This is a genomic window from Rhodococcus sp. NPDC060090 (assembly GCF_042729855.1).
Taxonomy (GTDB): domain Bacteria; phylum Actinomycetota; class Actinomycetes; order Mycobacteriales; family Mycobacteriaceae; genus Rhodococcus.
In genome coordinates, this window is sequence record NZ_JBHWXB010000003.1 from 1 (window position 1) to 57,671 (window position 57,671).

51 protein-coding genes and 6 tRNA genes (1 of these 57 running past the window's edge) are annotated in these 57,671 nt (G+C 66.2%); 37 read left to right on the top strand and 20 right to left on the bottom strand.

The window, feature by feature from the left end; genetic code table 11:
- Positions 1-193 precede the first annotated feature (193 nt).
- Complete coding sequence (locus tag ACFWCF_RS04585) at positions 194-1,027, top strand: DUF3710 domain-containing protein (protein ID WP_378557752.1); 834 nt, start codon at positions 194-196, stop codon at positions 1,025-1,027.
- 33 nt (positions 1,028-1,060) lie between these two features.
- Here ACFWCF_RS04585 and ACFWCF_RS04590 read toward each other — a convergent pair whose 3' ends face one another.
- Positions 1,061-1,807 (bottom strand): alpha/beta hydrolase, encoded by a 747-nt coding sequence (locus ACFWCF_RS04590; RefSeq protein WP_378557755.1) that lies wholly within the window; start codon positions 1,805-1,807, stop codon positions 1,061-1,063.
- A 133-nt stretch (positions 1,808-1,940) separates the two neighbouring features.
- Between ACFWCF_RS04590 and ACFWCF_RS04595 the strand changes: the two genes are divergently transcribed.
- Together ACFWCF_RS04595 and ACFWCF_RS04600 are read left to right on the top strand one after the other, a co-directional pair.
- Complete coding sequence (locus ACFWCF_RS04595) at positions 1,941-2,318, top strand: DNA-binding protein (RefSeq protein ID WP_378491151.1); 378 nt, start codon at positions 1,941-1,943, stop codon at positions 2,316-2,318.
- A gap of 59 nt (positions 2,319-2,377) precedes the next feature.
- Entirely contained in the window at positions 2,378-3,139 is a 762-nt protein-coding gene (locus ACFWCF_RS04600) for a DUF3159 domain-containing protein (protein WP_378557758.1), read from the top strand.
- On the opposite strand, the gene ACFWCF_RS04605 is transcribed toward ACFWCF_RS04600, so the two are convergent.
- The gene (locus tag ACFWCF_RS04605) at positions 3,136-3,789 is read right to left on the bottom strand and encodes a potassium channel family protein (RefSeq protein WP_378557761.1); all 654 of its coding nucleotides are present in this window, start codon (positions 3,787-3,789) and stop codon (positions 3,136-3,138) included. The genes ACFWCF_RS04600 and ACFWCF_RS04605 overlap by 4 nt on opposite strands.
- 10 nt (positions 3,790-3,799) lie before the next feature.
- On the bottom strand, positions 3,800-4,468 hold the full coding sequence (locus ACFWCF_RS04610) for a potassium channel family protein (RefSeq protein ID WP_378557764.1): 669 nt from the start codon (positions 4,466-4,468) through the stop codon (positions 3,800-3,802).
- 121 nt (positions 4,469-4,589) lie between these two features.
- On the opposite strand from ACFWCF_RS04610, the gene ACFWCF_RS04615 reads away from it, so the two are divergent.
- The 5 genes from ACFWCF_RS04615 (at position 4,590) to dxs (ending at position 12,181) form a co-directional block, all read left to right on the top strand.
- The gene (locus tag ACFWCF_RS04615; protein WP_378557767.1) at positions 4,590-6,614 is read left to right on the top strand and encodes an APC family permease; all 2,025 of its coding nucleotides are present in this window, start codon (positions 4,590-4,592) and stop codon (positions 6,612-6,614) included.
- Positions 6,611-7,903, top strand: a complete 1,293-nt coding sequence (locus ACFWCF_RS04620) for a class I SAM-dependent RNA methyltransferase (protein ID WP_378557769.1) — start codon at positions 6,611-6,613, stop codon at positions 7,901-7,903. Before ACFWCF_RS04615 ends, ACFWCF_RS04620 begins: the two co-directional genes overlap by 4 nt.
- 115 nt (positions 7,904-8,018) lie before the next feature.
- Positions 8,019-8,504 carry a MarR family winged helix-turn-helix transcriptional regulator gene (locus tag ACFWCF_RS04625; protein ID WP_378491157.1) on the top strand — a complete coding sequence of 162 codons (486 nt, stop codon included), beginning with the start codon at positions 8,019-8,021 and terminating at the stop codon, positions 8,502-8,504.
- Positions 8,501-10,120 (top strand): MDR family MFS transporter, encoded by a 1,620-nt coding sequence (locus tag ACFWCF_RS04630; protein ID WP_378557771.1) that lies wholly within the window; start codon positions 8,501-8,503, stop codon positions 10,118-10,120. The genes ACFWCF_RS04625 and ACFWCF_RS04630 overlap by 4 nt, the downstream gene beginning before the upstream one ends.
- Before the next feature lie 153 nt (positions 10,121-10,273).
- Positions 10,274-12,181, top strand: a complete 1,908-nt coding sequence (gene dxs, locus ACFWCF_RS04635) for a 1-deoxy-D-xylulose-5-phosphate synthase (RefSeq protein WP_378557774.1) — start codon at positions 10,274-10,276, stop codon at positions 12,179-12,181.
- A 3-nt stretch (positions 12,182-12,184) separates the two neighbouring features.
- On the opposite strand, the gene ACFWCF_RS04640 is transcribed toward dxs, so the two are convergent.
- The 5 genes from ACFWCF_RS04640 to ACFWCF_RS04660 all read right to left on the bottom strand — a co-directional run bounded on the left by ACFWCF_RS04640 (position 12,185) and on the right by ACFWCF_RS04660 (position 19,044).
- Positions 12,185-13,582: a sugar porter family MFS transporter gene (locus ACFWCF_RS04640; RefSeq protein WP_378557777.1), complete on the bottom strand. Its 1,398-nt coding sequence runs from the start codon at positions 13,580-13,582 to the stop codon at positions 12,185-12,187.
- A gap of 152 nt (positions 13,583-13,734) precedes the next feature.
- Positions 13,735-15,843: a 3-hydroxyacyl-CoA dehydrogenase NAD-binding domain-containing protein gene (locus ACFWCF_RS04645; RefSeq protein WP_378557780.1), complete on the bottom strand. Its 2,109-nt coding sequence runs from the start codon at positions 15,841-15,843 to the stop codon at positions 13,735-13,737.
- A gap of 2 nt (positions 15,844-15,845) precedes the next feature.
- Positions 15,846-17,054 carry a thiolase family protein gene (locus ACFWCF_RS04650; RefSeq protein ID WP_378557783.1) on the bottom strand — a complete coding sequence of 403 codons (1,209 nt, stop codon included), beginning with the start codon at positions 17,052-17,054 and terminating at the stop codon, positions 15,846-15,848.
- A gap of 141 nt (positions 17,055-17,195) precedes the next feature.
- Entirely contained in the window at positions 17,196-18,458 is a 1,263-nt protein-coding gene (locus tag ACFWCF_RS04655) for an HRDC domain-containing protein (protein ID WP_378557786.1), read from the bottom strand.
- A 10-nt stretch (positions 18,459-18,468) separates the two neighbouring features.
- Positions 18,469-19,044, bottom strand: a complete 576-nt coding sequence (locus ACFWCF_RS04660; RefSeq protein WP_378557789.1) for a DUF3000 domain-containing protein — start codon at positions 19,042-19,044, stop codon at positions 18,469-18,471.
- Positions 19,045-19,161: 117 nt separating this feature from the next.
- Here ACFWCF_RS04660 and hemE point away from each other — a divergent pair, with 117 nt between their 5' ends.
- The 6 genes from hemE to ACFWCF_RS04690 are packed head-to-tail and all read left to right on the top strand — an operon-like array spanning position 19,162 to position 26,695.
- Positions 19,162-20,259 (top strand): uroporphyrinogen decarboxylase, encoded by a 1,098-nt coding sequence (hemE, locus tag ACFWCF_RS04665; RefSeq protein ID WP_378557792.1) that lies wholly within the window; start codon positions 19,162-19,164, stop codon positions 20,257-20,259.
- Positions 20,256-21,617 (top strand): protoporphyrinogen oxidase, encoded by a 1,362-nt coding sequence (locus ACFWCF_RS04670; RefSeq protein WP_378557795.1) that lies wholly within the window; start codon positions 20,256-20,258, stop codon positions 21,615-21,617. Before hemE ends, ACFWCF_RS04670 begins: the two co-directional genes overlap by 4 nt.
- Positions 21,618-21,622: 5 nt before the next feature.
- The gene (gene hemQ / locus ACFWCF_RS04675; protein ID WP_378491843.1) at positions 21,623-22,318 is read left to right on the top strand and encodes a hydrogen peroxide-dependent heme synthase; all 696 of its coding nucleotides are present in this window, start codon (positions 21,623-21,625) and stop codon (positions 22,316-22,318) included.
- Positions 22,319-22,347: 29 nt separating this feature from the next.
- Positions 22,348-24,636, top strand: coding sequence for a molybdopterin-dependent oxidoreductase (locus ACFWCF_RS04680; RefSeq protein ID WP_378557798.1), 2,289 nt, complete (start codon positions 22,348-22,350; stop codon positions 24,634-24,636).
- Between the two features lie 44 nt (positions 24,637-24,680).
- Positions 24,681-25,943, top strand: coding sequence for a serine hydrolase domain-containing protein (locus tag ACFWCF_RS04685; protein ID WP_378557801.1), 1,263 nt, complete (start codon positions 24,681-24,683; stop codon positions 25,941-25,943).
- A 26-nt stretch (positions 25,944-25,969) separates the two neighbouring features.
- A complete protein-coding gene (locus tag ACFWCF_RS04690) occupies positions 25,970-26,695 on the top strand; it encodes an HAD family hydrolase (protein ID WP_378557804.1) in 726 nt (241 codons plus the stop codon).
- Here ACFWCF_RS04690 and msrB read toward each other — a convergent pair.
- From msrB to ACFWCF_RS04705, 3 genes are all read right to left on the bottom strand, one after another.
- Positions 26,658-27,086, bottom strand: coding sequence for a peptide-methionine (R)-S-oxide reductase MsrB (gene msrB / locus ACFWCF_RS04695; protein ID WP_378557807.1), 429 nt, complete (start codon positions 27,084-27,086; stop codon positions 26,658-26,660). The two genes, ACFWCF_RS04690 and msrB, sit on opposite strands and share 38 nt — an antisense overlap.
- Positions 27,087-27,138: 52 nt before the next feature.
- Complete coding sequence (locus tag ACFWCF_RS04700) at positions 27,139-28,422, bottom strand: glycosyltransferase family 87 protein (RefSeq protein ID WP_378557810.1); 1,284 nt, start codon at positions 28,420-28,422, stop codon at positions 27,139-27,141.
- Positions 28,423-28,483: 61 nt separating this feature from the next.
- Complete coding sequence (locus ACFWCF_RS04705) at positions 28,484-30,043, bottom strand: alpha/beta hydrolase (protein ID WP_378557813.1); 1,560 nt, start codon at positions 30,041-30,043, stop codon at positions 28,484-28,486.
- Between the two features lie 175 nt (positions 30,044-30,218).
- Between ACFWCF_RS04705 and zapE the strand changes: the two genes are divergently transcribed.
- Positions 30,219-31,229 (top strand): cell division protein ZapE, encoded by a 1,011-nt coding sequence (zapE, locus tag ACFWCF_RS04710; RefSeq protein ID WP_378557816.1) that lies wholly within the window; start codon positions 30,219-30,221, stop codon positions 31,227-31,229.
- Positions 31,230-31,271: 42 nt separating this feature from the next.
- On the opposite strand, the gene ACFWCF_RS04715 is transcribed toward zapE, so the two are convergent.
- A complete protein-coding gene (locus tag ACFWCF_RS04715) occupies positions 31,272-31,829 on the bottom strand; it encodes a GNAT family N-acetyltransferase (protein ID WP_378557819.1) in 558 nt (185 codons plus the stop codon).
- A gap of 369 nt (positions 31,830-32,198) precedes the next feature.
- Here ACFWCF_RS04715 and ACFWCF_RS04720 point away from each other — a divergent pair, with 369 nt between their 5' ends.
- A complete protein-coding gene (locus tag ACFWCF_RS04720; protein WP_378557822.1) occupies positions 32,199-32,672 on the top strand; it encodes an alpha-isopropylmalate synthase regulatory domain-containing protein in 474 nt (157 codons plus the stop codon).
- A gap of 53 nt (positions 32,673-32,725) precedes the next feature.
- On the opposite strand, the gene ACFWCF_RS04725 is transcribed toward ACFWCF_RS04720, so the two are convergent.
- The 5 genes from ACFWCF_RS04725 to ACFWCF_RS04745 all read right to left on the bottom strand — a co-directional run bounded on the left by ACFWCF_RS04725 (position 32,726) and on the right by ACFWCF_RS04745 (position 33,188).
- A tRNA-Val gene (locus tag ACFWCF_RS04725) sits at positions 32,726-32,800 on the bottom strand.
- A gap of 18 nt (positions 32,801-32,818) precedes the next feature.
- Positions 32,819-32,894: transfer RNA gene (locus tag ACFWCF_RS04730), tRNA-Gly, on the bottom strand.
- 49 nt (positions 32,895-32,943) lie between these two features.
- Positions 32,944-33,018: transfer RNA gene (locus ACFWCF_RS04735), tRNA-Val, on the bottom strand.
- Between the two features lies 1 nt (position 33,019).
- Positions 33,020-33,090 (bottom strand) — tRNA-Cys (locus ACFWCF_RS04740).
- 25 nt (positions 33,091-33,115) lie between these two features.
- Positions 33,116-33,188, bottom strand: a tRNA-Gly gene (locus tag ACFWCF_RS04745).
- Between the two features lie 386 nt (positions 33,189-33,574).
- On the opposite strand from ACFWCF_RS04745, the gene ACFWCF_RS04750 reads away from it, so the two are divergent.
- The 21 genes from ACFWCF_RS04750 to ACFWCF_RS04850 all read left to right on the top strand — a co-directional run bounded on the left by ACFWCF_RS04750 (position 33,575) and on the right by ACFWCF_RS04850 (position 55,436).
- Positions 33,575-33,646: transfer RNA gene (locus ACFWCF_RS04750), tRNA-Val, on the top strand.
- Between the two features lie 509 nt (positions 33,647-34,155).
- Positions 34,156-34,479, top strand: a complete 324-nt coding sequence (locus ACFWCF_RS04755) for a DUF742 domain-containing protein (protein ID WP_378491853.1) — start codon at positions 34,156-34,158, stop codon at positions 34,477-34,479.
- Between the two features lie 157 nt (positions 34,480-34,636).
- Positions 34,637-36,703, top strand: coding sequence for a threonine--tRNA ligase (gene thrS, locus ACFWCF_RS04760; protein WP_378557825.1), 2,067 nt, complete (start codon positions 34,637-34,639; stop codon positions 36,701-36,703).
- A gap of 41 nt (positions 36,704-36,744) precedes the next feature.
- The gene (locus tag ACFWCF_RS04765) at positions 36,745-37,266 is read left to right on the top strand and encodes an HIT family protein (RefSeq protein ID WP_378491880.1); all 522 of its coding nucleotides are present in this window, start codon (positions 36,745-36,747) and stop codon (positions 37,264-37,266) included.
- A 109-nt stretch (positions 37,267-37,375) separates the two neighbouring features.
- Positions 37,376-38,050, top strand: a complete 675-nt coding sequence (gene pgsA, locus ACFWCF_RS04770) for a phosphatidylinositol phosphate synthase (RefSeq protein WP_378557828.1) — start codon at positions 37,376-37,378, stop codon at positions 38,048-38,050.
- 16 nt (positions 38,051-38,066) lie between these two features.
- Positions 38,067-38,969, top strand: coding sequence for a phosphatidylinositol mannoside acyltransferase (locus ACFWCF_RS04775; protein WP_378557831.1), 903 nt, complete (start codon positions 38,067-38,069; stop codon positions 38,967-38,969).
- Positions 38,970-40,097 carry a glycosyltransferase family 4 protein gene (locus ACFWCF_RS04780; protein WP_378557834.1) on the top strand — a complete coding sequence of 376 codons (1,128 nt, stop codon included), beginning with the start codon at positions 38,970-38,972 and terminating at the stop codon, positions 40,095-40,097.
- Entirely contained in the window at positions 40,094-41,173 is a 1,080-nt protein-coding gene (locus tag ACFWCF_RS04785; RefSeq protein WP_378557837.1) for an NUDIX domain-containing protein, read from the top strand. The genes ACFWCF_RS04780 and ACFWCF_RS04785 overlap by 4 nt, the downstream gene beginning before the upstream one ends.
- 206 nt (positions 41,174-41,379) lie before the next feature.
- Positions 41,380-42,282, top strand: a complete 903-nt coding sequence (pdxS, locus tag ACFWCF_RS04790; protein WP_378557840.1) for a pyridoxal 5'-phosphate synthase lyase subunit PdxS — start codon at positions 41,380-41,382, stop codon at positions 42,280-42,282.
- Positions 42,283-42,350: 68 nt separating this feature from the next.
- Complete coding sequence (locus ACFWCF_RS04795; RefSeq protein ID WP_378557843.1) at positions 42,351-43,181, top strand: acyl-CoA thioesterase; 831 nt, start codon at positions 42,351-42,353, stop codon at positions 43,179-43,181.
- 88 nt (positions 43,182-43,269) lie between these two features.
- Positions 43,270-43,890, top strand: coding sequence for a pyridoxal 5'-phosphate synthase glutaminase subunit PdxT (gene pdxT, locus ACFWCF_RS04800; RefSeq protein ID WP_378558632.1), 621 nt, complete (start codon positions 43,270-43,272; stop codon positions 43,888-43,890).
- A gap of 65 nt (positions 43,891-43,955) precedes the next feature.
- Positions 43,956-44,708, top strand: a complete 753-nt coding sequence (locus ACFWCF_RS04805; RefSeq protein ID WP_378557846.1) for a YebC/PmpR family DNA-binding transcriptional regulator — start codon at positions 43,956-43,958, stop codon at positions 44,706-44,708.
- A gap of 182 nt (positions 44,709-44,890) precedes the next feature.
- Positions 44,891-45,469 (top strand): crossover junction endodeoxyribonuclease RuvC, encoded by a 579-nt coding sequence (gene ruvC / locus ACFWCF_RS04810; protein ID WP_378557849.1) that lies wholly within the window; start codon positions 44,891-44,893, stop codon positions 45,467-45,469.
- Positions 45,466-46,065, top strand: a complete 600-nt coding sequence (gene ruvA, locus ACFWCF_RS04815) for a Holliday junction branch migration protein RuvA (RefSeq protein ID WP_378557852.1) — start codon at positions 45,466-45,468, stop codon at positions 46,063-46,065. The genes ruvC and ruvA overlap by 4 nt, the downstream gene beginning before the upstream one ends.
- Positions 46,062-47,168 (top strand): Holliday junction branch migration DNA helicase RuvB, encoded by a 1,107-nt coding sequence (gene ruvB / locus ACFWCF_RS04820; RefSeq protein ID WP_378557855.1) that lies wholly within the window; start codon positions 46,062-46,064, stop codon positions 47,166-47,168. Before ruvA ends, ruvB begins: the two co-directional genes overlap by 4 nt.
- Before the next feature lie 157 nt (positions 47,169-47,325).
- Positions 47,326-47,664, top strand: a complete 339-nt coding sequence (yajC, locus tag ACFWCF_RS04825; RefSeq protein WP_378491865.1) for a preprotein translocase subunit YajC — start codon at positions 47,326-47,328, stop codon at positions 47,662-47,664.
- A 149-nt stretch (positions 47,665-47,813) separates the two neighbouring features.
- Positions 47,814-49,565, top strand: coding sequence for a protein translocase subunit SecD (gene secD, locus ACFWCF_RS04830; protein WP_378557858.1), 1,752 nt, complete (start codon positions 47,814-47,816; stop codon positions 49,563-49,565).
- A gap of 2 nt (positions 49,566-49,567) precedes the next feature.
- A complete protein-coding gene (gene secF, locus ACFWCF_RS04835; protein WP_378557861.1) occupies positions 49,568-50,761 on the top strand; it encodes a protein translocase subunit SecF in 1,194 nt (397 codons plus the stop codon).
- A gap of 1 nt (position 50,762) precedes the next feature.
- Complete coding sequence (locus tag ACFWCF_RS04840) at positions 50,763-52,514, top strand: ABC transporter substrate-binding protein (protein ID WP_378557864.1); 1,752 nt, start codon at positions 50,763-50,765, stop codon at positions 52,512-52,514.
- Complete coding sequence (locus ACFWCF_RS04845) at positions 52,511-53,068, top strand: adenine phosphoribosyltransferase (RefSeq protein WP_378557867.1); 558 nt, start codon at positions 52,511-52,513, stop codon at positions 53,066-53,068. Before ACFWCF_RS04840 ends, ACFWCF_RS04845 begins: the two co-directional genes overlap by 4 nt.
- Before the next feature lie 40 nt (positions 53,069-53,108).
- A complete protein-coding gene (locus ACFWCF_RS04850) occupies positions 53,109-55,436 on the top strand; it encodes a RelA/SpoT family protein (RefSeq protein WP_378557870.1) in 2,328 nt (775 codons plus the stop codon).
- A 30-nt stretch (positions 55,437-55,466) separates the two neighbouring features.
- Here ACFWCF_RS04850 and ACFWCF_RS04855 read toward each other — a convergent pair whose 3' ends face one another.
- The 3 genes from ACFWCF_RS04855 to ACFWCF_RS04865 all read right to left on the bottom strand — a co-directional run.
- Positions 55,467-56,336 carry a peptidylprolyl isomerase gene (locus tag ACFWCF_RS04855; protein WP_378557872.1) on the bottom strand — a complete coding sequence of 290 codons (870 nt, stop codon included), beginning with the start codon at positions 56,334-56,336 and terminating at the stop codon, positions 55,467-55,469.
- Positions 56,337-56,455: 119 nt separating this feature from the next.
- Positions 56,456-57,229, bottom strand: coding sequence for a peptidylprolyl isomerase (locus ACFWCF_RS04860; RefSeq protein ID WP_378557875.1), 774 nt, complete (start codon positions 57,227-57,229; stop codon positions 56,456-56,458).
- Positions 57,229-57,671: the 3' portion of a peptidylprolyl isomerase gene (locus ACFWCF_RS04865; RefSeq protein WP_378557878.1), read on the bottom strand. Its footprint extends 430 nt past the window's final position; only the last 443 of its 873 coding nucleotides appear in the window; the start codon falls outside the window, past its right edge — the gene reads right to left on this strand; its stop codon occupies positions 57,229-57,231. The genes ACFWCF_RS04860 and ACFWCF_RS04865 overlap by 1 nt, the downstream gene beginning before the upstream one ends.

Here is a 57,671-nt window from a genome sequence, read left to right on the forward strand (position 1 = left end):
TTTTTTATCAACCACCCCCCCCCCGCGCCCGCTTACCGTCCCCCGGGCGCCCCCCCCCGCCCCCCGCTAGGTGGGGGGGGTTTGGCCTTCTTCTTGGGGGGGGCCCCCCCCCCCCCCCACGACACTACTCGTGGCGCCGGTGGTTACGGCTCGAGCGGTGGCCACGCCGGCCTGGTGAAGGAAGGGTCCTGACATGTTCGGACGACGACGCAAGAACCGCACCGACCACACCACTGACGCAACGACCGACGAATTCGAACGCATCGAGGGTTCCTACGCGGGCGACCACTCCGACGACGCTGCGTTTGCCGACGGTGGCCCGTACGACATCGACGAGATCGGTGAGGACGAGGTCGGAACATCACGACTGGACCTCGGCTCGGTGCTCGTCCCGATTCCTCAGGGGGGCCAGATCCAGGTGGAGATGGCTCCCAACGGAAACCCGCAGGCCGTGCATCTGGTGACACAGCACGGTCGGATCACCGTCGCCGCCTATGCTGCGCCCAAGTCGCCCGGCCAGTGGCGTGAAGTGGCCGCCGAACTTTCCGAGACACTGCGCAACGACAATGCGACCGTGAGCATGGAGACCGGACCGTGGGGCCGAGAGCTGCACGGGAGCACGCCGAACGCCGACATGCGGTTCATCGGCGTCGACGGCTACCGATGGATGATCCGCTGCGTCGCTGCGGGTCCGGCAGGAGCCGCTGAGGCGAATTCGCCACTGATCGCGGCGGCACACACGGTGCTCGCCGACACCGTCGTGCGACGAGGTGCGGAACCCCACCCGGTCCGCACACCGCTCCCGGTGGTCCTTCCCCAGGCGCTCGCCGATCAGCTCGCCGCTGCCGCTGCGCAGCAACAACAACAGCAACAGGCGGCGCGGCAGGCCGGTGGACAACAGCAGGGGCAGGTCAGGCCGCAGCAGCAGGGAGCACCGGCGGCGGGACAGCAGGTTCCTCCCGCACGCCCGCAGCCGCGTCCCCGCACGGGCGGGTCGGGTTCGGCCATGCAGCAACTGGGTTTCTGACACCACAGTTGTCATACCGGCGCGGTGCGCCACTCATGCCGGCGCGGTGGCCTTCTTCACCAGAAATGCCTCGTCGAGTGCCCCGAGGCAACGCTCGCCCAGTACTGCCGGATCGGTGCCGACGTCGTCCAAGGTGACGGTCGCCAGGGCCGCGAACGGAAGCTCGGTAGCCCATGTGCGCCCCACAGCGAGTGGATGTACCGCATCGTCGACCGCGGCGGCGATACCGACGGGCACTGTCACCGAGCGCAGTCCGTCGACGTCGAGTGCCCGGTAACCCGCGGCCTCGTCGAGCGCATCGGGGAGGTCCGGCCACTGGGCGCGCCACGAACGTGACAGTGTGGCGCCAAGCCACGCGGGGCTCGACTCGACCATGGCGGCGGTGACGGACTCGAGGCCGTGAGCACGGAGCTGCGATGCCGTCCACCGGGCGCTGGCAGCGGCGGGGGAGTTGTCGGGCGTCCCGGTCCAGGCGGGGAGAGCTGCGAGCACACCGACCGCGAGCTCCGGGTGCAGTGCAGCCCAGTGCAGCGCAACGGCTGCTCCGATGGAGACACCACCGACGAGGACGGGGCCGTCGAGGGCTGCGCGGTCCATTGCCGCCCAGTAGCTCGCGACCACACCGCGAGGATCCGGTTCGACCGCAGCGGTGGCAATCTCGCGCCGCTGTAGTGGGTCGGCGAAGGCTTGGTGGGCGAACCGGGCATCGGACCCCGTCCCCGGTAGGACCACTGCGGTGATGGCGGTGTCGTACGGGGAGGCTGCAGAATCTCGCGACATGGATGAGATCCTGCCGAATCCATTCGATGGAGGTCGACCCGGTGTGGTTGTCTGCCCAGCGGATCGGTCTACAGTGGCGGACGAAGGAAGTGTCGCGGCGCGAGACCCGTGCCGCCCGTTTCAGGAGCGCACTATGGCATCCGCCGCAGCCGGATACATCCGCCGGCTCACTCGTCGCCTCACCGAGGATCTCGAAGAACTCGATGCGGAGGAGATGGCCGAATCATCACACGCGACGGGAGCGCTACCCGTCGTGTCCTGTACCCGGGGGCAGGAAGTGACGATGTTCGGGCGACTGAGAAGCGTGGAATCCGCTTCGAAGGCTGCTTCAGCCTCGGTCGAGGCGGAGTTCTTCGACGGTACCGATTCGATCCTGCTCGTGTGGATCGGGCGTCGGCGTATCCCCGGTATCGAACCGGGTAAGACTCTGCAGGTTCGCGGCCGGGTCGGCGAGCGAGGCGGCCGCAAGGTCATCTACAACCCGTACTACGAGCTCAGAGAGCCGGCCTGAACGACGTCCACGTTGCTCGGCGGAAAGGCCGGGCGCCCAAGTGTGGCACCCTCGTAGACGTGAGCGATACCAGCCGGCAGACCCTTCTCGAACAACTCGGTGGACTCAGCGGGTTGGTGTATTCGACACTGCCCGTGCTGGTGTTCGTTCCGATCAACAGCGTGTGGGGTCTGACTGCCGCGATCTGGTCTGCGATTGCGGTCGCGTGCGGTGTCCTGGTGTGGCGACTGATCCGACGGACACCCATCCAGCCCGCCATCTCCGGGTTCATGGGCGTGGCCCTATGTGCGTTCATCGCGCACCGAACGGGCGACGCCAAGGGATATTTCCTGTTCGGCATCTACGCGAGCCTGATCTACGGTGGCGCATTCGTGCTGTCGGTGCTGGTGCGACGACCTCTTGTCGGCGTGATCTGGGGGATGCTCAACGGTCAGGCCGCGCGCTGGCGTGCCCATCGCGACGCTGTGCGTGTCTACGACATCGCGACTGCAGCGTGGGCGCTGGTGTTCATTGCGCGCTATCTCGTGCAGAACCACCTCTATGACGAGGATCAGACCGGGTGGCTCGCCGCCGCTCGAATCGGTATGGGATGGCCGTTGACGGCGCTGGCGCTGCTCGTGACGTTCTGGGCGGTCAGGAAGGCCGACCGGATCGTGGAGCCGGCGGTGGACGAAGACCCGTCGGACACGGACACTGAGGGCAGGCCCGGCATGGACACTGAGGGCAGGCCCGGCATGGACACTGAGGGCAGGCCCGGCACGGACACTGCAGCGGACGTGGGTGCCGTACGCGACACGCCCCCGCGGCACGACAAGCGTTAGCGCTCGATCAGGGCGCGAAGCTCGTCTTCGACTTCCTCTGCGGCGACGAACAGTAGTTCGTCACCGCCCTCGAGCGGATCGTCCGCCTGTGGCACGATCACCCGGTCACCGCGCAGGATCGTCACGAGCGCGACGTCGCGGGGAAGCGCGAGCTTGCGGACCGGCTTGCCTGCCAGCGCGGTCGTGTCCGGCAACGTGATCTCGACGAGGTTCGCACCTTTGCGCAGTGTCATCAGCCGAACGAGATCGCCCACCGAGACTGCTTCTTCGACGAGGGATGCCAGCATCCTCGGTGTGGACACGGCCACGTCGACGCCCCACGACTCGTCGAACAGCCATTCGTTGCGCGGGTCGTTGACCCGGGCCACGACACGCGCGACACCGAATTCCGTGGTGGCAAGCAGACTCAGCACGAGGTTGGCCTTGTCGTCGCCCGTTGCCGCGATCACGACGTCGTACCGTTCGAGTCCTGCGCTCTCGAGCAGGCTGAGTTCGCAGGCATCGCCGTGGACCCATTTCGCATCGGGCACGGACTCGGGGTCGACGTGATCGAGTTTGCGTTCGACGAGCATCACCTCGTGCTCGTTACGCAGTAGTTCGCGGGCGATGGAACGTCCGACCGCGCCTGCACCTGCGATGACCACCTTCATCGGCATGTCCTCACTCGTCATTCTCGGCGGGGGGATTCTCGGCCAGCGCAATCGATTCGGCAACGGCTCCAGAGACCGCCGCGATGTAGACCTGGTCGTCGGCCTGGATGAGGGTTTTCCGGTCGGGGAGGACGCCCGCACCGAATCGGATGAGGAATGCGACCCGCGCGCCGGTGGCAGCCTCGAGATCGGTGATACGCCGGCCTACCCACTCCTCGTGGACATTGACTTCGCAGACCGCGACGGAGCCTGTCGGGTCACGCCAGCGCGCGTTCTCACTCTCGTGGGTCAGTGTGTGCAGGAGTCGATCGGTGGTCCAGGGCACCGTGGCGATGGTGGGAATCCCGAGCCGTTCGTACACGGCGGCGCGCTTTGCATCGTAGATCCGCGCGACGACACGTTCCACTCCGAATTTTTCGCGCGCGGTGCGCGCGGAGATGATGTTGGAGTTGTCCCCGGAGGAGACGGCGGCGAATGCGTCGGCACGCTCGATTCCGGCGTCGATCAGGACGTCACGATCGAATCCCATACCGACGACTGTGCGGCCGGGGAAGTCGTCGCCCAATCGGAGGAATGCCCCCGCCTCCCGGTCGATGACGGCCACGTCGTGACCGAGCCGGGTCAGGGCGGTGGCCACAGACGATCCCACCCGGCCGCAACCCATGACCACCACGTACACCGTGCACTCCGTTCGTCGGCCCGTCCTGCCGAACGGAAACCGTACCGCTCCGACGGCAACAGCGGGTGGAATGACCCTGACACCGGGTCGTGACGGACCGGGTACGGCTTAGGCTGGGCCCGTGTCCAAGCTTTCCACCGCCACGAAGCGGCTTCTGCTGGGTCGGCCGTTTCGAAGCGACACCCTCGGACACACCTTGCTCCCCAAGCGCATCGCCCTACCCGTGTTCGCATCCGATGCCCTGTCGTCCATCGCGTACGCGCCGGAGGAAATCTTCCTCGTCTTGTCGGTTGCGGGTTTGTCGGCGTACGCCTTCACCCCGTGGGTCGGGATCGCGGTCGCTGTGGTGCTCGTCATCGTGGTGGCCAGCTATCGCCAGAATGTGCGGGCCTACCCGTCGGGTGGTGGTGACTACGAGGTCGCGGCGAAGAATCTCGGGCCTCTCGCGGGGCTGACGGTCGGCAGTGCGCTGCTCGTCGACTACGTGCTGATTCTCGCGGTGTCGATTTCGTCGGCTGCCGCCAATATCGGCTCGGCGGTGCCCTTCGTCGCACAGAACAAGGTGCTGTTCGCGATCCTGGCGATCGGTGTTCTGACAGCCATGAATCTGCGGGGAATGCGAGAGGCCGGGACTGCGTTCGCGATCCCCACCTATGCATTCATGGCGGCGATGGCGATCATGATCGTCTGGGGTTTCGTGCAGATCTTCGTGCTCGGGCGCGACCTGCGCGCGGAGTCCGCCGATTTCGAACTCGTCGCGGAGCAAACGGATCTGACGGCGATCGCATTCGTGTTCCTCATCGCACGTGCGTTCTCGTCCGGCTGTGCCGCCCTCACGGGCGTGGAGGCGATCAGCACGGGAGTGCCTGCGTTCCGCAAGCCGAAAGCGCGCAATGCCGCGACGACACTTCTGTTGCTGGGTGCGGTGGCGGTGCCGCTGTTCCTCGGGGTCGTGTTCCTCGCGGGTCGGATCGGTGTCGTGGTGGCAGAGCATCCCACCACTCAGTTGAGGGGTGCGCCGGACGGATATGAGCAGAAGACGCTCGTCGCGCAACTCGCGCACGCGGTGTTCGCAGGTTTTCCCGTGGGTTTCTTCCTCGTCACCGTGGCCACCGCGTTGATCCTGTTGCTCGCGGCGAACACCGCGTTCAGCGGGTTTCCCGCACTGGCCTCGGTGCTGGCGCAGAATCGGTATCTGCCGCGGCAATTGCACACTCGCGGTGACAAGCTGGCATTCAGCAACGGGATTCTGTTCCTGTCCGGCGTGGCGGTCGTGTTCGTGTGGGTCTTCGATGCCCGGGTCACCCAGCTGATCCAGCTGTACATCGTCGGTGTTTTCGTCGCCTTCAGCCTCGGGCAGGCGGGCATGGTCCGGCACTGGACGCGGCATCTGGCGGTCGAAACCGATATCTCCGAGCGGAGACGGATGATGCGTTCCCGCGCGATCAACAGCCTCGGCTTCGTGGCCACCACGGTGGTGTTGGTCATCGTGCTGGCCACGAAGATTGCGGGTGGGGCGTGGATCGCGGTACTGATGATCCTGGCGATGTTCGGGCTGATGAAGGCGATCCGTCGTCACTACGAGAGCGTGGCCGCCGAGCTCGAAGCAGCCGAATGGGACGGTGTGCTGCCGAGTCGCACGCATTCGATCGTGTTGGTGTCGACGCTGCACATGCCGACGCGTCGGGCGCTGGCATTCGCGCGGGCGACGCGTCCCGACACGCTCGAGGCGATCACGGTCAACGTCGACGACGCGAGTACGCGTCAACTGGTCCGGGACTGGGATGCCAGCGACACCACGGTACCGTTGAAGGTCGTCGAGTCGCCGTATCGTGAGATCACCCGGCCGGTTCTGGACTACGTGCGACGCGTACGGCGGGATTCTCCGCGCGATGTCGTCACCGTGTTCATTCCGGAGTACGTGGTCGGGCACTGGTGGGAGCAGATTCTCCACAACCAGAGTGCCTTGAGATTGAAGAGCCGTCTGCTCTTCCAGCCGGGAGTGATGGTCACGAGTGTGCCGTGGCAGCTTCGCTCGTCTGCGAAGGTGCCGAAGGACCGGATCGACACTGTTCCCGGGGCGATCCGCCGCGGGTTGGAGAACGAAGCGGGTCACGAACCCGCGAAACAGGAGGAAGATCAGTGAGCCGCCAGGGGCAGCAGCGTGCAGGAACCGACTGGTCCGGGCAACGGATCGAGGTGATGCTCGGCAATCCCGCGCACGGCGGCTTCTGTGTCGCCCGCCACGAGGGACGTGTGGTGTTCGTCCGGCACGGCCTGCCGGGGGAGCGGGTGTTCGCGGTCGTCACCGAGGACCGCGGCGGCTCTTTCTGTTTCGCCGACGCGGTGGAAATCCTGGAAGCGTCGGATGATCGTGTGAATCGTGTGTGCCCCATCTCCGGCCCCGGCGGCGCGGGATGCTGCGACATGTCGCACGCGACGCCGACGGCGCAACGCGAGATCGCAGCGGCCGTGGTCGCTGAACAACTGCGTCGCCTCGGTGGTGTGGAGCGCGACGTTCTCGTCGAGGAAGTACCCGGCGGTGCGAGCGACGGTACGCGGTGGAGGTCCCGGGTGCGGTTGGCGGTCGACGCTGCGGGTACACCGGGATATCGGCGTTACCACAGTAACGACGTGGTGCCGGACCTCGGTTGCACGCAGATCGATCCGCGCGCGTACACCGACTTGGTCGAACACGTGTGGCAGCCGGGTGCCGACCTGCAGGTCGTCCTGGACGCGGACGGGCAGCGACACGTGGTGGAGATCGCACCGCCGGTGGTGTCGCGTACCGGTCGGCGCAGCCCGGGCAGGCGCGGGGCGTCGGCGAGGCGCGCTGCGGTGAATGCACCGCGCGCGGAGAAGGTGGTCGAGGGATCCGGTAGGCCGGTGGAGCGGGTCGGGTCGCGGGAATGGCGGGTGGCGGCCACCGGGTTCTGGCAGGCCCACCGCGGGTCCGCGCAGACGTACTCGACCGTGGTGAGCGAATGGGCCGACGCCGCAGCCGGTGGCACCGTGTGGGACCTCTACGGTGGAGTCGGCGTGTTCGCCGCGGCAGTGGCCGGTCAGGTCGGCGCGTCTGGGCGGATCGAGTCGGTGGAGTCGTCCCGGCAGGCAGTGGACGATGGTGCGGCTGCGCTTGCGGACCTGTCGCAAGTGTCGTTCCGGCACGGGCGGGTCGAGCGCGTCATCGGTGAGCTCGCGGAACCCGACGTGGTGATTCTCGATCCGCCGCGCGCAGGCGCAGGTAAGGACGTTGTCGCGGCGATAGCCGACGCGGCGCCCCGGCGCGTGATCCACGTCGGATGCGATCCGGCGTCGTTCGGGCGCGACGTGGGCCTCTATCGTGCCCAAGGCTTCGAGCTCGCGGATCTGCGGGCTTTCGCCGCATTCCCGTCGACGCACCACGTGGAGTGCCTCGCGCTGTTCACCCGCTGACGCTCGCCTCCTCCGTAACAGGGCTGTCCGATTCGCGAAGTAATTGCTTGCAGCATGCAACTAACTGTATAGTTGCATGCTGCAAGCAATTGACTCGTGTATTTCGGAGGTTCGCGTGACTGCTGTTCGAGCCGACACGGTGCACGCCCTGGCCGACGCAATCTTCCTGTTCGGCCGAACGCTACGCGCCGCGCTGACGCGTAGTGAGCCGGATCTCCTACCGAATGCCCTCGCCGCAGTGCTCTTCCTCCTGGCCCGCACCGGGCAGTGTCGTCCGAGTGAACTGGCCGCCGAGATGCACGTCGGTCAGTCGTCACTCAGCAGGCACATCGGTGAACTCGTGGATCGCGGATTCGTCGACCGGCATCCGGACCCCGACGACAAGCGAGCACACTTCGTGAGCTGTTCGTCCGCGGGCCTCGACATGCTGGCCGCCATTCGCGCTCGGCGCACCGAACGACTGGCCGCCCAGCTCGGCGACTGGAGCGAAGCGCAGGTCGCCGACGCTCTCGACGTCCTCGACCGACTCGACGCAGCCCTGCGCCCCATTGCCGCCACCGACGCGGCCACCACGATCGACGTACAAAGGACCTGTTCATGAGTACCACCGCAGTCACGGACGGCACTTCGCCGCCGCCCGGCACCGATCGGGACGCCGAGGCGCTCCTGACCCACCGCGAAATCCTCGCGATCCTCGCGGGCCTGCTCGCCGCATTGTTCACCGCATTGCTCAGCAGCACGATCGTCGCGACGGCGCTCCCGACGATCATCGCGGACCTGAAGGGCACCCAGACGCACTACGCATGGGTGATCACCGCAGCATTGCTCGCAAACGCCGCGTCCACCCCGATCTGGGGGAAGCTCTCCGACCTGTTCAACAAGAAGACGCTCGTCCAGCTGTCGATCCTGATCTTCGTCGGTGGATCCGTACTGGCCGGCGTCGCTCAGGACGTCAACGTCCTCCTCGGCGCACGCGTCATCCAGGGTATCGGCATGGGCGGTCTGACCGCGCTGGTCGTGGCGATCATCGGCAGTATCATTCCGCCGCGCGAACGCGGCCGGTACGCGGGATACATGGGTGCCGTCATGGCCGTGGCCATGTCGGGTGGTCCGGTGCTCGGCGGCGTGATCGTCGACAGCCCACTCGGGTGGCGCTGGTGCTTCTACGTGTGTGTCCCCCTCGCGGTCATCGCGTTGGTGCTTCTGCAGCGCACCCTGAAGATCGCGACGCAGCGCAAGACGAACGTGAAGATCGACTGGCTCGGTGCGACCTTGATCACCGCCGGTGTGAGCGTCCTGCTGATCTGGGTGTCGTTCGCAGGCAAGGAGGGCTACTACGAGTGGTTCTCCCTCGAGTCCGCCCTCTACGTCGCCGCCGGTCTGGGACTGCTCGCCGCGACCGTGTTCGTGGAATCGAAGGTTGCGGATCCGATCATCCCGCTGAAGATAATCACCGAGCGCACGACAGCGCTGGCGATCATCGCGTCGATCGCCGTCGGCGTCGGCCTGTTCGGTGCCACCACGTTCCTCACCCAGTACTTCCAGACGGCCAGGGGCTTCAGTCCGACCGCGGCGGGTCTGCTCACCATCCCGATGGTCGCGGGCACGTTGGTGTCGTCGATGGTGTCGGGACAGTTGATCACCCGGTTCGGCCATTGGAAGCCGTTCATCGTCGGCGGGGCCGTGCTCCAGTTCGTCGGGTTCGCGCTCCTCGGCACCCTCGACCACACCACCTCCTTGGTCGCCATCGGCATCTACATCGCAATCGTGGGTCTCGGCACCGGCATGCTGATGCAGAACCTCGTCCTCGCTGTGCAGAACACCGTGAGTGTGAAGAACATCGGTGCAGCGAGCAGTTCGGTCGCGTTCTTTCGCACGTTCGGCGGCGCCATCGGCGTGTCGATCCTCGGCTCGATCCTGGCGGCCCGTGTCTCCACTCTCTCCGCGGATGGATTCACGAAACTCGGAATCGACCCCTCCGCGTCGGGCGGTAGCAGCGCGGGCCTGGACCTCGATGCGCTCCCTGTGCCCGTCGCCGAGGTCGTGCATACCGCCTACGGAGACGCCACGGGTACGCTCTTTCTCGTAGCCGCCGGGTTCGCACTCGTTACTCTGGTGGCAGTGGTGCTCATCCCCAACCGTGAGTTGCGCACCACGATCGACATCGTCGACGAGGAGCCTGCGACCGACCGTCGTGCCCCGGCAGCCGAGGTGTAGCGAGACATCGAGCGAGGCGCACATGCGTCGCCCGTGCTGTACGTCTCGCGGGTGTGAGTGATGTGACGGTCCGAACCGTGCAACCGCTCCGTAGAATGCAGTAACTGCTCGCGCACCGTCGCGCGAATCATGATCCGGAGGGAGCTAGATCAGTTGGGTGTCCTGTCCCGCATCAAGTCGCCCGACGATGTGCGTCGCCTCACGCCGAGTGAGGTCACCGACCTCGCAGGTGAGATTCGCGGCTTCCTCGTCGAGAAGGTGGCGGCAACCGGGGGACACCTCGGCCCCAACCTCGGTGTGGTCGAGCTGACGCTCGCGTTGCACCGTGTGTTCGACTCGCCGCACGACCCGATCCTGTTCGACACCGGCCATCAGGCCTACGTCCACAAGATTCTCACCGGCCGCAAAGACGATTTCGATACGCTGCGACAGCGCGGTGGCCTGTCCGGATACCCGTGCCGGGCCGAGAGCGAGCACGACTGGATCGAGTCGTCGCACGCCTCTGCCGCGCTGTCCTACGCCGACGGTCTCGCGAAGGCATACGAGCTCAGCCGTCAGGACCGCACGGTCGTCGCGGTGGTCGGAGACGGAGCCCTCACCGGCGGAATGTGCTGGGAGGCGCTCAACAACATCGCAGCAGGCAGCACGCGCTCGCTGGTCATGGTGGTCAACGACAACGGACGCTCGTACGCTCCGACGATCGGTGGCCTCGCCGAGCACCTGGCGGCGCTGCGTCTGCGGCCCGGCTACGAGCGTGCGCTCGACAACGGTCGCCGCATGGTCAAGAAGATCCCGTGGCTCGGTGCCGTGGCGTACTCCGTGTTGCACGGGATGAAGTCCGGGATCAAGGATGTGGTGAGCCCGCAGGTGTTGTTCACCGATCTCGGGATCAAGTACCTCGGACCGGTCGACGGCCACGACGAGCCCGCGCTCGAGGCTGCCCTGCGCCACGCGAAGGCATACGGCGGACCGGTGATCGTGCACGCGGTCACCAGGAAGGGTGCAGGGTATGCGCCGGCCGAGAACCACAAGGCCGATCAGATGCACGCCACCGGTGTGATGGACCCGCGCACGGGACGCGCAACGTCGTCGTCGAAACCGGACTGGACGTCGGTGTTCTCGGACGAACTCATCGCCCGCGCCGAGACTCGCGACGACATCGTCGCGATCACCGCCGCGATGGCCGGACCGACAGGGCTTGCGAAGTTCGGTGATCGATTCCCCGACCGGACCTTCGACGTGGGGATCGCCGAGCAGCACGCGGTGACCTCCGCAGCGGGTCTGGCCCTCGGCGGTATGCACCCCGTCGTCGCGCTGTATTCCACGTTCCTCAACCGGGCGTTCGACCAGCTCCTCATGGATGTGGCCCTGTTGAAACAGCCTGTGACGTTGGTTCTCGATCGAGCCGGGATCACGGGCACGGACGGGGCGAGCCACAACGGCATGTGGGACATGTCTCTTCTCGGCATCGTCCCCGGGATTCGCGTGGCAGCGCCGCGCGACGGAGCCACCCTCCGCGAGGAACTCGCCGAAGCCCTCGACATCGACGACGGCCCGACCGTCCTACGGTTCCCGAAGGGCGCCGTCGGCGACGATATCCCGGCGATCGAACGACTCGACGGCACGGTCGATGTGCTGCGGATGCCCGAGGCTCGGACAGGGGATGTCCTGTTCGTCGCGGTGGGAGCATTCGCATCCTTGGCACTCGACGCGGCCGACCGCCTCGCCAAGCAGGGCATCACCGCCGCGGTCGTCGATCCACGGTGGGTGCTCCCGGTTCCCGCCGCGGTGACCGATCTGGCAGCCGGCTTCCGCATCGTCGTCACCGTCGAGGACGGCGGGGTGCACGGGGGCGTGGGCTCTGCGGTGTCGTCGGCATTGCGCAGCAACGACATCGACGTGCCGACGCGCGACATCGCAGTACCCCAGGAGTTCCTCGACCACGCCTCGCGTGGCGAGATCCATCAGGAGCTCGGGCTGACCGCGCAGGATGTCGCGCGTCAGGTCACCGGCTGGGTCGTGGGCCTCGACGATACTTCGGAGACGATCGCGCAACGCTGACTTTCACGTGCGCATATCCTCGAGTTCCATCCCCTTGGTCTCCGGGATCTTCGACTTGACGAAGAAGAAGGACAGCAGGGCGAAGAACGCGAACAACCCGTAGAGGAACCACAACCCGACCGACTCGGTCAGCGGTGGGAACGCCAGGGTGACGGCGAAGTTGGCGACCCAGTTGGCGGCGGTACTCAGACCGAGTGCCAGCGCTCGCATCCGGTTCGGGAACATCTCCCCGAGCATCACCCACATGATCGGGCCCCACGTGGCGGCGAAGAAGACCACAAACGTGTTGGCTCCGATGAGTGCGACCGCGCCCCACGGGGCGGGTAGCTGTAGGTCCTCTCCGCTCCCGGTCGCCTGTGAGAATGCGACGGCGGCGAGCAGAAGGCTGACGAACATGCCGATCGACCCCCCCATCAGCAGGGGGCGTCGGCCGATCTTGTCGACGAACAGGATCGCGACGAACGTCATGACGACATTGATGACGGCGGTGATCACGGATGTCGTGAACGACTGGTTCTCGCTGAACCCCACCGACTTCCACAGGGTCGTCGAATAGTAGAAGATCGCGTTGATGCCGACGAACTGCTGGAATACAGCCATCGTGATGCCGACCCACACCAGCGGTTGCAGCCCGAATGTCGGGCCACGGATGTCGTCCCACGACCGCGCTGTCTCGCGGCGCAGCGTCAGCCGGATCTCGGCCACACGTTCGTCCGGATGAAGGTCGCCGGTGACCTCGGCGAGAATCCGGGCGGCCTCCTCGTCGAGGTCCTTACCCACCAGGAAGCGCGGGGACTCCGGGATCATCAGAGCCAGTACGCCGTACACGATGGCGGGGACCACGCCCACGAGGAACATCCACCGCCACGCCTCCAGGGTCCACCACAGTTCGTTCGAGGCGCCGCCTGCGGCGTTCTGCAGGATCGCGTCGGACAGCAGAGCGGTGAAGATACCCAGCGTGATGGCGAGCTGTTGCAGCGACGCCAGGCTGCCGCGGTAACGCGCCGGTGCGATTTCCGAGATGTAGGTCGGCGCGATGACGGAGGCGATACCGATGCCGAGACCACCGAGCACGCGCCACAACATCAGGTCCGGGACGCTGAACGCGAGGCCCGAACCGATCGACGAGATGATGAACAGCGCAGAGCCGAGCAGCATGACCTTCTTGCGACCCCAACGGTCGGCGAGCTGGCCGGCGAACCAGGCACCGACGGCGCATCCGAGCAGGGCGATGGCGACAACGAATCCCGTGAAGAACGGTCCGAGCTCGAAATGCCCCTGGATGGAATCGACGGCTCCATTGATGACCGAGCTGTCGAAACCGAAGAGGAATCCACCGACCGCGGCGGCAATGGTCACGGCGATGACCTTGGCGACGTGTCCGTTCGAGGGCTGCGTCATGTGCACCTGCTCTCCGTGGGTACCGGCTTCGAAAGCGCTAGCGACAAACCGAATTCACGCTACGCCGTCGGGGCCCGCGCCGAGGGGGATCGAAGAACGAGGGGCGTGTCACCGACAGGTGACACGCCCCTCGTTCTCACGGATCGGAAACGTCAGGAGACGCCGGCAACTCCCGGCGCCAGGAAACGCTGTCCGTTGACCGCCTCGGAGACACCGGTGCGATCGAGGTACGGGGTGATTCCTCCGTTCCAGAACGCGAAACCACCGCCGAGGATCAGGCACAGATCGATGTCCTCGGGGGCCGCGACCACGCCCTCGTCGAGCATGATGCGGATTTCCTCGGCGAACGCACGCCGGGTCCGATCGAGGACCTCGTCGGCGGTCGAGGGGTTCTCGCCCTGCGGCCACAGTGCAGCGACCTCGGGATCGACGACCTGCGCGCCTCCCTCGTAGGACCACACACCGGGCTTCTTCGCTGCGACGAGTGCCTCGAGGCCGGGGGAGGAGACGAAGCGATCCGGGTACGCGGCGTGGAGCGTCTCGCCGGTGTGCAGCGCGACGGCCGGCCCGACGAGCGCGAGCAGCGTGAACGGTGACATCGGCATACCGAGCGCGCCGACGGCATTGTCCGCCACCTCGAACGGCGTGCCCTCGTCCACCGCGGTCATGACCTCACCGAGGGTGCGGGTGACGAGGCGGTTGAACACGAAACCGGGCTTGTCGCCGCACAGCACAGCCGACTTCTTCAGCGACTTCGCGGTGGCGAATGCCGTGGCGAGGGTTGCGTCGTCGGTCTGCTCGCCCTTGATCACTTCGAGGAGAGGGAGGACCGCGACCGGGTTGAAGAAGTGGAACCCGACGACCCGCTCGGGGTGCTGCAGATCCGCGGCCATCTCGGTGATGGACAGCGACGACGTGTTGGTCGCGAGGATCGTCTCGGGTGAGATGTGCTGCTCGAGTTCGGCGAACACGTTCTTCTTGACGTCCATGTTCTCGAACACGGCCTCGATGACGAAGTCGGTCTTCGCGAACGCGGCCTTGTCGAGAGAACCGGACACGAGCGCCTTCAGGCGGTTCGCGGCGTCGGGGGAGAGGCGGCCCTTGCCCTGCAGCTTGTCGATCTCGGCGTGCACGTAGCCCACACCCTTGTCGATGCGCTCCTGGTCGATGTCGGTGAGGATCACCGGCACCTTGAGCTGACGCACGAACAGCAGCGCGAGCTGGCTTGCCATCAGGCCGGCGCCGACGATGCCCACACCGGTGATCTTCCGGGCGAGCGACTTGTCGGGAGCCCCGGCCGGACGCTTCGCACGCTTGTTGACGAGATCGAACGAGTACAGGCCCGCGCGCAGTTCGTCGGTCAGCAACAGATCGGCGAGTGCTTCGTCCTCGGCGGCGAATCCCTTGTCGAGCGACGCGGAGTCGGAGATGTCGGTGCCACGGGCGAGTTCGAGCAGTTCGATCGCGCGGAGTGCGGCGGGGGCGAGGCCGCGGGTCTTGCCGTCGACCAGGGCCTTGGCCCGGGCGATCGCGGCATCCCAGCCGGCGCCACGATCGATTTCGGGGCGTGCGGGTGTGATCTCACCGTTGATGACCTTCACGGCCCAGGCGAGCGATTGCTCGAGGAAGTCGGCCGAGCCGAAGACCTCGTCGGCGTAACCGAGCTTCTTCGCCTGGGCTGCGCGGACGGTGCGTCCGTTGTTGAGCGGGTTCTCGAGGATGAGCGTGACCGCGTGCTCCGGGCCGACGATGTTCGGCAGCAACTGCGTGCCACCCCACCCGGGGACGAGGCCGAGCATCGTCTCGGGCAGGCCCAGGGCCGGAACATTGTCCGCGACGGTGCGGTAGTGCGCGTGCAGACCCACTTCGAGTCCGCCACCGAGGGCCAGACCGTTCACGAACGCGAACGTCGGGACCGACGACTCGCGCAACTTCCGGAACACGTCGTGGCCGAGCTTGCCGAGCTCGACGCCCTGCGCGTGCTCGGTGACCGCGGGGACACCTTTGAGGTCGGCGCCGGCAGCGAAGATGAACGGCTTGCCGGTGACGGCGACAGCCACCGGATTCGCGGCGAACGCCTCGTCGAGGGCAGCGCCGAACGCGGCCAGACCGGCGGGACCGAACGAATTCGGCTTGGTGTGATCGAACCCGTTGTCGAGGGTGACCAGGGCGATCTGCCCCTCGAGTCCGGGAACGGACACGAGTGTGGTGTAGGCGTTCGTCACGACCTCGTCGGCGAACAGGGACGAAAGATCGGTCATGTCTACTTGTCTCCCTCGAAGTTCGGGTTCTCCCAGATCACGGTGCCGCCCATGCCGAGACCGATGCACATGGTGGTCAGTCCGTAGCGCACCTCGGGGTGCTGCGCGAACTGGTGGGAGAGTTGGGTCATCAGGCGTACACCCGACGACGCAAGGGGGTGGCCGCACGCGATGGCGCCGCCCCACTGGTTGACGCGCGGGTCGTCGTCGGCGATGCCGAAGTGCTCGAGGAACGCGAGCACCTGCACGGCGAACGCCTCGTTGATCTCGAACAGGCCGATGTCGTCGATGCTCAGACCGGTGCGGGCAAGGACCTTCTCGGTCGCCGGAACGGGACCGATACCCATGACGGCCGGGTCGACACCCTGGAATGCGAAGCCGACCATGCGCATGCCGATGGGAAGGCCGAGCTCACGCGCGGTGTCTTCGCCCGCGAGGATCGCGGCGGTCGCTCCGTCGTTGAGGCCGGCCGCGTTACCTGCCGTGATCCGGCCTGCGGGACGGAACGGGGTCTTGAGCTTCGCGAGATCCTCGATCGTCGTTCCGGGGCGGGGCGGCTCGTCCTCGGTGGCCAGTCCCCAGCCTGAGCTCGAGCGGGTCGCGACGGGCACGAGGGTGTCGGCGATCCAGCCGGCCTTCTTGGCGGCATCGAACTTGTTCTGGCTGTTCACTGCGTAGGCGTCGGTGCGGGCCTTGGTGATGCTGGGGAACCGGTCGTGCAGGTTCTCGGCGGTATTACCCATGACGAGCGCACTCGGGTCGACGAGCTTGTCGGCGAGGAATCGTGGGTTGGGGTCGGCGCCCTCACCCATCGGGTGGCGGCCCATGTGCTCGACACCGCCGGCGATCACGACGTCGTACTGGCCGAAGCCGATCCCCGACGCAGTGGTGGTCACAGCGGTCATCGCGCCGGCGCACATGCGGTCGATCGCGAACCCCGGCACGGTTTCGGGAAGCCCGGCGAGGATCGCGGAGGTGCGACCGATCGTCAGCCCCTGGTCGCCGGTCTGGGTGGTGGCCGCGACAGCGACCTCGTCGATGCGGGCGGGATCGAGCTGGGGGTTGCGGCGCATCAGTTCCCGGATGGCCTTGACGACGAGATCGTCGGCGCGGGTGTCGGCGTAGATGCCCTTCGGGCCCGCCTTGCCGAACGGGGTACGTATGCCGTCGACGAAGACGACGTTGCGTTGGTTCGAGGTGGTGGAAGCCACGCGTTTTCCTCCCGGTGGAGCGGTGTCCTCGCCGACACGTTCCGCGGCGAGGCGAGGCGGACCGGGCACCGAGCGGTGACCGGTCTCGTCATTACCCTACATCGTCATTACCGGTGAGTAACTTGCGTGGCGCGGATGCCTCTACTTCTCGTCTGTGAGTGCCTTCGAAAGCCGTGGGACGGTCAGATCTCGCTGCCACGGACGCGCGCCCCCCGCCGCGAACCGGGCGTCTATGTAGGCGGCCGCGTCGGCGGTCGGGGGGAGCTCCCAGTCCCAGCACAGGCGTCGCACGAGTTCGGGGCTCACGAGATTTTCTACGGGCACCGAGACCTCCTCGCTCAACGCGGAGAGCTCCGTACGGGCGGCCGTCAGGCGAGCGGCGGCCTCGGGATGGTGGCGTGCCCAGCGTCCCGCAGGAGGCGGCCCGTCGAACGGTGGTGTCAGCGGCGGAAGTTCGGAATCGGGCAGAGCTCGGGCACGCTCGATCGCGGAGAGCCACGCCCGCGAGGACCGCCGCTGGCGCGGGCCGCCGAAGACGGGTAGCTCGCGCAGACCGTCGATGGTGCTCGGAACGGACTGTGCCGCCGACACAATTGCAGAATCCGGCAGGATCCGTCCCGGTGCGATATCGCGTCGAGTGGCGATCTCGTCGCGGGCCATCCACAGCTCCCGAACGATCGCCAGCTTGCGGGCGTTCTTGATCGCATGGACCCCCGAGGTGCGACGCCAGCGCTCGGGCTTCGGTTTCGGCGGACCCGCGAGCCGAATATGCTCGAACTCCTGTGCAGCCCACTCCGATTTGCCCTGCCGGTCCAACTCGGCGGCCATCTCGTCGCGGAGTTCGACGAGGATCTCGACGTCGAGCGCGGCGTAGTTGAGCCACGAATCGGGCAGCGGGCGTTTCGACCAGTCGGCAGCGCCGTGACCCTTCTTCAGTTCGAAACCGAGTGTCTGCGCGACGATCGCGGCGAGCCCGACCCGCGGGAATCCCGCGAGCCGCCCCGCGAGTTCGGTGTCGTAGAGCATCGCCGGACGCAGCCCGAGTTCCTCCAGGCCGGGCAGATCCTGATCGGCCGAATGCAGGACCCACTCGAGTTCGTTGATCACCGATGCGAGAGATCCGAGCCCTCCTGCGATCGGGATCGGATCGATCAGGACGGTCCCCGCACCGCTACGGCGGAGCTGGACGAGATACGCGCGGGCGGAATACCGATAGCCCGATGCGCGCTCGGCGTCGACCGCGAGCGGACCGTGGCCACGCGCCAGCAGCGCCGCGGCCTCGTCGACGTCCGCCGCCGTCGTGACGACGTCGGGGACACCCTCTCGCGGTGCCAGCAACGGCACAGTGGCCGCAGCGGGCTCGTCGTCCGAAGGGATCGGGTCGTGATCGTTTCCTGCCGACATGGCCGTGACTCTATCGCTGCAGGCGAGAGACTCCGGTCGGTGGCAGTCCCGCTGCGTACGCAAGGACTTCGCAGAAGGCCTCGACGTGGGGTCCGAGCACCTCGGAGGTCGGCGTCCACGACGCACGCAATTCCAACTGATGTGCGTGTGCCGGCCCTGCGATGTCACCGAAACGCACCGAACTCGTCGAGGTGACCGTGCCTCCGAGCGCTGTGAGAGGTTCGTGGTGGGCTTCGAGCGCATCGACGAGCCAGCTCCATGCCACCTCGGGAAGCAACGGGTCGGCTGCCAGGCTCGCGTCGACATCGGCCTGGATGTACGAGACCAGCCGGGTGGTTCCGTGCCAGGCCTCGTCGCCATCGGGGTCGTACAACAGGATCAGCCGTCCGAACGCGTCGCCCTCCGAGTCCTCCGGAACATCGGTCTCATCGGGATGGAGAACTTCGGCGCCGAGCGCATAGCTGAAAGGGGCGAGCCGCTGCGGCGGCCGGATCGGTTCGACCTCGATCTCCGGTCGCACGGTAGCCGCTTTCATCGCGTCGACAGTGGCGCGAAAGCGGGCCGGCTCGGCAGGCGAGGTGGTCACGCCAGCGGACGTTAGTGCCGGTGACCGAGCACACGCGGGAGGCGCGCCGATTCCAGCGGACCGGACACGCGTGGCAGCATGGGCAGCGACCCGTGCCTTTCGGAAGAACGAGGATCGATGACCGGCTTGGAGAACACGAACGTCGGCTCCCCTGCGGCCACGCAGTACCCCACGCGGCGGGCCCTCCCGCACGCCCCACTTCTCGCTGCGGCCCGCGGCGAGAAACCAGCACACCGGCCGGTGTGGTTCATGCGTCAGGCAGGCCGCTCGCTGCCCGAATACCGCGAGATCCGAGTGGGAACCGGGATGCTCGAATCCTGCTTCGATCCCGAACTCGTGTGCGAGATCACCATGCAGCCCGTACGTCGTCACAAGGTCGACGCTGCGATCTTGTTCTCCGACATCGTGGTGCCCCTCAAAGCTGCGGGTGTAGACCTCGACATCGTCGCGGGTACCGGTCCGGTCGTTGCCGAACCGATCCGCACCGCCGCCGATGTCGCTGCACTCCCACGCCTCGAACCGGAAGAGGTCGGCGCCGTTGCGCGGGCAGTGACCATGCTGACCCGCGAACTGGGCGACACACCGCTCATCGGGTTCGCCGGTGCACCGTTCACACTCGCGTCGTACCTGGTCGAGGGCGGACCGAGCCGCAATCACGAACACACCAAAGCGCTCATGCACGCGGATCCGAAAACCTGGCACGCACTGCTCGGCAAGCTCACCGATATCGCCCTCGTGTTCCTGCGCGCGCAACTCGACGCCGGCGTCGACGCCGTTCAACTCTTCGATTCGTGGGCGGGTGCACTCTCACTCGCCGACTATCGGGAGTTCGTCATGCCTCATTCACAGCGGGTGTTCGCCGAACTCGAGTCCGCCGGTGTTCCCCGAATCCACTTCGGTGTCGGAACGGGCGAACTTCTCGGTGCGATGGGTGAGGTCGGCGCGGATGTCGTGGGTGTCGACTGGCGGGTGCCGCTCGACGTCGCGGCGCAGCGTGTCGGGGCAGGCAAGGTACTGCAGGGCAATCTCGACCCGGCGCTGTTGTTCGCCGGCTGGGACGTCGTCGACTCCGAAGTCCGTCGTGTGATCGCCTCTGCCGACCGCGCCCTCGCGACCGGCGCGACCGGACACATCTTCAACCTCGGTCACGGTGTGCTTCCCGACACCGATCCGACCATCCTCACCCGGGTCGTCGAGCTGGTGCATTCGCTGTGAGCGCGCCTGCCGTCGCCGTCGTCGGTGGCGGCATCACCGGACTCGTCGCGGCACTTCGGCTGCGGGCGACATTGGGCCCGGACGCCCGGATAGTGCTGCTCGAGCGCTCGGACCGACTCGGCGGCAAGCTTCGCACCGTCTCGCTGGCGGGTGCTCCCGTCGACGTCGGTGCCGAGGCATTCATCGGGCGGCGACCCGAGGTGCCCGCTCTGCTCGACGAACTCGGGCTCACCGATCAGCTCGTCCATCCGTCAGGGGCACGTCCCCTCGTCTACGCCGGCGCGGCACTGCACCCCCTGCCGACCGGAACGTTGATGGGGATTCCCGCCGACGCCCGGTCTCTCGAAGGGCTCGTCGACGAGGAGACCCTTGCCCGCATAGTGGGGGAGCCCGAGGTGCCTCTCGGCTGGGACCGCGACGGGGACATGTCGGTCGCAGAGTTGGTGGGGTCGCGGTTCGGCGAACAGGTGGTGCGCCGCAGCGTCGACCCGTTGCTCGGCGGCGTCTACTCCGGCCTGTCCGACACGGCGGGGGTACGCGCCACGGTGCCGACCCTCGCACGCGCACTCGACGACGGTGCGGCGAGCCTGGCCGAGGCGGTCGCGAGCGCGCTCCCGACTCCCTCCGACAAGCCGGTGTTCGGCACGTTGCGCGGTGGCTACGGTGTGCTCCTCGACGCGCTCGAACGCGCAGCAGGCGCCGAGATCCACTACGGAACGCTCGCGTCGAACCTGCGTCGTAGCGGGAGTCGTTGGTCACTCGATCCGGTCGGTGAGGTCGATGGTGTGATCCTCGCGGTTCCCGCACCGGAGGCGGCGGCGTTGCTGACCGGCTCGGTGCCTGCCGCCGCCGCGCACGCCGCCGAGATTCCACTCGCGTCGTCGGTGACCGTGACGCTTGCAATGCCGTCGGAGACGGCCTTGCCACAGAACTCGGGCATCCTCGTCGCCACCGGGGAGGGACTGGCGGCGAAGGCATTCACGCTGTCCGGACGAAAGTGGCCGCATCTCGCCGAACGCGACGTCGCTCTCGTACGCGCGTCGTTCGGCCGGTTCGGCGACGACCGGCTCGTCGATGCATCCGACGAACAGCTGATCACCCTTGCCCGCGCCGACCTCGCCACCGTCACCGGCGAGATCACCGCTGAGCCCGTCGCGGCATTCGTGCAGCGGTGGCACGGCGGTCTGCCTCAGTACCGCGCCGGCCACACCGAGATCGTGGCGGCGTTCGAGCGGGCGATCGACGGAATCGACGGCCTCGCAGTGGCCGGCGCGATGCTGCATGGGGTGGGCGTTCCGGCATGTGTCGAATCAGGCACAAAGGCCGCAGCACGGCTCGCGGCACGAGTGGCAGGATGAGGGTCATGGCACGTCTCGATTTCGACAAGCTCAATTCCACGCTTCGCTACGCGATGTGGTCGGTGTTCCAGGTCAGGCCGGGTGCGCTCGGTGAGGACCGGACGGAGGCGATCGAGGACTTCCAGAAGTTCCTCGCCTCCTTCGACAGCACCGATGTCATCGTGCGCGGGATCTACGACATTGCAGGGATGCGCGCCGACGCAGACTTCATGATCTGGACCCACGCCGAACACATCGAGGATCTGCAGAAGTTCTACGCGGAGTTCCGCCGCACCACGATCCTCGGGCGTGCGAGTACCGCGGTGTGGTCGAACACCGCGCTGCACCGGCCGGCGGAGTTCAACAAGAGCCACCTCCCGGCGTTCGTCGCAGGTGAGGAACCGGGCGACTACATCTGCGTGTACCCGTTCGTGCGGTCGCTCGACTGGTACCTGCTTCCGGATGCCGATCGTCGCAAGATGCTTGCCGACCACGGCAAGGAAGCGCGGCCGTACCCGGACGTGCGCGCGAACACCGTTCCGTCGTTCGCGCTCGGTGACTACGAATGGATTCTTGCGTTCGAAGCCCCCGCGCTCGATCGGATCGTCGACCTGATGCGCGACCTGCGTGCCACCGAGGCACGGCGGCACGTCCGTGAGGAGACGCCGTTCTTCTCCGGTCCGCGTGTCGCGCCAGAGTCGCTGATCGCTTCACTTCCCTGATCATGTCCGGCGGGGCGCGGTACTCCCATATGGCGCACTGGGGGATGTATTCGGCGGAGGTGCGCGAGGGCGAGGTGGTCGCCGCGCACCCGTTCGCCGGCGACCGCGACCCGTCGCCCATCCTCGGGAACGTGCCGGGCTCGGTGCGGCACCGCGCCCGCATCGCCGGGCCTGTGGTGCGTCGAGGGTGGCTCGAACACGGTCCCGGGCCCAGCAGCAGACGCGGCAGCGACGAGTTCGTCGCCGTGTCGTGGGACGAACTGACCGAACTGCTCGCCGGTGAATTGCGACGCGTCGCGGATCGCTACGGCAACCGTGCGATCTTCGGTGGTTCGTACGGATGGTCGGCGCCCGGACGTTTCCATCATGCGCAGAGCCAGGTGCACCGCTTCCTCAAGATGTTCGGCGGTTACACACGCTCGGTGCACAGCTATTCGCTCGGCGCGACCGGTGTGGTCATGCCCCACGTCGTCGGGACCCACTGGAAACTGTTCGCGCGTTCGACCCATTGGGATCTCATCGCCCGGCACACCGAGCTGTTCGTGTGCTTCGGCGGCGTCCCCGTGAAGAACACCTCCATCAACGACGGCGGGAACAGCGACCACCCCACCCGCGACGCGCTCGACCGTATGCGGGCCCGCGGAGGCCGTATCGTGTCGATCAGTCCGCTTCGTGACGACACACATGGCGAGTGCGAGTGGCTCGCACCGCGGCCGGGGAGCGATGTCGCGGTCATGCTCGCGTTGGCGTATGTTCTTGCCACCGAGGGCCTGGCCGACCGCCGATTCCTCGATCGTTACTGCACGGGCTACGACAAGTTCGAGGACTATCTGCTCGGCCGTACCGACGGGATCCCGAAATCGCCGCAGTGGGCGGAGGAGTTGACGGGATTGTCCGCGCGGACATTGATCGATCTCGCACACCGAATGGCGTCCTCGCGCACGTTGGTGACGGTGTCGTGGTCTTTGCAGCGGGTTCGGCACGGCGAGCAGGCGCCGTGGGCCGGAATCACATTGGCGGCGATGCTCGGACAGATCGGTGTGCCGGGGGGAGGATTCGGTCACGGCTACGGATCGATGAACGAACCGGGCACTGCGCCGGTGCCGTACCCGCTGCCCACACTGTTCCAGGGCAACAACGACGTGGACGACTTCATCCCGGTGGCCGCGATCTCCGATCTGTTGCTGCGACCGGGGGAGAAGTTCGACTACGACGGCAAGCAGTACACGTTCCCCGACATCCGGCTCGTCTACTGGGCGGGCGGAAATCCGTTCCATCACCATCAGGACATCGGTCGGCTACGCCGTGCATTGGGACGCCCCGACACGATCGTGGTCCACGATCCGTACTGGACCCCGATGGCAAAACATGCCGACATCGTCGTGCCCTCCACCACGACCCTCGAGCGCAACGATCTCACCTGCACTCGCAGCGACCCGCTGTTGGTAGCGATGCAGGCGGCGGTACCCCGGTTCGAAGAGGCCCGCGACGACTACGACACGTTCTCGGCGCTCGCCTACCGCCTCGGTTTCGGCGATCGGTTCACCGAGAAACGCAGCGCGCACGAGTGGCTCGAATATCTCTACGAGCAGTGGCGCGGTTTCGTCCTCGCCGATTCGGCCAGGGTCGAGGACCCACCCGAGTTCGAGGAATTCTGGCATCGCGGTCATGTGCGGATGCGGACCGAGGACGATCTGACGTTGTTCGAGGAGTTCCGCGACGACCCGCAGCGCGACCCGCTGCGGACCCCGAGTGGCCGCATCGAGATCTTCTCCGCGGATATCGACGGGTTCGGCTACGACGATTGCGCGGGGCATCCGAAGTGGTACGAGCCCGACGAGTGGCTCGGAGGTGCACGTGCCGAGCGGTTCCCGCTGCACCTGATCGCGAACCAGCCGCGGAGTCGGCTCCACGGCCAACTCGATCACGGCGCGGTCAGTCAGGCGTCGAAGATTCGGGGACGCGAACCGATCCGGATGCATCCCTTTGACGCTGCATCGCGCGACCTCTCGGAAGGGGACGTGGTGCGGGTGTTCAACGACCGTGGTGCCTGCCTTGCCGGGGTCGCACTCGACGCCGGAGTGTTGCGCGGCGTGGTCCAGCTCTCGACCGGCGCGTGGTACGACCCCCTCGACCCCGAGGATCCCGGGTCGATGTGTGTGCACGGAAATCCGAATGTGCTCACTGCCGATGTGGGCACGTCGCGACTGTCGCACGGCTGCACCGGGCAACATGTTCTCGTCGAGATCGAACGCTTCGACGGTGAGCTCCCACCGATTCGCGCGTACGACCCGCCCGCCATCCGGCGCCGTATGTGAAATACGTCACCATGATGAGTGATGTCCCAGTAGCCTGAATGTTCATGAAGCGTCGCGCAGTAAGCAACCGTTGTCTGCGGGCTGCCGGCGCCGCAGTGGCCTTGATCCTGTTCGCAGGCGCGTGTGCGGATTCGGGCGACGACACCGCACAGGCCACGTCGCCGGGACCGACGACCTCCGCTACCGACCCGTCGCCGACCGGCACAGTGTCTCCGGTCGACCAGGCCGGACTGCAGGCTGCGTTGGACGCAGGCGCACAGGAGTTCCTGCTGCCCGGCGCGGTGGCGCTGCTGTACACCCCGTCCGGCACCATCACCGCAACGTATGGCACCACTGAACGGGACGGCGGCGATCCTGTCTCTGCCGACGACCATATCCGCGTGGGTTCCAATACCAAGACCTGGACCGCGACGGTCATCCTGCAGCTGGTCCAGGAGGGCAACATCGCGCTCTCGGACCCCGTGTCGAAGCATCGGCCCGACGTGCCGAACGGCGAGAACATCACGATCGAACAGCTTTTGAACATGCGTTCCGGTCTGTACAACTACAGCGAGACACCGGAACTGAACGAGGCACTGGACAACGATCCGCAGCGTGTGTGGGCACCCGACGAACTGCTCGCGCTCGCATTCGCGAATCCGCCCTACTTTCCTCCTGGTGAGGGGTACCACTATTCGAACACCAATTACGTGCTGCTCGGCCTGATCGCCGAGCAACTCGAGGGCAGGCCGTTGCCGCAGATCTACGACGACCGGATCTTCCGATCCACCCGGATGACGGACTCGTCGTATCCGGATGCCGCCGACACGTCGATTGCCGCCCCTTACTCGCACGGATACTTCTACGGCACGAACATGCTCACCCTGACCGATCCGGCACTGCCGGAGGACATGCAGGCCGAAGCGAAGGCAGGCACCCTCCTCCCGAGCGACGTCACGAACAACAACCCCTCGTGGACGTCGTCGGCCGGCATGGGTATCTCCACCGCGAACGACCTGGCGACCTGGGTGAAAGCGCTCACCGACGGCTCGATGCTCGACGCCGACCTGCAACAGCAGCGGATGGACAGCATCCTCCCGACCGATCCGTCGAACCCGGAGGCGGCAGGCTACGGCTGGGGTATCGCAAAGATGGGCCCGATGTACGGCCACACCGGCGAACTCCCCGGATACAACTCGTTCATGGGATCGGACCCGGAGAACGACGTCACGCTCATCGTATGGGCGAACCTGGCCCCCGGCGTCGACGGCCGCGACCCGGCCTCGACGATTGCGAAGGGCCTGATCGACGAGATGTACGCCAACTGAGACGACGAGCCATTAGCGTCGAGACCATGGGCACGAACACGTACGACGCGGTCCTGTTCGACTTCTCCGGCACGCTTTTCCGGCTGGAAGAGGACGACAGCTGGATGGAGCAGATCACCGACAGTGCCGGTGCGTCGTTCGACGTGCACCGGCAGGCAGAGCTGATGCGTCGTCTCACGGCGCCGACCGGGCAACCGGTCGAGATGGATGCCGAAGAACACCATGCCTGGACCAATCGAGACCGCGACCCTCGATGGCATCGGGAGGCGTATCTCACGGTGCTGCGCAAGTCCGGTGTCGCCGATCCGCAACAGGCGCAGAATCTGTACGCGAAGGTGACAGATCCGGACTGCTGGACCGTGTACCCCGACACGGTACCGGTGATCGAGGCGCTGTCCGGCGACGGCTACCGCGTCGGCGTCCTCAGCAATATCGCCTTCGACGTCCGGCCGGCCTTCGCGGCCCTCGGTATCGACGACCTCGTCTCCGCATTCACGCTGTCGTTCGAAGTCGGCGCGGTCAAACCCGAGGCGGAGATCTTCCGGCATGCGGTCGAGACGCTCGGTGTTGCGCCGGAGCGCACCCTCATGATCGGCGACAGCGAGAAGGCCGACGGCGCCGCCCGCGGGATCGGATGCTCTTTCCAGCTCGTCGAACCTCTTCCGACTGCGGAACGTCCCGACGCCTTGTGGCGAGCACTGTCGGCCGCCGGCGTCACTCCTTCGGAACCAGGCGCAGGGAGATCGAGTTGATGCAATAGCGCTGATCGGTGGGTGTCGGATAGCCCTCGCCCTCGAACACGTGGCCCATGTGGCTGTGGCACGACGCGCACAGCACCTCGACGCGCCGCATCCCGAGGCTGTCATCGGTGCGCAGGATCACAGCCTCGGATTCGGCCGGATCGAAGAACGACGGCCAGCCGCAGTGCGAAGCAAACTTCTCCGAGCTACGGAACAACTCCGCACCACACGCACGGCACTCGTAGACACCGTCGGTCTCGGTATCGGTGTATTCGCCGGTGAAGGGGCGTTCGGTACCCGCCTTGCGCAGCACGGCGTATTCTTCCGGGCTGAGCTTGGCGCGCCACTCGTCATCGCTGTGCGTGACCTTCGGCGTGGGTTCCGATCGGGGAGTGGTAGTCATGGCATCCACGCTAGCGGTGCAGGAGTTGCCGTGCCACGAGTTGGGGACGAGGTCAGGGGGCCGCGGTCTCCCGCTCGGGCTCCGGATCCGGTTTCGGCGGGGTCGTCGCCTCGGTCTTCGCAGTAGGCAATAGATGTGACGGTTCGATTCCACCGTCGAGACGACCTTCGCGACGCGCAGCGAGGTACCGGTCGAGTAGCACTGCGAACACCACGATCAGCAGCAGGGACCAGCCGAACGTCGTCTTCATGTACTCGGCTGCGCGGCCGGCCTCGACCCAGCGTCCGGACAGCCACGAGTCGTAGCTGAGGAAACCGTAGACAGCGAGCCACGCAGGCCAGTTCCGCATGACCGAGTTCGGTAGCAGTACGGTCATGAGCAGCGGGAACAACATCATCGAGTAGTACATCTGCCCGAGCGAGCTGAGCAGGAACGACGCGCCGAGAAGCACTCCGGCGCTGGTGCAGACGAAGAACAGTTCGTCCTTGCGGCAGTAGCGGTACAGCAGCCACAGCGCCGCCACGACCATCAGTCCCAGCACGACACGCAGGCCCGCGACCAGCCAGCCGGGCAGCCCGTAGTACATGCCGTTGCCGACGATGGCGCTGTTGAAGTAGTCGCGAGATTCCAGCAGATACGGAACCGTGTGTTCGACGAACTGCCACGCGTCGACCGACAACGGCCACGCGATGGCCGTCAGGGCCAGGGGGACGCCCGCTGCGGTGAGGAACACCTTCCACTGACCGCGCAGGAGAGGCAACAACAGTAGGGGCGCCAAGATCGGTTTGACGGCGAACGTGAGACCGATCGCGACGCCTGCCCACAGATCACGGCGCTTCAACAACAAGGCGAGGAACGCGACTTCGCCGAGCAGGACGAGGCCGTTGATGTTGGTGAACACGAGGGTGTTCGTGACGGTCTCGGACGCGAACGCAGCCAGCACGAGGATCGGTGCGACGGGGGAGTCGAGACGCAACCCGAACATCCGCAGCAGCAGATAGAGCGCAATGAGGATCGCAATGGCGTTCGCGAGAATGAACAGCCACCGAGAGCGCTCCGGGTCTATGACGGCGATCGGTGAGATCAGCAGCGTCCCCGACGGCGGATACAGATAGTGCGGATCCACCCACTGGAAGTTGGCCGTGTACACCGGGCGACGGTTGAGGAACGCCAGAGCGGCCTCGTACACGGGCTTGAAGTCGTCGGTTCGGAATCTGTTGACGGCTTTGATGACGACCCGATGCAACACCGTCAGTACGGCCAGTGGCCATACGACGTACTTGACCACTTCCGCTGTGGTGCGGGCGGTGCGAGGCTCGAGACTGCTGAGGAACACTACGGCACGGTACCCTGCAACGGGACCGAACGGCGCATCCAGGGATGTTGCCGAACCGCGATCAGGCCGGACAGAGGCTGCCGTTCGGCGGAAGCACTCCGTCGGCCAGATACGCCTCGGCACGGCTCTGTGCACATGTCGAATGCAGCGTCGCCGAATACCCGGCTCCCTGCCATGCCAGTGCCGCCCATCGGATACCGCTCGCGGTCAGCGCACCGGTCACTGATTCCAGGCCTGCATTTCCGACGATCGGGTCTGCTGCCGCACTGGTGACGAGCACCGGCACGTCGAGGGCCGCGGGGAGTGGCGGCGCGGCCATGCTCGGCCACGCAGCGCACGACGTCGCCGCGACAGCGGCGTCGCCGCCGAACAACGGATACGTCGCCGACCAGTTCTCCTGTAGTTCAGCGGCGCGCATCGGTGTCGGCCATCGTTGCCCGTCGCTGCACCGCGAAACCCACTGACCGTCCGTCGAGAGCATTGCTTCTGCTGCCCCTACGGATTCGAGCAGCGGCATGACATCGCCGTCTCGGGCGGCCGACAGGATGTCGGACAGCTCCCGGATGCGGACCTGAAGGTCGGCGCGGGGGGTTCCCAGGAACGCGGTGATCGCCGTCAGAAGCGCATTCGACGACACCGGCGCGAGCAGACCGTCCGCGGCCCGTCCGTAGAGTTCCTCGATCGCTCCGCGTGGATCTGCACCCAGCGAACACTCCAGCGCGGCACATCGACGGGAGAACTCGTCGACTGCGGCTTCAGCGCCTCGTGCGCTCGATTCGGCGAGCAGTTCGGCGTCTGCGGTCGCTGCGGCGGGCGAGTCGAGGATCAGCCGCCCGACGCCACCGGGATAAGCCGCTGCGTACGCGAGTGCGACGGTTGCGCCGTTGCCGATGCCGAGCAGACCCAACCGGTCGACATCCCATGCTCGGCGCACCTGCTCGATATCGCTCGCGGCATGTGACGCACCGAACATCAGTTGCTGCGGTTGCAGGTAATCGGTGCACGAGATGGTCGCTTGCCTGCCCAGTTCGGCGACGCGATCCGATGCATCGCCGCTGCGGCCGAACTGACCGAGGTCGGCGAGGGCGCGGCGGTCGGCGCCGAAGATGCAGTCGATCTCCTGGGACATTCCGAGTCCACGACGGTCGACGGCGACCAGCGGCCTGGCGGTCAGGATCGCCGACATCGGGCCTGTCGCGAGTGCGGCGAGCGCGCGGCTCGACGGAAGATCGGAGCCCGTGGTCACGACCAGTGGCGCGATGTCGGTGGGCGTATCGGTGAGCCGTGCGCGGACCACTCCGAGCGGAAACGATCCGGGCACCGCTCCTGTCACGTCGATCGGTGCGGGTACCTGTGCGCATTCGAGAACGAGCCCGGTCGGGCCGGGGGGGAGTGCGAACGCACCGACCGTCTCGGCGGTGCAGTCCCGCCAGTCAAGGTCGTTCTGCGGTACCGGAAGCTCAGCGGCGCCGGGGTCGCTCTCTTCGGGCTCGACCTGCTGCTCGCCCCCCATGTCCTGGACAACCGCCACGTCGGGTCGGATCGAGGGGCCGGCACCGCATGCGGCCACCACCGACGCGACTGCGAGCCAACACACAGCGAGCACCCCGGTTCTGCGCATGCGGACAGCCTGCCAGGTGTGCACCGCGGCGGTGCGCACCGGTGCGCCCGGACTGGGCCGACGTGTACCCGCGGCGTGCTCCGATGCGGTGAACTCACCGTGAACGGCTTGTGAAGTAGGTCCCATTACCCCGTCCCGTGCTGGTTGTGCCATTCGGCGCCACTATCCTGGTGTAATGCACGAACGCCTCGTCGACCGGAATCCGGTGGTGCCCGCAGACCAACTGGTGGCGCAAATGGTGCCGCCCGCGATGTTCGACGAGGTGAGTTTCGCGTCGTACATCCCCGACCCGAACGAGCCGAGCCAGGCAGCAGCCGTGGCTGCAGCGGAGGCCTTCGTCGGTAAGGTCGGGAAGATTCGCGGCGGTAAGCGTGGGTTGTTCGGTCGCAAGGCGCCGTCCACGGGTGCGGGTCTGTACCTCGACGGCGGGTTCGGCGTCGGCAAGACCCACCTGCTCGCCTCGATCTTCCACAGCGCCCCCGCACCCAAGGCCTTCGGCACGTTCGTCGAACTCACCCATGTCGTCGGTGCACTCGGCTTCAACAAGGCAGTCGAGGAGTTGTCGACCCACAGTGTGCTGTGCATCGACGAGTTCGAACTCGACGATCCGGGCGACACCATGCTCGTGTCCCGGCTGCTGACCGAGCTGTCGGCGCGCGGAGTTTCGATCGTCGCGACCTCGAACACCCTTCCCGGCCAGCTCGGCGAAGGCCGGTTCGCGGCGCAGGACTTCCTTCGTGAGATCAAGAAGCTCGGCTCCATCTTCGAGACGCACCGTGTCGACGGCCCCGACTACCGGCACCGCGACCTTCCGCCGGCACCGGAACCGGTCGAAGCGAAGGCCCTGGTCGAGCGCGCCAACGAGATTCCTGGCGCGACGCTCGACGATTTCGACGAGTTGTGCGCCCACTTGAGCACCCTGCATCCGTCTCGTTACGGAAAACTGGTCGAGGGTGTCAGCTCGGTGTTCCTCAATGGCGTTCACCCGGCCCACGACCAGTCGGTTGCCCTGAGGCTGGTCGTCCTCGCCGACCGGCTGTACGACGCGAGTATTCCGGTGACGGTGGCGGGCGCGAAACTCGACGAGATCTTCACACCTGAGATGCTGTCGGGCGGCTACCGCAAGAAGTACCTCCGCGCCACGTCGCGACTCCTCGCGCTGTCGCGCTTCGAAGTTCCCGCCTGACCTCGCGGTCCGGTTGACAGGCCGTGATGCAGCGTGCCCGTCCTACACGGTGCGCTGCATCACGAAGTCTTCGTGGAGTTGCGACCCCACTGTGAAGGTGCGTTCGCCGACCACGTCGAACCCTTCCTTCTGGTAGAAGCGTCGCGCTCGCGCATTCTGCTGATTGACTCCGAGCCACAATCCGGTGTGACCGCCGGAGCGCCCGATGTCGACCACTGCTGCCATGAGTGCCTTCGACACTCCCGTTCCGTGCCTGCCCGGGAGTACGTAGAACTTGCTGATTTCGATCGCCGGACGCGCGGTGATCATCGCGGCGATCTCCGGGTCTTCGGGGGGAGCGTCGATTGCCATGAGATACCCGACGATCTCACCGTCGATCGTGGCCTCGAGGACGATCCGTGTCGGGTCCGTGAGGTACTCGCTGAATCGCTCGGCCGTGAGAGTGGCCTCGATGAATGCGGCGACGTCCGCGCTCGTCGCATCGGGTGGGCACGCCAACGGAAATGTCGCTGCCGCCACATCGGCAAGACTCTCGGCGTCCCAGATTCCCGCGCGTCGCACCGAGACGGGTGCGGTGGCTTCTTCCTGTGGTGTCGGCATGAATCCAGTGAACCAGCTGCCGGAGATCCGGAGCGTACCGGCCCCGGACGTTGCCCCGGATATGGCTGAACCCCAGCCTTGGATGGGGGGTCATGGCTGGGGTTCATTACCATCGGGGGGGATGGCACTTGCCACGATACATGAGGGATTCCTCAGCTTCCAAGTTGCTTCCCGGTTCGAGCGGTCACGGTTTCGTCACATAGTTCGCGGACAGAGGTTTGCGCTCGTCACAACGAAGTTCTAGGGTGGGGCGTTATGAAGCGCGTACTCGTAGTTCACCGCCGTAGCGGGGTCTGACTCGGACCGACCCCCCGCTGCGGGTCTTCGAGCTACGTGTCGGTCCTCCCTCCTCGTGGAAGACCACCACCGATGAACGCCTTCGATTCTTTTGCTTCGGCACGTCCCCGTACCTCCGCGCCGTCCTGGCCGAATCGACTGCCCCTGCCGTTGCGGGCCGACGCTGCCGGATCGACCTGGGAACAATTCACCGCCATCTATGCCCCGCAGAACGGTCCGGTGCGTCTCGGTGGATGGCGCGCCACCGCGCTGGGTGCGGGGCGCAACTCGTACGAGGCGACACTGGCAGTGAATGCATCGATCCATACCGCGTCGGCGGTCGCGAACGGTCCCGTCGCGGGAATGACCGCGCTGCTCCACGATCTCGGAATCCACCTCGAGATCCTCTCGTTCGATCAGCGCGAACTCGGTGGATCGTACGCGACGTTCCTCCTCTGCCGGCAGGACGAACAGCAGATGTGGGCCATGGGTACGGGGGAGGCCGCAGCGGAGTCCACGCTGCGCGCCATGATCGCCGGCGCCAACCGGCTCAGCGTCGGGCGCTGATCGGAAACAGTGAAGTCCCCCTTCGGAATCCGAAGGGGGACTTCACTGTGTTCTGGTGCGCGATACTGGGATTGAACCAGTGACCTCTTCCGTGTCAGGGAAGCGCTCTCCCGCTGAGCTAATCGCGCCGGCTACTGACGCCGGTGTGGAGCGGATGACGGGATTCGAACCCGCGACCCTCACCTTGGCAAGGTGATGCGCTACCAGCTGCGCTACATCCGCATTCGCACGTTGGGGTGAAACTCGGATCGACCCACGTGCTGGTCGATCCTGGTGCGCGATACTGGGATTGAACCAGTGACCTCTTCCGTGTCAGGGAAGCGCTCTCCCGCTGAGCTAATCGCGCGAGGTGGAGACGGGAATCGAACCCGTGTGCACGGCTTTGCAGGCCGTTGCCTCACCACTCGGCCACTCCACCATAAAAGGTCGAGTCCAACCTCTCGAGCGGATGACGGGATTCGAACCCGCGACCCTCACCTTGGCAAGGTGATGCGCTACCAGCTGCGCTACATCCGCACTCGCACCGTGGCGTCGTGCTCTCCGTGGTGCGGTTAAAAACTTAGCCGACCATCGCGGAAACACACAAATCTGCAGGTCAACAAAAGAAAACTCAGCGAGGACGGCGTTGGATGAGCTGTGTGGGGCCCTCAGGAGGGCATAACGGGTGCCGACGGCGCGCCGGGAAGGCATGCGGCGAAGACCGCGACTCGCCCGAGGGCACCTCTCGTCCGAGAGGCCTCTACTCGAGGGGGTGCTGCCCCGAAAAAGAGGGGTCCTGGCAGACGCGGAGGTGCAGTCATCACTCGGATGCAATCTTGACAAAGGCTCATGACCTGCTGATTCGTGTTGACATAGGGGTGCATGTTAAATTTCTTTCCGTTCGAGCCGCTGCAAAGCGGAACGGTCCCGTGGCTCAGTGGAAGAGCGTCCCGTTCACACCGGGAAGGTCGCTGGTTCGATCCCAGCCGGGACCACAGGTACACGACAAGGGCACCCTGCGAAGGGTGCCCTTTTTGCGTACCTTGGCATGCAACCGTCGAGCGCAGTGGTGACTGTGTGATCCGGTGGGACGAGAAGTTCTTTCCCGCTCGACGATGTGCACGTCTGCGGCCATCGAAGTCCGCGTGGGCGATGCAGGGCAGACCACGGTGGTTCGAGGAGGATTCGTCAGATGAGTGTCGCCGACGGCGCATGGCCGGCAGTGGGGACAACGGGTGCCCGCTTCGGGCCCAGGCGTCCACGTCACCGCACGAAGCGGGACGATCTTGTATATTCACCCTCTGAAGAGGGGGAGCCGGTGTCCGAAACGGACGCTGCAGCGACACCGTCGTCGGCCGAGGGGGTAAGGCCGACCGCCGGAGAACATGTGGCTGCCGGTGTGATGGCACGCCGTGAATCCCGAACCACGGATCGGACGTTCGACGGCACTGGGTTCGAAGGCACTGGGGGAGTCGGAAAATTGGAAGAGCACACGTCATCGTTCGTGAGACCGTTCGTTCGTAGTGGCGGCCGTACCCGCGCCGATATAGACCTGCCGCTCGAAGCCCTGGTGTCCACGGTCCCGTCGGCGATGAGCATGATCGCCGGCCGATTCGCGGAGGAACACCGTGTGGTCGTCGGACTGTGCGCACAACCGCGATCGACGATGGAGGTGGCCGCCCTCGCCGGAATCCCTCTCGGAGTGGCGCGTGTGCTGATCGGAGACCTCGCGGGGGCGGGCGTCCTGACCGTGCACAGCACCGTGGACCGGGTGGGGCCGGGCAGCGACCTTCTCGAACGTGTACTCACGGGGCTGCACTCGCTCTGACGGCGCGGCGGGTGCAATCGTCGGGTTTCCCGCTCGGCACGCCCTGTGTTCAGCGGTGTGAGCGCATATCGATAGCATGGGGAGGTTGCCGTCGCGCATCGTCGACGCGCCCGGCAGCAGCCCCCAGAACAGGCATCCAGCCGAGGAGTCCAGCACAGTGACCACGCCCGCATCCGCGAAACCAGCCATACTCGTCCGGGTGCCCGCGGGGACCACTGCCGCTGCCGCCGTGCGTGAGGCCGGCCTGCCCGCCAAGGGCTCCGATGCCATCGTGGTCGTCCGCGATGACGAAGGCGCGCTGCGCGACCTCGCCTGGATCCCCGACACGGACGTCCAGGTCGAGGCAGTCCGTGCCGACACCGAAGACGGACGCAGCGTGATCCGCCACTCGGCCGCGCATGTCCTTGCGCAGGCCGTGCAACAGGAATTCCCCGAAGCCAAGCTCGGCATCGGCCCGCCGATCAAGGACGGCTTCTACTACGACTTCCAGGTCGAGCGGCCTTTCACGCCCGACGATCTCGCGAAGCTCGAGAAGCGCATGAAGAAGATCGTCAAGGATGCGCAGCGCTTCTCCCGCCGCGTCGTCGAGAACATCGAGGACGCCCGCGAGGAACTGAAGAACGAGCCCTTCAAGCTCGAGCTCATCGACGACAAGTCGGGTATCGACGATCCCGAGATCATGGAGGTCGGCGGCAAAGAGCTGACCATCTATGACAACCTCAACCCCCGCACGGGTGAGCTCGTGTGGAAGGACCTGTGCCGCGGCCCGCACCTGCCCACCACCAAGTTCGTCCCCGCCTTCAAACTCACCCGTAGTTCCGCAGCGTACTGGCGCGGCGACCAGGACAACGCCGGTCTCCAGCGGATCTACGGCACCGCATGGGAGTCCACGGAGGCGCTCGATCGCCACCTGGAGTTGCTCGCCGAGGCCGAGCGCCGCGACCACCGTAAACTCGGCGCCGAACTCGATCTGTTCTCGTTCCCGGACGAGCTGGGTTCGGGCCTGCCGGTGTTCCATCCCAAGGGCGGCATCATCCGCCAGGAGATGGAGAACTACTCGCGTCAGCGCCATGTCGACGCCGGCTACGATTTCGTCAACACGCCGCACATCACCAAGGGGCACCTCTACGAGGTCTCGGGTCACCTCGATTGGTACAAGGACGGCATGTTCCCCGCGATGCACATCGACGAGGAACTGAATGATGACGGCACGATCCGCAAGCCCGGCCAGGACTACTACCTCAAGCCGATGAACTGCCCCATGCACGACCTGATCTTCCGGTCGCGTGGGCGCTCGTACCGGGAGCTTCCGCTCCGCATGTTCGAGTTCGGCTCCGTCTACCGTTACGAGAAGTCGGGCGTCGTTCACGGCCTGACCCGCGTGCGAGGCATGACGCAGGACGACGCACACATCTTCTGCACGCCCGAGCAGATGCGCGACGAGCTGACCACCGTGCTCGAGTTCATTCTCGACCTGCTCAAAGATTACGGCCTCGACGACTACTACCTCGAGCTGTCGACGAAGAACCCCAAGAAGTTCGTCGGGAGCGACGAACTGTGGGACACCGCCACCGAGACGCTGCGCGAGGTCGCGGAAGCGTCGGGTCTGAACCTCGTGCCCGACCCGGGCGGAGCCGCCTTCTACGGCCCGAAGATCTCAGTACAGGTCAATGACGCGCTCGGTCGCAACTGGCAGATGTCGACGATTCAGCTCGACTTCAACCTCCCCGAGCGGTTCGAACTCGAATACACCGGATCCGATGGCGCCAAGCACCGCCCGGTGATGATCCATCGTGCCCTGTTCGGTTCGATGGAGCGCTTCTTCGGTGTGCTCACCGAGCATTACGCAGGCGCGTTCCCGGCATGGCTCTCGCCGGTTCAGGTGGTCGGAATTCCGGTGGCCGCCGAGTTCGAGGAGCACCTGTTCGACGTCGTCGGAAAACTGAAGTCGGTTGGGATCCGCGCCGAGGTGGACGCATCCGACGACCGCATGCAGAAGAAGATCCGTAACCATACGACGCAGAAGGTTCCCTTCATGCTGCTCGCCGGCGAACGCGACGTGGCCGCCGGTGCCGTGAGCTTCCGGTTCCGCGATGGGACCCAGGTCAACGGGGTCCCCGTCGACGAGGCGGTGAGCATCGTCTCCGACTGGGTGCGTCGCCGCGACAACGCCTCTCCCACCGCGGAACTGGTGCGGCCGGCCGAACAGGGAGCGACCAATTGACCGGCGAGGGCACTCCCGGCCCCGCCGACACCTCCGATTCGATGATCGATCGTGGTGCCGGTGAATCCGACCACCTGCAGCGGCTCTGGTCCCCGCACCGCATGTCGTACATCACCGAATCGCCGGGACTGCGGAGCGAGCCGTACGAGCCGTTCACCGAGATCCCGAAGATGGCGGACGAAGAAGGTCTGGTCGTCGCACGCGGAGAATCCGTGTACGCGGTGCTCAATCTCTACCCGTACAACCCGGGCCACCTCATGGTGGTGCCGTACCGGCGGGTGGCGAACCTCGAGGATCTCACGGTCGAGGAGAGCACCGAGCTCATGGCGTTTGCTCAGCGGGCGCTGCGGGTGATCAAGAAGGTGTCGCGGCCACACGGGTTCAACGTCGGACTCAACTTGGGCGCCGCCGCAGGAGGTTCGCTGTCCGAACACCTGCACCTCCACGTCGTGCCGCGGTGGGGTGGCGACGCGAACTTCATCACCGTCCTCGGCGGATCCAAGGTGATGGTGCAGTTGCTGCGCGACACCCGCGCACTGCTGGCCTCGGCATGGGACGAGTGAAGCGAGCCGACGGCGGCCCCACTCTCGCCCACACCCGCGCTGTCGCGGTGCGTCATGGCAGGATCGTGTTCCGGACACGTCGGTCGAAGGGAAATTCGGGGGTCTCGGAATGCTGAGCTTCTTCGGTCGCGCATCGGTGTCGAAGGTGACCGCACCGCTCGGGCACGCCTTGAACCGCACCGGCCTGACCCCGGACGCGGTGACCGTCATCGGCACCGTGGCCACGATCGCAGCGGCGCTCACCTTGTTCCCCGCCGGGTACCTGTTCATCGGCACGCTCGTGATCTGGCTGTTCGTGATGTTCGACATGCTCGACGGTGCCATGGCGCGTGCCCGCGGCGGTGGAACGCGTTTCGGTGCCGTCCTCGACGCTACGTGCGACCGGGTTGCCGACGGGGCGATCTTCGCCGGCCTGGCGTGGTGGGCGGCCTACCACGAGCAGAGCAGACCGCTGGTGATCGCAACGCTGATCTGCCTCGTGTGCTCGCAGGTCATCTCGTACGCGAAAGCGCGGGCCGAGGCGAGCGGACTGTCCGCCGACGGCGGTCTCATCGAGCGCCCTGATCGGCTCGTCATCGTGCTCGTCGGTTCCGGACTGACCGGGCTCGGTCTCGACTGGGCCATCCATATCGCGATGTGGCTGCTCGCCGCCGGGTCGATCATCACCGTGCTCCAGCGTGTCCTCGCGGTGCGGAACTCGCCGGGAGCACGTGAACTGCTGCCGATCCCGCCCGTCTCTGCCCCGGCGTCCGAGACGGATACCGGAAACGGGGAACGCTCGTGAACGACGAGGGTCCGGCATGAACACAGCCGAGCGTCTCTCGGACCTCGGATACGCAACGGGATGGCGACTGGTGCGGCTGTTGCCGGAACGCGTTGCGACGAAGCTGTTCGACGCGGGAGCCGACTTCGCGGCCCGCCGGAACGGTGGACCGAAGCAACTGCGCCGCAACCTCTCCCGCGTACTCGGTGTTCCCCCCGAGCGTGTGCCCGATGAACTGATCAGGGCTTCGGTCCGGTCGTACGCACGCTACTGGCGGGAATCCTTCCGGCTTCCGTCGATGGACCTCGTCGCCACAGCCGCGTCGATCGACTCGGCGGTCGAAGGCCGCGAGCACATCGACGCGGCACTGGCCGCGGGACGCGGTGTCGTCCTGGCTCTGCCACACAGCGGCAACTGGGACATGGCCGGCGTGTGGTGCGTCCGCACGTACGGTGGGCTGTCCACTGTTGCCGAACGCCTCCGTCCCGAGTCGTTGTTCCGCCGGTTCGTCGAGTACCGGGAAGGACTCGGATTCGAGGTGTTCCCGCTCTCGGGCGGAGAAAGCCCACCGTTCGTCGAATTGTCGGCACGCCTGCGGGCCAACAAGGTGGTGTGCCTACTGGGGGAGCGCGATCTCGCGCGTAAGGGTGTGCCCGTGACATTCATGGGAGAACCCACGCGCATGCCTGCCGGACCCGCAAAACTGGCCATCGACACCGGCGCCGCCCTCCTTCCCGTGCACTGCTGGTTCACCGAGCAGGGGTGGGGCTTCCGAGTGCACCCGGAGATCGACGTCAGCGACGGTATCGGCAGCGCCACGCAGGAACTGGCCGACCGATTCGCCGCCGATATCGCGGAACACGCTGCAGACTGGCACATGTTGCAACCACTGTGGATGGACGATCTGTCCGACTCACGACGCGCCCGAATGGAGGAGTGAGTGAGGATCGGAATGGTCTGCCCGTACTCGTTCGACGTACCGGGCGGTGTCCAGGCACATGTCGTGGATCTCGCCGAGGTCCTCATCTCGCGGGGCCACGAGGTGAGCGTACTCGCGCCCGCCTCCGAGGCGACGGTGCTACCCGACTTCGTCGTCTCTGCAGGTAGAGCGGTCGCGATCCCATACAACGGATCGGTGGCCCGGCTGAGCTTCGGCCCCGTCTCCTACGCGCGAGTGCGGCGCTGGATCAACGACAACAACTTCGACGTCCTCCACATCCACGAACCGAATGCACCGAGCCTGTCGATGCTCGCATTGAAGATCGCCGAGGGGCCGATTGTCGCGACGTTCCACACGTCGACGACGAAGTCGCTGGTACTCAGTACTTTCCAAGGGGTTCTGCAGCCGTTTCTCGAGAAGATCAGCGGTCGCATCGCGGTGTCCGAACTCGCTCGTCGCTGGCAGGTCACCTCGCTCGGAGCCGATGCCGTGGAGGTCCCCAACGGAGTCGACGTGCCGTTCTTCCGGCACTCTCCGCCGCTTCCCGGATATCCGCGTGCCGGCCGGACGGTGCTGTTCCTCGGCCGCTTCGACGAATCCCGAAAGGGCATGGATGTGCTCGTCGGTGCGTTGCCCGCACTGGTGGCGCGATACCCGGATATCGAGATCCTGGTCGTGGGTCGCGGTGACGAGGACAGACTCCGCAAGGATGCAGGACCGCACGCAGGCCACCTCCGGTTTCTCGGACAGGTCGACGACGACGAGAAGGCCTCAGCGATGCGCAGCGCCGACGTGTACTGCGCACCGAATCTCGGCGGGGAAAGTTTCGGGATCGTCCTCGTCGAGGCGATGGCATCGGGTACTGCCGTCGTCGCCTCCGAACTCGATGCGTTCAGGCGAGTGCTGCGCGACGGGCGAGCAGGGGTGCTCGTCCCCGTCGGGGACTCCAAGGCGCTCGCCGACGGCATCCTGGAGGTTCTCGACGACGACGACCGCCGCGCCGCGTTGGTCGACGCCGGATCCGAGGTCGTGGAGACCTACGATTGGCCGGTGGTGGCCGACCAGATCTTGCGGGTGTACGAGACGGTCACCGTCGGCGCCGGACCTGTGCGGGAGGTGCGGTCGTGACTCTCAGCGCTCTGACGATCCTCGTCCTGTCGCTGATCGCAGCCGTCGTCCTGTTGCTCGGCCTGTGGGCATACGCGACAGCGAATCGCCTCGATCGGTTGCACGTGCGGTCGGACCTCTCGTGGCAGGCGCTCGATGCAGCCCTCGCCCGTCGCGCCGTGGTGGTGCGCAGCATCGCAGCATCCACGTCCGCTTCGGAGGGTCGTCGGTTGTCGATGCTGGCCGACCGGGCGGAACGCGCAGACCGTGCGCACCGGGAAACCGCCGAGAACGAACTCTCCGTTGCCCTCGCAGGCCTCGACGTCGAACGATTGCGCCCGCAGCTGGTCGCCGAACTCGCCGACTCCGAGGCCCGCGTGCTCATCGCGAGAAGGTTCCACAACGATGCTGTGCGAGACACGCTCGCGTTGCGCACTCGTCGCCCGGTGCGGTGGCTCCACCTCGGCGGCACCGCACCGCTGCCGACGTACTTCGAGATAGCCGAACGCGAACCGGAGAAGGCAGGCGCTGTCGAGAAGATCGGGACCGTCGAGAAGTCGAGGGTGACCCCATCGCAATCGCCGATCCCGGATCGGGCTCGCACATCGGCGCGGGTGGTGCTGCTCGACGACATCGGACGTGTGCTCCTGCTTCGCGGTCACGATCCGGCACGCCCGCGGGTGCGCTTCTGGTTCACTGTCGGTGGCGCAGTGGAACCCGGCGAGGACCTGCGTGTCGCAGCCGTCCGGGAACTCGCGGAGGAGACCGGGCGCACCGTCGCCCCCGAACAGCTCGTCGGACCGGTGTGGCGGCGAGTGGCCGTCTTCCCGTTCAACGGTGAGGTACTGCATTCCGAAGAACTGTTCTTCGTCCTGCAGACACCCGGATTCGAGCCCGGCTCCGAAGGATTCACCGAGCTCGAACGTCGCATGGACCTCGAATTCAGGTGGTTCGACACCGAAGGGCTCCGCGAACTGGTCTCTGCGGGAGAACCGCTGTACCCGCAGGACCTCCCGGAACTCCTCGACGAGGCCCGGCGTATCGCCGGCAGCCGCGAGGAAACAGCTCTGAACGCCCCAGTGCGCGCCATTCGCTGACCTCGACGATCTCGCGACAGCGCTCCGACAAGGCCAGCGCATCGCGACTGGCTATGGGGAACCACCCGCACACGGTCATAGGCTCGGCGAGTCGCGATTCGTTTCTGCGCGACGACCATTCTGCGTCGACTTCGTCGTGCCGGATGTGCTGCGTCGGTTCGCTGCGTCAGTTCTGTTGTGTCGAGTTTCTTCTGAGGAGTTCAGCTGTGAGTACCCCGGACACCACCGCCCCCACCGGTACCGCTCGCGTCAAGCGCGGGATGGCCGAGATGCTCAAGGGCGGTGTGATCATGGATGTGGTCACCGCGGACCAGGCCAAGATCGCCGAGGATGCGGGAGCGGTCGCTGTCATGGCACTCGAACGCGTGCCCGCGGACATCCGTGCACAGGGCGGGGTCTCGAGGATGAGTGATCCCGACATGATCGACGGCATCATCGGCGCCGTCTCCATCCCCGTCATGGCCAAGGCGCGGATCGGGCACTTCGTCGAGGCGCAGGTGTTGCAGGCGCTCGGAGTCGACTACATCGACGAGTCCGAGGTCCTCACCCCCGCCGACTACGAGAACCACATCGACAAGTTCGCATTCACCGTGCCATTCGTGTGTGGTGCCACCAACCTCGGGGAAGCGCTTCGCCGCATCAACGAAGGCGCCGCGATGATCCGCTCCAAGGGCGAGGCCGGCACCGGCGATGTGTCCAACGCCACGACCCACATGCGACAGATCCGTCAGCAGATCCGACGACTGAGCTCGCTCCCCGAAGACGAACTCTACGTCGCGGCGAAGGAACTCCAGGCTCCCTACGACCTCGTCGTCGAGGTCGCGAAGGCCGGAAAGCTTCCGGTGACGTTGTTCACGGCCGGGGGTATCGCCACCCCCGCGGATGCCGCGATGATGATGCAGCTCGGCGCCGAGGGCGTGTTCGTCGGTTCCGGAATCTTCAAGGCGGGCAACCCCGAACAGCGCGCCGCAGCAATCGTCAAGGCCACCACCTTCCACGACGACCCCGATATGCTCGCGAAAGTGTCGCGCGGACTGGGTGAGGCCATGGTCGGCATCAATGTCGACGACATCCCGGTGCCGCACCGGCTCGCCGAGCGAGGGTGGTAGCCGTCCCTGCCGTGTCCACGCCGTCCGGCGGATAACCTACTTCCGGGTACAAAACGGAAAGGTCCCGCATGGCGAAGATCGAAGACATCCTCGAGCTCGAACGAATCGAAGAGAACATCTTTCGCGGCATCGCAACGGAGACGTTGCTGCCGCGGACGTTCGGCGGCCAGGTAGCGGGGCAGGCGCTGGTATCGGCGGTGCGCACCGTGGTCCCGGATTTCCAGGTCCACTCCTTGCACGGCTACTTCCTCCGTCCGGGAGACCCGACCAAGGGAATCGTCTACCAGGTCGACCGGATCCGTGACGGTCGCTCGTTCTGCACACGTCGCGTCACCGCGGTGCAGGACGGTCACGCGATCTTCACGATGTCGGCGTCCTTCCACGCCGACGAGCAGGGCATCGAACACCAGGACGAGATGCCCACGGTGCCCAGGCCGGAAGAGCTCCCCGATGCGAAGACACTCGTCGAACAGGGCCGCGAGGAGTTCGCGTGGGCACTGCGCGAGTGGTCGAACTGGGACTTCCGATTCGTGCCACCGGAGCATATGGTCGCCGACCGCGGTGTGGCCGCGCACCAGCGAGTGTGGTTCCGCTCGCGCGCCACGCTCCCGGACGACCCGGTCTTCCACGTGTGCACACTCGCTTACATGAGTGACATGACGCTGCTCGGTTCCGCGCACGTCATCCATCCTGAGGAGAAGACCCAGGACGCGTCGCTCGACCATGCCATGTGGTTCCTGCGACCGTTCCGGGCCGACGACTGGTTGCTCTACGACCAGACGTCACCCTCTGCAGGATTCGGCCGTGCGCTGACGCAGGGCCGGATCTACGACAGCAGAGGAAACATGGTCGCCGCAGTCGTGCAGGAAGGACTCACACGCTATCTCCGTGAGTCCTGACCTGCCCGGTGAGCCCTGACCCGCCCGGCGGGCAGCGGGGGCGGCGGCCGACGACATGAGAGGAAGGCGGCCTGCCGTGGCAACTTCGATGCTGCACACAACTCCGACGATCGGGGTACTCGCACTCCAAGGCGACGTGCGGGAGCATCGAGCCGCGCTTGAAGCGGCAGGTGCGCGCACTGTAGCGCTGCGCCGCGAAAGCGAGCTCGACGCGGTCGACGGCATCGTGATCCCCGGTGGCGAATCGACGACGATGAGCAGGCTCCTTCAGGTATTCGACCTGCTCGAACCGCTGCGGGCGCGCCTGAAGGAGGGGCTCCCCGCCTACGGTTCGTGCGCTGGGATGATCCTGCTCGCCACTGAGGTGCTCGACACCCGGCCGGACGCCGAGCACCTCGACGCGCTGGACATCACCGTGCGGCGGAACGCTTTCGGACGCCAAGTGGATTCTTTCGAAGCCGATCTCGACATGACCGGAGTCGACGGTGGTCCGCTCCGAGCCGTGTTCATCCGCGCCCCGTGGGTGGAACGGGTCGGACCCGACGTCGAGGTCCTCGCCCGGGTCCCCCACGGTCAGGCCGCGGGAAAGGTGGTGGCGGTGCGTCGAGGGAGTGTGTTCGCGACGTCGTTCCACCCTGAAGTGACGGGTGATCTGCGGGTCCACCGACTCTTCGTCGACACTGTGCGCTCACAGTTCGCAAGCCCATAGGTAGACTCGACTCTCCGAACTGTCGGTTTCACCGACTTCACATCGCCGGAAGGGGCTCGAAGCGAATGAGCGGCCACTCCAAATGGGCCACCACCAAGCACAAGAAGGCGGCCATCGACGCCAAGCGCGGCAAGATGTTCGCGAAACTCATCAAGAACATCGAGGTGGCAGCTCGTACCGGTGGTGGTGACCCTGGCGGGAATCCGACCCTGTTCGACGCCATCCAGAAGGCGAAGAAGAGCTCGGTACCGAACGACAACATCGAACGCGCCCGCAAGCGTGGCGGCGGCGAAGAGGCCGGCGGTGCCGACTGGCAGAACATCACCTATGAGGGCTACGGACCCAACGGTGTCGCATTGCTCATCGAGTGCCTGACCGACAACCGCAATCGTGCTGCGGGCGAAGTACGAACCGCGATGACACGTAACGGTGGCAACATGGCCGATCCGGGCTCGGTCGCCTACCTGTTCACCCGTAAGGGCGTCGTCACGCTCGAGAAGAACGGCCACAGCGAGGACGACCTCCTCGAGATCGTCCTCGATGCGGGTGCCGAGGAGATCAACGACCTCGGAGAGTCCTTCGAGATCGTGTCGGAACCGACGGATCTCGTCGCCGTCCGTACCGCGCTGATCGATGCGGGAATCGACTACGACGCGGCCGATCCCGACTTCCGTGCCTCGGTGGAGGTGCCCGTCGATGCAGAGGGCGCGCGGAAGGTCATGAAGCTCATCGATGCGCTCGAAGACTGCGACGATGTACAGGACGTGTACTCCAACGTCGATATCCCCGACGAGGTTCTCGCAGAACTCGACGCCTGATCGACCGCTGTGCCGCCGCACTGGAAGGTCGGGGGCACAGCAAGTCGGGGGCACAGCAGGTCGGGGGCACAGCAGCTCGGGCACGCAGCAGGTCGGGGCACGGCGCGTGTCGTTCGGGCAGCGATCCTGGTGTTCCGCTAGGCTCTCGAACAACTGTTCGTAGCGGGTGAAGGGTGTGGCGGTTGCGTGTGATGGGTGTCGACCCCGGACTGACACGATGCGGATTCGGGATGGTCGACACGGGCCGGGGCCGGGTCGTGGTGCCCGTCGCCGTCGACGTGATCCGCACACCCGCCGACCTCGATCTGGCGAAGCGGCTGTTGCAGATATCCGATGCCGCCGAAGACTGGCTCGACCGCTACGAGCCGGATGTCGTGGCAGTCGAGCGGGTCTTCTCACAAAACAACGTCAGTACCGCGATGGGCACTGCGCAAGCCGGGGGAGTGGTCGCACTCTCCGCCGCACGTCGTGGCATTCCGGTCATGTTCCACACCCCCAGCCAGGTCAAATCCGCGGTCACCGGCAACGGCAGTGCCGACAAGAAACAGATGACCGCGATGGTCACCCGCATCCTCGGACTCGACACCCCGCCGAAACCGGCCGACGCTGCCGACGCATTGGCCCTTGCCATCTGTCACTGTTGGCGGGCGCCGATGTTGGCGCGGATGGCAGCGGCGGAAGCTGCGGCGGAAGAACAGAAGCGACGGTACGAGCAACGGCTGCGCGACCAGGTCGCGGCCCGGAAGGCAGGGACACGGTGATCGCCTCGGTGCGCGGAGAGGTCCTCGAGATTGCACTCGACCACGTCGTCGTCGAATCCGGGGGTATCGGCTACCGCGTCAACGCGACACCGACCACTCTTGCGACGTTGCGTCGCGGCAACGAAACGCGCCTCGTGACGGCGATGATCGTCCGAGAGGACTCGATGACCCTGTACGGGTTCGCCGAGCCGGAGGCACGCGATCTCTTCGGACTGCTGCAGACCGTGTCCGGAGTGGGGCCGCGTCTGGCGATGGCGACACTCGCAGTCCTCGAGCCCACTGCGCTGCGCGCGGCGCTCGCTGAGGGGAACACCGCGGCGCTCACCCGCGTTCCCGGAATCGGCAAACGCGGTGCCGAGCGCATGATCGTCGAGTTGCGCGACAAGGTTGCCGCGTACGGCGTCGGCGAGGAGTCGCCCGCCCTGTCCGCGGTGCCCTCGCCGGTCGGCGAGCAGGTCGTCGAAGCGCTTGTCGGACTCGGTTTCCCGCTCAAACAGGCGGAGCAGTCGGCCGACGCGGTGTTGAAGGCGGATCCTGCTGCCGATACGTCCACCGCGTTGCGTGCTGCCCTGTCGGCGTTGGGTAAGTCGCGATGACCGGCGACGAGCCGGCAGATCCCTTCGCCGAGGAGTTCGGCGACGAGTCGCCGGTGACCGCGGAATACACCTCGTCCGACGGCGAGATCGAAACGAGCTTGCGTCCGAAGAGCCTCGACGACTTCATCGGACAACCCAGGGTGCGAGAACAACTGCAACTGGTGTTGCGCGGCGCCAAGATGCGCGGCGGTACGCCCGACCACATCCTTCTGTCCGGTCCACCGGGGCTGGGGAAGACGTCGATGGCGATGATCATCGCCGGGGAACTGGGGTCGTCGCTCCGGTTGACGTCCGGACCGGCTCTCGAACGTGCCGGCGACCTCGCCGCGATGCTGTCGAACCTCGTCGAAGGGGACGTTCTCTTCATCGACGAGATCCATCGGATCGCGCGACCGGCGGAAGAGATGCTCTACCTCGCGATGGAGGACTTCCGTGTCGATGTCGTCGTCGGCAAGGGCCCGGGCGCGACCTCGATCCCGCTCGAGGTCGCCCCGTTCACGTTGGTCGGCGCGACCACCCGCTCCGGGGCCCTGACCGGCCCCCTGCGCGACCGGTTCGGCTTCACCGCGCACATGGATTTCTACGACCCGCCGGAACTCCAGCGGATTCTGCAGCGGTCGGCCCGACTCCTCGGTATCGAATTGCACACGGATGCGAGCACGGAGATCGCCGGTCGTTCTCGCGGAACTCCGCGTATCGCGAATCGTCTGCTTCGGCGGGTCCGCGACTACGCGGAGGTTCGCGCCGACGGCATCGTCACCCGTGCGATCGCGCAGGCCGCCCTCGAGGTGTATGACGTCGATCCGATCGGGCTCGATCGGCTCGACCGTGCCGTGCTGGGAGCGCTCGTGCGTAGCTTCGGCGGCGGCCCGGTGGGTGTGTCGACGCTCGCGGTTGCCGTCGGCGAGGAACCCGCCACCGTCGAGGAGGTCTGCGAGCCGTTTCTCGTGCGTGCGGGTATGGTGGCGCGCACTCCGAGAGGACGCGTCGCGACGCAGGCGGCGTGGGTGCAGCTGGGTTTGACGCCACCTCCGGACGCGGCCGCCGGCGGTATCGAAGTGCGTGCTCGCGAGCCGCAGATCGACGCGTATGCCGAGGAGTGAACGGGTCCTGTCGCGGCGAGCCGGACGGCGGGCCATACCTTCCCGTCCGGGGTAGTGGCACACTGGTCTACTGCGTCGGTCCACGGAGGCCGACAGAGCGTTGCTGTGGTGGATACCACCGCGACACCGGTTACGAACCCGAGGACTGACTTCAACGATGGAATTGCTCTTCCCGCTCCTGATTCTCGCCCTGCTGGTGCCCACCTTCCTGGGTGTGCGGCGCCAGAAGAAGGAGATGCAGAAGGTCACTGCGCTTCAGGACTCGCTGCGCGTCGGCGACCGTGTCGCGACCACTGCGGGGCTGCACGCCACTGTGGCAGCCCTGCGCGACGACACCGTCGATCTCGAGATCGCACCGGGTGTCGTCACAGTGTGGTCGCGCTTGGTCATCCGTGAGCGTATCGAGGAGACGTCTGCGGCCGACGATCTCGACGCGATTTCGCTGCGCAAGGACGACAACGCCACATCACCCGAGACGGGTACGACCGAGCACTGAGGCGTACGCTCGGCCGACCCGCCGGCGCCGCCGGTGCTGCAGGGCTGGACACAGTCGACACCGCGGTAGCCGGTGTCGATCTGTCACGTCACGTCCTGCGCGGCCGCTTTCACCGACCCACTCACTCGTATCGAGGAGACTGACAGACCGTGGCACCTTCCAATGGATCGGTGCATCCCGCGCGCGCACTCGCCCTGTTCGGGGTGATTCTCGTCGCGTTGTATGCACTGGTCTTCTTCACCGGGGACAAGTCGCCGACTCCGAAACTCGGCATCGATCTGCAAGGCGGCACACGGGTGACGCTGACAGCGCGTACACCCGATGGGAGCACCCCGAGCCGGGACAGCCTCGAACAGGCTCAGCAGATCATCGAGACCCGCGTCAACGGTCTCGGCGTGTCGGGTTCCGAAGTGGTCGTCGACGGCGACAATCTGGTGATCACGGTGCCCGGTGACGACAGCGCGCAGGCCAAGACTCTCGGCCAGACTGCTCGTCTGTACATCCGGCCGGTGGTCGGGGGCCCGATCGACAGTTCCCTCACGGCGGATCAGCTGACCGAACAGGCGCCACCGGAGGGAACCGACCCTGCAGCACCGGAGGGAACCGACCCGGCGGCACCTGTTGAGCCGGAGAGTGCGGAGCAGCCCGCGGGCGATGTCCCCGAACCGCAGGGCAGGCCGTTCCCCGCGCAAGATCCCACTGATGTTCCCGTCGAACCCGGGGACGAGACCGCTGCGCCGACGGATGAGCCCGCCCCGGCACCGGAGGACTCCGAGCCGCTCACGCAGCAGGAGCAGGATGCGGCCGACATCGCTGCGGCGAAGGCGACCCGACAGAGCGAGGACCCGATGGTGCAGCAGGAGGCTGCCTTGGCACTCGACTGTTCGGCCACCGACCCGCTGGCGGGTAACGACGATCCGACGCTCCCGCTGGTGGCCTGCTCGACCGACGGCACCGCGATCTACCTGCTCGGGCCGAGCATCATCGACGGGCAGCAGATCGACGACGCGACCTCCGGATTCAACAGCCAGCAGTCGCGTTACGAGGTGAGCCTGACGTTCGACAACGAGGGGAGCACCACGTGGGCGCAGTACACCGCCGCGAACATCGGTTCGCAGGCCGCGTTCGTCCTCGACTCGAAGGTCGTGAGCGCCCCGGTCATCCAGGGAGCCACACCCGCGGGTAGTGCCACCTCGATCACGGGTCAGTTCACCAATGTCCAGGCCACCGAGTTGGCGAACACCCTCAAATACGGTTCGCTTCCGTTGTCGTTCGTTGCTTCCGAGGCACAGACGGTCTCGGCGACCTTGGGCTTCGCCTCGCTTGAAGCAGGCCTGATCGCCGGCGCAGTCGGGCTGGCCCTGGTGCTGGTCTTCTGCCTCGTGTACTACCGCATGCTGGGTCTGCTCACCGCATTGTCGTTGGTGCTCGCAGGTCTGGCCGTCTACGCCATCATGGTGCTCCTCGGCCGGTACATCGGGTACACCCTCGACCTCGCTGGTATCGCAGGTCTGATCATCGGCATCGGTATGACCGCAGACTCGTTCGTGGTGTTCTTCGAACGAATCAAGGACGAGATCCGCGAGGGTCGCAGTTTCCGGTCGGCTGTGCCTCGTGGTTGGGCCCGTGCCCGCCGCACCATCCTCTCGGGTAACGCGGTCAGCTTCATATCCGCTGCGGTGTTGTACGTCCTGGCTGTGGGACAGGTCCGGGGGTTCGCCTTCACTCTGGGCCTGACCACGATCCTCGACGTCATCGTGGTGTTCTTGGTGACCTGGCCGCTCGTCCACCTCGCGTCCAGGTCGAAGACGTGGTCCAAGCCGAGCATGAACGGTCTCGGCGCGATTCAAGAGGTGGCGCGTGAGCGTCAGCTCGCTGCGGCTTCGGCGAAGGAGGCGTGACCATGACCGACACGACGACGACGGCATCGACCGTCTCGCGGAAGGGCAAGCTGTCCGGCCTGTACACCGGTACAGGCGCCTTCGAGATCATCGGTAATCGCAAGCGCTACTACATCATCACCGCTGTCATCGTGGCCATCGCCGTGTTGAGCATGCTTGTGCGTGGCTTCACGTTGGGCATCGATTTCGAGGGCGGTACTCGGATCCAGATGCCTGCGGTGGAAGGCGCGACCACCACCGAGGTCGAATCGGTGTTCAGCGATGCCATCGGGTTCGAGCCGGAATCGGTGCAGACCGTCGGGGCGGGTGCCGGTGCCACCTTCCAGATCCGGACGGAAACTCTCGATCTCGGTCAGATCGAGGCGGTGCAGACGGCGCTGTTCGAAGAGTTCCAGCCGGTGGGATCCGATGGAGAGCCCTCGCGCAACGCGATCAGTGTGGCCGACGTCAGCTCGACCTGGGGCGGGCAGATCACCCAGAAGGCGCTCATTGCGTTGCTGGTGTTCCTGGTGATCGTCAGCGTCTACATCGGGGTGCGGTACGAGCGTGACATGGCGATCGCCGCGATCGCGGCGATGTTCTTCGACATCGGCGTCACCGCGGGCATCTACTCGCTGGTCGGGTTCGAGGTGACACCCGCGACCGTCATCGGTCTGCTCACCATCCTCGGGTTCTCGCTGTACGACACCGTGGTGGTGTTCGACAAGGTCGAGGAGAACACCCGCGGAATCATGCATCTGCATCGGCGTACCTATGCGGAGCAGACCAACCTCGCGGTCAACCAGACACTGATGCGGTCGATCAACACCACGGTCATCTCGGTGCTCCCGGTGATCGCGCTCATGGTCATCGCCGTGTGGATGCTCGGTGTCGGAACCCTCAAGGATCTGGCTCTCGTGCAGTTGGTGGGCATCGTGGTCGGTGCCTATTCGTCGGTGTTCTTCGCGAGCCCGCTTCTCGTTACGCTCAAGGAATGGCGCGGTCCGATCGCGAAGCACACCCGAAAGGTACTTGCGAAGCGGGAAGAGGCGGCCACGCGTGCGGAGAGCCGGGCCGGGGACCTCGCACCGGCGGGTGCCGACGCTTCGGCTGCGCCGACCGTGGGCTTCGCCGCGCAGCGGCCTGCAGCCGCACCGCAGCGGACCCCGCAACCAGGTGTCCGCCCGACCGGAAAGCGTGCCAAGAGAAGGTCCTGATATGGCTGCGAGTGAACGCAACGAGCGACCCCACACCCGACGCAGCCGTCTGTCCAGGCGGGCGGTCGCGGTCGGCGTGGCACTTGCCGCGGCTGCCGTGACCACCGTGGCGTGCGGCACGGAAGAAGAGCCGTTGCCGTCGATCGGATACATGATCGACAACACGGTGACCTCGTACAACGCAAACACGGTGGACGGCGCTGCCTCCGGTGCCAGGCAGGCGCTGGCCCGGGTGCTGCCCGGCTTCGGATACGTGGGTCCTTCGGGCCGTGTCGTCGCGGATACCGATATCGGTACCGCGACGGCGGTCCCCGGCGAGCAGCTCACCGTCCAGTACCGGTTGTCTCCGGACAGCGTCTATTCCGACGGTGTACCGATGTCGTGTGACGACCTCGTGCTCACGTGGGCTGCGGCGAGTGGCCGTTTCAGTGCGCCCGACGACTCGGGTGCCGACTCCAACGTCTTCGATGCAGCGCGGCGCGGCGGATATGCCGATATCGAGCGTATCGACTGTGCCCCGGGTTCCAAGGACGCCACCGTCGTGTTCCGTCCCGGTAGGGGTGATACCGACTGGAAGGCTCTGTTCGGCGCGACCGAGTTGATGCCCTCGCACGTCGCAACGCGGGTGTCCGGGGTCACCGACCTGGTCGGCGTGCTGAGCGGAGGCGATGTCGAAGCGGTTCGGCCGATCGCCGAATTCTGGAACACCGGATGGACGTTGACACCGGGTGCTCTGGATCCGAGCCTGCTGCCGTCGTCCGGGCCGTATCGGATCGAGTCCTACACCGTAGAGGACGGTCTCGTGCTCGTGGCGAACGAGCGGTGGTGGGGTAATCCGCCGGGGACCGACCGGATCGTCGTGTGGCCGCGCGGCACCGCAGCACAGACCGCGGCCGAAGAGGGGCAGGTGCAGGTCGTCGACAGCGCGGACGGAGCGCTCGGACACACCGCAGCTCTCGGGGAAGATGTCGAGACCACGACCGGGGTATCGCGCAACCTCGAGCAACTCGTCCTGGCGACGAGCGGTGTTTTCGAGAACCCCTCGGCGCGCCGGGCCCTGGCGTCGTGCGTACCCCGCCAGCAACTGTTCGACGAGCTCGGAGCCGCGACCGAGGACGAGCGTTCGGGTCCGGTCGGATCGCGGTTGCTTCCGCCGGACTCACCGTTGTATCCGCTCGTGGTCGGCCCTTCCGAGCGGTTCGGCAGTGTGGATCTCGACGCCGCGCGCGCGGAGCGTGAACGGTCGGGCCAGGACCGGTTCGAGGTGCGGATCGGATATACCACTCCGGACATGCGTCGGGCACGCACCGTCGAACTGATTGCGCAGTCGTGCCGTGATGCCGGGATCGATGTCGTCGACGCGGGGTCCGAGTCGTTCGTCCCGTCGCAACTGGGTGCGGGCGAGGTCGATGCTGTTCTCAGTGGGACCGCCGGAGTATCCGGCGCAGGTGGCCGGGCGGACATGGAGGATGCGCGCGGCGCGTTGAGTTCACGTGCGGGAAGCAACGTCGGCGGTTATGCGAACGGGCGGATCGATGAGATCCTCGACGGTCTGCTCGTGGCCGGCGACAATGCGACGGTGCTCGGCCTGGTGGAGGAGGGGGAGCGGATCCTGTGGGACGAACTTCCCACGTTGCCTCTGTTCCTGCAGCCGCGCAACGTCGGGTTCGCCCCGAACATGCACGCTGCAGTCGGCAATCCGACGACCGCTGGTGCGGGGTGGAACATGGATCGGTGGATACTGACGGGGTGAACTTTCTACGCACTGCCGATCCTGACCTGGTCCGAGAGGCCGCTGCCGCGGTGACGGCCCACACGCGCTGGGTCGACGATTTTCCGAGCCCGGGTGTTCGCTTCGCCGATCTCACGCCGGTGTTCGCCCACGGCCCGGCGTACGCGGCGGTCGTTGCGGCGTTGGCTTCGGCCGCTCCGGATGCCGAGCTCGTCGCGGGCATCGACGCTCGCGGATTCCTGCTCGGCGGAGGGATGGCGCGTGAGCTCGGTGTGGGGGTGCTTGCGGTGCGCAAAGCGGGCAAGCTTCCGCCGCCGGTGCAGAAGTGCGAGTACACACTCGAATACGGGACGGCAGCCATAGAGATCCCCGACGGGTCGCCGTCGCTGCGGGGGCGCCGGGTGCTCGTGGTCGACGACGTGCTCGCCACCGGCGGCACACTCGGCGCAACCCTCGAATTGCTCGAGCGGGTCGGGGCGGAGATCGTCGGGGTCACGGTGGTGACCGAGCTCGAGGCTCTCGGTGGGCGCGCACGCCTGGAAAGCCACCCACTGACGTCGCTCGTGCGTCTCTGAGGATTACAGTTGGCGGAAAGCCGGTGTACCGGAGCCAGCGATGGGAGGAGTGGGGATGACCCAGAATCTTGACAAGCCCCAGAGCGCTGGTGCGGCACCGGTACCGACACCTGCGTCGACGTCGGCGTCGCGGCGGGTGCGGGCGAGGCTCGCGCGCCGGATCACCGGGCAGCGCGGCACCACCGTCAAACCGGTGCTCGAGCCCCTGGTGACGATTCACCGGGAGCTGTATCCCAAGGCGGATCTGTCGCAGCTGCAGCGCGCCTACGACGTCGCGGAGGAACGGCACGCGAGTCAGCGGCGCAAGTCCGGCGATCCGTACATCACCCATCCACTGGCGGTCGCGACGATCCTCGCCGAACTCGGCATGGACACCACGACCCTGATCGCTGCGTTGCTGCACGACACCGTAGAGGACACCGGATACTCCCTCGAGCAGCTCACCTCGGAGTTCGGTGACGAGGTCGCACACCTCGTCGACGGTGTCACCAAGCTCGACAAGGTGGTGCTCGGCAACGCCGCGGAGGCCGAGACCATCCGCAAGATGATCATCGCGATGGCCCGTGATCCGCGGGTGCTGGTGATCAAGGTTGCGGACCGGCTGCACAACATGCGCACGATGCGGTTCCTGCCGCCCGAGAAGCAAGCCCGCAAAGCCCGCGAAACGCTCGAGGTCATCGCGCCGCTCGCACACCGGCTCGGCATGGCGACCGTCAAGTGGGAACTCGAGGACCTCTCGTTCGCGATCCTGCATCCGAAGAAGTACGAGGAGATCGTGCGACTGGTCGCGAACCGCGCCCCGTCCCGCGACACGTACCTCGCCAAGGTCCGCGACGAGATCGGATCGTCGCTCTCTGGGTCCCGGATCGACGCGACCGTCGAGGGTCGCCCCAAGCACTACTGGTCGATCTACCAGAAGATGATCGTCAAGGGTCGCGACTTCGACGACATCCACGACCTGGTGGGCATGCGAATCCTGTGCAACGAGGTACGCGACTGTTACGCCGCCGTCGGTGTGGTGCATTCGCTGTGGCAGCCGATGGCGGGACGATTCAAGGATTACATCGCGCAACCGCGGTACGGGGTGTATCAGTCGCTGCACACCACGGTCATCGGTCCCGAAGGTAAGCCGCTGGAGGTGCAGATCCGGACCCGCGACATGCACCGCACCGCCGAGTTCGGCATCGCCGCGCATTGGCGGTACAAGGAGACCAAGGGGCGGCACTCGGGCGATGTCGCCGAGGTCGACGACATGGCGTGGATGCGTCAACTCCTCGACTGGCAGCGTGAAGCTGCCGACCCGGGCGAGTTCCTCGAATCGTTGCGCTACGACCTTGCGGTCAAGGAGATCTTCGTGTTCACCCCGAAGGGGGAGGTGATCACGTTGCCGTCGGGTTCGACGCCCGTGGACTTCGCGTACGCGGTACACACCGAGGTAGGGCATCGATGTATCGGTGCGCGGGTCAACGGGAGGCTCGTCGCTCTCGAACGTAAACTCGAGAACGGCGAGGTAGTCGAGGTGTTCACCTCGAAAGACCCCAATGCCGGACCGACCCGTGACTGGCAGGCTTTCGTCGTCTCGCCCCGCGCGAAGGCGAAGATCCGTCAGTGGTTCGCGAAGGAACGCCGCGAGGAGGCGCTCGAGGCGGGCAAGGACGCCATCGCGAAGGAGGTCCGCCGCGTCGGGCTGCCGCTGCAGCGGCTCATGAACGCCGACCTGATGGTTGCCGTTGCCAAGGAGCTGCACTACGCCGATGTATCGGCGCTCTATACCGCGGTCGGTGAGCACCACGTGTCTGCGCATCACGCGGTGCAGCGACTCGTGGCGTTGCTCGGGGGTGTCGGTGGAGTCGAGGAAGAACTCGCCGAACGGTCCACACCGTCCACGATTCCCACCCGGTCGCGGCAGAGCGGCGACTCGGGCATCCTCGTACCGGGTGCGCCGGGCACCGTCTCGAAACTGGCGAAGTGCTGCACCCCGGTTCCGGGCGACGAGATCATGGGATTCGTGACGCGAACCGGATCGGTGAGTGTGCACCGCACCGACTGCACCAATGCGGGTTCGCTGCGCGAGCAGTCCGAGCGGATCATCGAGGTCGAGTGGGCGCCGTCGCCGTCGTCGGTGTTCCTCGTCGCGATCCAGATCGAGGCGCTCGACCGGCACCGATTGCTCTCCGATGTGACGAAGGCGTTGGCCGACGAGAAGGTCAACATCCTGTCTGCATCCGTCACCACCACCGGCGACCGGGTCGCGGTGAGCCGCTTCACCTTCGAGATGGGCGACCCGAAGCATCTCGGTCACGTGCTGAACGTGGTCCGTAATGTGGAGGGCGTGTACGACGTCTACCGTGTGACGTCGGCTTCCTGATCCTCGGCGTGTGTCGCGCGACGGTGCGTGTCAGCCGACCGCGGTGATCGTCACGGGAGTGTTCGGCGCGCCGCCGCCCAGCACCGAGCTGTCGTCGTGACCCGCTGCGGCCGCGGCATCGAGAAGTGCCAATGAGTCGTCGGTGATGCGACCGAAGGCTGTGTAGTCGGGGCGCAGCAGCGTGTCGCCGGTGACGAGGAAGAACTGGCTCCCGTTGGTGTCTGCCCTGCCGCTGTCTGCGACGGCCACGGTCCCGCGCGGGTACGCGATGATATTCGTGAGGCGTCCTGTCACGGTCTGCTCTGCCAACTGCGGCACGGGGTATTCGTCCGGGTAGGTGAAGCCGGGGCCACCGGTGCCTGTCCCCGTCGGATCGCCGCACTGGTAGTACTGCGCACCGACTTCGTCGGACAGGCGGTGGCATGAGGTACCGGTATAGAACCCCTGCTGCGCGAGGCTGACGAAACTGTTGACGGCGCAGGGGGCGCGACCGCGGTCGAGTACCAGATCGATGCGGCCGATCGATGTCTCGAGGCCGACTTCCACGGTGCCGGTTGTCGATGCGGACGTCGGGGGTACGGTCACGGCCCGTGAGGCCGGTTCCGTCGGTGTGTACGAACAAGTGACGGTGGCAGCGTCGAGCGGGAGCACCTCGGGGAGGCGGGAGTACTGCGCCACGTATTCGTTCGTCACTGCGTGGCTGGGCGCCTGAGATGTGGTGGTCACAGGTGGCGGAGTCACGGCCTCGCCGCTCGAGCAGCCGGCCGTCAGCGCCGCGCCGAGGAGTACGCCAGCGACGGCGACCACACCGCGTAATCCGAATGAGCCGGTCGATGTAGGGGAGATCACAGAGTCGGGAGCGTAGCCGAGATAGTCATGATTCGGCAGAGGTGTTGTCACTTTTCGGCAAAATATGACCCCGAAAGCTGCACTCGCGGGCGAGTCGACGGTCGATGACGTGAAAACAGGGTGCTCCTCGCCGTATGGCGAGGAGCACCCTGTGCGTTCCGAACTCTCGTCTACGACGACACGGTCACCGATTCGATCTGAACCGGAAGGTTCGGGGCTCCGCCACCGGCAGACATCGAACCGTCGTCGCCTGCGGCGGCGACCTCCTCGACGACTGCGAGGCCGGCTTCGTCGATCGTGCCGAACACCGTGTACATCGGAGGCAGCTGCGAGTCTTCGTAGACCAGGAAGAATTGGCTTCCGTTGCTGCCGGGTTGTCCGGTGTTGGCCATCGCGATCGTGCCGCGCGGGTAGACGACCGGCTGTCGCAGCTGCGGGTCACCCTGCTCGTACACGTTCTCCGGATATTCGGTGTCGAAGCCGTATCCCGGGCCACCGGTGCCGGTGCCCGTCGGGTCGCCGCACTGCAGCACCTGCAGCCCCGGCGACGTCACGAGCCGGTGACAGGGGGTGTCGTCGAAATAGCCCTGCTCGGCGAGCGAGACGAAGCTGTTCACCGTGCACGGTGCGGATGCCCGGTCGAGCAACAACCCGATGGACCCGGCGCTCGTCGTCATCGCGACCTCGGCGATGCCGGTTGCCGACACGTCCGCGTCGGACGGCGGAGTCACGTCTTCGGCGGCACGACCGTCCGGCGTGTAGGTGCACGAGACAGGGTCCCCGTCCGTGGGACGCTCGGGCAGGGCGCCCAGTGCAGGCGGCTGCTCGGCTTCGGAGCTGATCGATGTAGTCGTCGTGGTGTCGCTCGCAGAGTCGTCGGCACAGCCGGCCAACAGCAGGGCCAGGCCTGCGCCGGCGGCAACGGTGGTGCGCAATCGGATCATCAGTCCATCCTCACACTCGTGAGAGTTGTTTCGAGTGCCGGGGCGCCGTCCTGGCTGCCACCGGCAACTCCGTCTGCCGCGATCTTGTCGAGCGTCGCAAGCCCCGTCTCGTCGATCTCACCGAAAACCGTGTACTGCGGAGGCAGGACGGAATCGCCGTACACCAGGAAGAACTGGCTGCCGTTGGTTCCCGGGCCTGCGTTCGCCATCGCGAGAGCGCCCCGCTTGTAGGTCATCGGTTCCTGCGAGGCCGGATCGTCGGCTGCGAACTGATCGGTGGGGAACTCGTTCGCGAACTGGTAGCCGGGCCCACCGGACCCCGTCCCCGTCGGATCACCGCACTGCAGTACCTGCAATGTGGGGGCCGTCGTCAGTCGGTGGCAGGTGGTGGCGTCGAAATAGCTCTGCGCCGCGAGGGACAGGAAGCTGTTGACCGTGCACG

Coding starts and splice junctions, on each gene's coding strand:
- msrB (WP_378557807.1), bottom strand. CDS start 27,086: ATGACTACCACTCCCCGATCGGAACCCACGCCGAAGGTCACGCACAGC.
- ACFWCF_RS04605 (WP_378557761.1), bottom strand. CDS start 3,789: ATGAAGGTGGTCATCGCAGGTGCAGGCGCGGTCGGACGTTCCATCGCC.
- ACFWCF_RS04765 (WP_378491880.1), top strand. CDS start 36,745: ATGATCGATCGTGGTGCCGGTGAATCCGACCACCTGCAGCGGCTCTGG.
- ACFWCF_RS04680 (WP_378557798.1), top strand. CDS start 22,348: ATGGCGCACTGGGGGATGTATTCGGCGGAGGTGCGCGAGGGCGAGGTG.
- ACFWCF_RS04595 (WP_378491151.1), top strand. CDS start 1,941: ATGGCATCCGCCGCAGCCGGATACATCCGCCGGCTCACTCGTCGCCTC.
- ACFWCF_RS04720 (WP_378557822.1), top strand. CDS start 32,199: ATGAACGCCTTCGATTCTTTTGCTTCGGCACGTCCCCGTACCTCCGCG.
- pdxT (WP_378558632.1), top strand. CDS start 43,270: ATGCTGCACACAACTCCGACGATCGGGGTACTCGCACTCCAAGGCGAC.
- ACFWCF_RS04585 (WP_378557752.1), top strand. CDS start 194: ATGTTCGGACGACGACGCAAGAACCGCACCGACCACACCACTGACGCA.
- ACFWCF_RS04775 (WP_378557831.1), top strand. CDS start 38,067: ATGAACACAGCCGAGCGTCTCTCGGACCTCGGATACGCAACGGGATGG.
- ACFWCF_RS04655 (WP_378557786.1), bottom strand. CDS start 18,458: ATGTCGGCAGGAAACGATCACGACCCGATCCCTTCGGACGACGAGCCC.
- ACFWCF_RS04640 (WP_378557777.1), bottom strand. CDS start 13,582: ATGACGCAGCCCTCGAACGGACACGTCGCCAAGGTCATCGCCGTGACC.
- ACFWCF_RS04685 (WP_378557801.1), top strand. CDS start 24,681: ATGAAGCGTCGCGCAGTAAGCAACCGTTGTCTGCGGGCTGCCGGCGCC.
- secF (WP_378557861.1), top strand. CDS start 49,568: ATGACCGACACGACGACGACGGCATCGACCGTCTCGCGGAAGGGCAAG.
- ACFWCF_RS04850 (WP_378557870.1), top strand. CDS start 53,109: ATGGGAGGAGTGGGGATGACCCAGAATCTTGACAAGCCCCAGAGCGCT.
- pgsA (WP_378557828.1), top strand. CDS start 37,376: ATGCTGAGCTTCTTCGGTCGCGCATCGGTGTCGAAGGTGACCGCACCG.
- ACFWCF_RS04805 (WP_378557846.1), top strand. CDS start 43,956: ATGAGCGGCCACTCCAAATGGGCCACCACCAAGCACAAGAAGGCGGCC.
- ACFWCF_RS04840 (WP_378557864.1), top strand. CDS start 50,763: ATGGCTGCGAGTGAACGCAACGAGCGACCCCACACCCGACGCAGCCGT.
- ACFWCF_RS04645 (WP_378557780.1), bottom strand. CDS start 15,843: ATGACCGATCTTTCGTCCCTGTTCGCCGACGAGGTCGTGACGAACGCC.
- hemE (WP_378557792.1), top strand. CDS start 19,162: ATGACCGGCTTGGAGAACACGAACGTCGGCTCCCCTGCGGCCACGCAG.
- ACFWCF_RS04795 (WP_378557843.1), top strand. CDS start 42,351: ATGGCGAAGATCGAAGACATCCTCGAGCTCGAACGAATCGAAGAGAAC.
- ruvB (WP_378557855.1), top strand. CDS start 46,062: ATGACCGGCGACGAGCCGGCAGATCCCTTCGCCGAGGAGTTCGGCGAC.
- ACFWCF_RS04630 (WP_378557771.1), top strand. CDS start 8,501: ATGAGTACCACCGCAGTCACGGACGGCACTTCGCCGCCGCCCGGCACC.
- ACFWCF_RS04705 (WP_378557813.1), bottom strand. CDS start 30,043: ATGCGCAGAACCGGGGTGCTCGCTGTGTGTTGGCTCGCAGTCGCGTCG.
- ACFWCF_RS04690 (WP_378557804.1), top strand. CDS start 25,970: ATGGGCACGAACACGTACGACGCGGTCCTGTTCGACTTCTCCGGCACG.
- hemQ (WP_378491843.1), top strand. CDS start 21,623: ATGGCACGTCTCGATTTCGACAAGCTCAATTCCACGCTTCGCTACGCG.
- ACFWCF_RS04715 (WP_378557819.1), bottom strand. CDS start 31,829: ATGCCGACACCACAGGAAGAAGCCACCGCACCCGTCTCGGTGCGACGC.
- ACFWCF_RS04860 (WP_378557875.1), bottom strand. CDS start 57,229: ATGATCCGATTGCGCACCACCGTTGCCGCCGGCGCAGGCCTGGCCCTG.
- ACFWCF_RS04590 (WP_378557755.1), bottom strand. CDS start 1,807: ATGTCGCGAGATTCTGCAGCCTCCCCGTACGACACCGCCATCACCGCA.
- yajC (WP_378491865.1), top strand. CDS start 47,326: ATGGAATTGCTCTTCCCGCTCCTGATTCTCGCCCTGCTGGTGCCCACC.
- zapE (WP_378557816.1), top strand. CDS start 30,219: ATGCACGAACGCCTCGTCGACCGGAATCCGGTGGTGCCCGCAGACCAA.